At 32.6% G+C, this 57671-nt stretch carries 57 protein-coding genes and 1 pseudogene (2 of these 58 only partly in view); 44 read left to right on the top strand and 14 right to left on the bottom strand.

Annotated elements, in window-relative coordinates; all coding sequences use genetic code 11:
- The 9 genes and pseudogenes from LNP81_RS13355 to purU form a co-directional block, all read left to right on the top strand.
- A protein-coding gene (locus LNP81_RS13355; protein WP_230036556.1) for a hypothetical protein crosses the window boundary here: on the top strand, positions 1-105 show its 3' portion. It extends 54 nt beyond the left edge of the window; the window shows 105 of its 159 coding nt (coding positions 55-159); the start codon falls outside the window, past its left edge; its stop codon occupies positions 103-105.
- Between the two features lie 245 nt (positions 106-350).
- Positions 351-551, top strand: a pseudogene (locus LNP81_RS27530) (DKNYY domain-containing protein); the annotation flags it as partial.
- A gap of 126 nt (positions 552-677) precedes the next feature.
- Complete coding sequence (locus LNP81_RS13350) at positions 678-1328, top strand: hypothetical protein (RefSeq protein ID WP_230036554.1); 651 nt, start codon at positions 678-680, stop codon at positions 1326-1328.
- Positions 1329-1406: 78 nt separating this feature from the next.
- Positions 1407-1826, top strand: a complete 420-nt coding sequence (locus LNP81_RS13345; RefSeq protein WP_230036552.1) for a cytochrome c oxidase assembly factor Coa1 family protein — start codon at positions 1407-1409, stop codon at positions 1824-1826.
- Positions 1827-1938: 112 nt separating this feature from the next.
- On the top strand, positions 1939-2559 hold the full coding sequence (locus LNP81_RS13340) for a DUF674 domain-containing protein (protein ID WP_230036550.1): 621 nt from the start codon (positions 1939-1941) through the stop codon (positions 2557-2559).
- Entirely contained in the window at positions 2546-3139 is a 594-nt protein-coding gene (locus tag LNP81_RS13335; protein ID WP_230036548.1) for a hypothetical protein, read from the top strand. Before LNP81_RS13340 ends, LNP81_RS13335 begins: the two co-directional genes overlap by 14 nt.
- 218 nt (positions 3140-3357) lie before the next feature.
- A complete protein-coding gene (locus tag LNP81_RS13330; RefSeq protein WP_230036546.1) occupies positions 3358-4617 on the top strand; it encodes a hypothetical protein in 1260 nt (419 codons plus the stop codon).
- A 272-nt stretch (positions 4618-4889) separates the two neighbouring features.
- Positions 4890-5612 (top strand): DUF4197 domain-containing protein, encoded by a 723-nt coding sequence (locus LNP81_RS13325; RefSeq protein ID WP_230036544.1) that lies wholly within the window; start codon positions 4890-4892, stop codon positions 5610-5612.
- A 105-nt stretch (positions 5613-5717) separates the two neighbouring features.
- The gene (gene purU, locus LNP81_RS13320; protein WP_230036542.1) at positions 5718-6572 is read left to right on the top strand and encodes a formyltetrahydrofolate deformylase; all 855 of its coding nucleotides are present in this window, start codon (positions 5718-5720) and stop codon (positions 6570-6572) included.
- A gap of 415 nt (positions 6573-6987) precedes the next feature.
- On the opposite strand, the gene LNP81_RS13315 is transcribed toward purU, so the two are convergent.
- The 4 genes from LNP81_RS13315 to LNP81_RS13300 all read right to left on the bottom strand — a co-directional run bounded on the left by LNP81_RS13315 (position 6988) and on the right by LNP81_RS13300 (position 13117).
- Positions 6988-8481, bottom strand: a complete 1494-nt coding sequence (locus tag LNP81_RS13315) for a catalase (RefSeq protein WP_065447696.1) — start codon at positions 8479-8481, stop codon at positions 6988-6990.
- Between the two features lie 424 nt (positions 8482-8905).
- Positions 8906-9706: an ABC transporter substrate-binding protein gene (locus LNP81_RS13310; protein ID WP_230036540.1), complete on the bottom strand. Its 801-nt coding sequence runs from the start codon at positions 9704-9706 to the stop codon at positions 8906-8908.
- A gap of 284 nt (positions 9707-9990) precedes the next feature.
- A complete protein-coding gene (pyrF, locus tag LNP81_RS13305) occupies positions 9991-10818 on the bottom strand; it encodes an orotidine-5'-phosphate decarboxylase (protein ID WP_230036538.1) in 828 nt (275 codons plus the stop codon).
- A 115-nt stretch (positions 10819-10933) separates the two neighbouring features.
- Positions 10934-13117 (bottom strand): DUF5723 family protein, encoded by a 2184-nt coding sequence (locus LNP81_RS13300; RefSeq protein WP_230036536.1) that lies wholly within the window; start codon positions 13115-13117, stop codon positions 10934-10936.
- 162 nt (positions 13118-13279) lie between these two features.
- Between LNP81_RS13300 and LNP81_RS13295 the strand changes: the two genes are divergently transcribed.
- From LNP81_RS13295 to LNP81_RS13245, 11 genes are all read left to right on the top strand, one after another.
- Positions 13280-13753 (top strand): Dps family protein, encoded by a 474-nt coding sequence (locus LNP81_RS13295; protein WP_230036534.1) that lies wholly within the window; start codon positions 13280-13282, stop codon positions 13751-13753.
- Positions 13754-13861: 108 nt separating this feature from the next.
- Positions 13862-14047, top strand: coding sequence for a CsbD family protein (locus tag LNP81_RS13290; RefSeq protein WP_055098382.1), 186 nt, complete (start codon positions 13862-13864; stop codon positions 14045-14047).
- Between the two features lie 157 nt (positions 14048-14204).
- On the top strand, positions 14205-14756 hold the full coding sequence (locus LNP81_RS13285; RefSeq protein WP_230036532.1) for a helix-turn-helix domain-containing protein: 552 nt from the start codon (positions 14205-14207) through the stop codon (positions 14754-14756).
- Positions 14757-14777: 21 nt separating this feature from the next.
- Positions 14778-15227: a response regulator gene (locus LNP81_RS13280; protein WP_055098384.1), complete on the top strand. Its 450-nt coding sequence runs from the start codon at positions 14778-14780 to the stop codon at positions 15225-15227.
- A 10-nt stretch (positions 15228-15237) separates the two neighbouring features.
- On the top strand, positions 15238-17022 hold the full coding sequence (locus LNP81_RS13275; RefSeq protein ID WP_230036531.1) for a sensor histidine kinase: 1785 nt from the start codon (positions 15238-15240) through the stop codon (positions 17020-17022).
- A 617-nt stretch (positions 17023-17639) separates the two neighbouring features.
- Positions 17640-18212: a DUF4142 domain-containing protein gene (locus LNP81_RS13270; protein ID WP_230036528.1), complete on the top strand. Its 573-nt coding sequence runs from the start codon at positions 17640-17642 to the stop codon at positions 18210-18212.
- A 36-nt stretch (positions 18213-18248) separates the two neighbouring features.
- Positions 18249-18896, top strand: coding sequence for a porin family protein (locus tag LNP81_RS13265; RefSeq protein ID WP_230036526.1), 648 nt, complete (start codon positions 18249-18251; stop codon positions 18894-18896).
- Positions 18897-18933: 37 nt separating this feature from the next.
- Positions 18934-19086: a lmo0937 family membrane protein gene (locus tag LNP81_RS13260; RefSeq protein ID WP_109746162.1), complete on the top strand. Its 153-nt coding sequence runs from the start codon at positions 18934-18936 to the stop codon at positions 19084-19086.
- Positions 19087-19131: 45 nt separating this feature from the next.
- Positions 19132-19416 carry a YtxH domain-containing protein gene (locus LNP81_RS13255; protein WP_230036524.1) on the top strand — a complete coding sequence of 95 codons (285 nt, stop codon included), beginning with the start codon at positions 19132-19134 and terminating at the stop codon, positions 19414-19416.
- Positions 19417-19451: 35 nt separating this feature from the next.
- The gene (locus LNP81_RS13250) at positions 19452-19835 is read left to right on the top strand and encodes a hypothetical protein (RefSeq protein WP_230036522.1); all 384 of its coding nucleotides are present in this window, start codon (positions 19452-19454) and stop codon (positions 19833-19835) included.
- 22 nt (positions 19836-19857) lie between these two features.
- Positions 19858-20229 carry a hypothetical protein gene (locus LNP81_RS13245; RefSeq protein ID WP_230036520.1) on the top strand — a complete coding sequence of 124 codons (372 nt, stop codon included), beginning with the start codon at positions 19858-19860 and terminating at the stop codon, positions 20227-20229.
- Between the two features lie 638 nt (positions 20230-20867).
- On the opposite strand, the gene prfA is transcribed toward LNP81_RS13245, so the two are convergent.
- The 3 genes from prfA to LNP81_RS13230 form a co-directional block, all read right to left on the bottom strand.
- The gene (prfA, locus tag LNP81_RS13240) at positions 20868-21944 is read right to left on the bottom strand and encodes a peptide chain release factor 1 (protein WP_065449322.1); all 1077 of its coding nucleotides are present in this window, start codon (positions 21942-21944) and stop codon (positions 20868-20870) included.
- 335 nt (positions 21945-22279) lie between these two features.
- On the bottom strand, positions 22280-22690 hold the full coding sequence (locus LNP81_RS13235; RefSeq protein WP_230036518.1) for a type II toxin-antitoxin system HicB family antitoxin: 411 nt from the start codon (positions 22688-22690) through the stop codon (positions 22280-22282).
- A gap of 35 nt (positions 22691-22725) precedes the next feature.
- Entirely contained in the window at positions 22726-22914 is a 189-nt protein-coding gene (locus tag LNP81_RS13230) for a type II toxin-antitoxin system HicA family toxin (RefSeq protein ID WP_055098392.1), read from the bottom strand.
- A gap of 300 nt (positions 22915-23214) precedes the next feature.
- Here LNP81_RS13230 and LNP81_RS13225 point away from each other — a divergent pair, with 300 nt between their 5' ends.
- The 7 genes from LNP81_RS13225 (at position 23215) to LNP81_RS13195 (ending at position 28679) form a co-directional block, all read left to right on the top strand.
- Complete coding sequence (locus LNP81_RS13225; protein ID WP_230036516.1) at positions 23215-23793, top strand: hypothetical protein; 579 nt, start codon at positions 23215-23217, stop codon at positions 23791-23793.
- 16 nt (positions 23794-23809) lie between these two features.
- Positions 23810-24559: a hypothetical protein gene (locus LNP81_RS13220; protein ID WP_230036515.1), complete on the top strand. Its 750-nt coding sequence runs from the start codon at positions 23810-23812 to the stop codon at positions 24557-24559.
- 195 nt (positions 24560-24754) lie between these two features.
- A complete protein-coding gene (locus LNP81_RS13215) occupies positions 24755-25354 on the top strand; it encodes a hypothetical protein (protein ID WP_230036513.1) in 600 nt (199 codons plus the stop codon).
- Between the two features lie 31 nt (positions 25355-25385).
- Positions 25386-26078, top strand: a complete 693-nt coding sequence (locus LNP81_RS13210; protein WP_230036511.1) for a hypothetical protein — start codon at positions 25386-25388, stop codon at positions 26076-26078.
- Between the two features lie 128 nt (positions 26079-26206).
- Entirely contained in the window at positions 26207-27001 is a 795-nt protein-coding gene (locus LNP81_RS13205; RefSeq protein WP_230036509.1) for a hypothetical protein, read from the top strand.
- Positions 27002-27192: 191 nt separating this feature from the next.
- Positions 27193-27915 (top strand): hypothetical protein, encoded by a 723-nt coding sequence (locus LNP81_RS13200; protein ID WP_230036507.1) that lies wholly within the window; start codon positions 27193-27195, stop codon positions 27913-27915.
- 305 nt (positions 27916-28220) lie between these two features.
- A complete protein-coding gene (locus tag LNP81_RS13195) occupies positions 28221-28679 on the top strand; it encodes a hypothetical protein (RefSeq protein WP_230036505.1) in 459 nt (152 codons plus the stop codon).
- A 542-nt stretch (positions 28680-29221) separates the two neighbouring features.
- On the opposite strand, the gene LNP81_RS13190 is transcribed toward LNP81_RS13195, so the two are convergent.
- Complete coding sequence (locus LNP81_RS13190) at positions 29222-29551, bottom strand: hypothetical protein (RefSeq protein WP_230036503.1); 330 nt, start codon at positions 29549-29551, stop codon at positions 29222-29224.
- 756 nt (positions 29552-30307) lie between these two features.
- On the opposite strand from LNP81_RS13190, the gene LNP81_RS13185 reads away from it, so the two are divergent.
- From LNP81_RS13185 to LNP81_RS13135, 11 genes are all read left to right on the top strand, one after another.
- Entirely contained in the window at positions 30308-31084 is a 777-nt protein-coding gene (locus tag LNP81_RS13185) for a hypothetical protein (protein WP_230036501.1), read from the top strand.
- A gap of 210 nt (positions 31085-31294) precedes the next feature.
- Positions 31295-32017, top strand: a complete 723-nt coding sequence (locus LNP81_RS13180) for a hypothetical protein (protein WP_230036499.1) — start codon at positions 31295-31297, stop codon at positions 32015-32017.
- 19 nt (positions 32018-32036) lie between these two features.
- A complete protein-coding gene (locus LNP81_RS13175; RefSeq protein WP_230036497.1) occupies positions 32037-32477 on the top strand; it encodes a hypothetical protein in 441 nt (146 codons plus the stop codon).
- A 71-nt stretch (positions 32478-32548) separates the two neighbouring features.
- Positions 32549-33031, top strand: a complete 483-nt coding sequence (locus tag LNP81_RS13170) for a WGR domain-containing protein (RefSeq protein WP_230036495.1) — start codon at positions 32549-32551, stop codon at positions 33029-33031.
- Between the two features lie 112 nt (positions 33032-33143).
- Positions 33144-33488 (top strand): avidin-fold protein, encoded by a 345-nt coding sequence (locus tag LNP81_RS13165; protein ID WP_230036493.1) that lies wholly within the window; start codon positions 33144-33146, stop codon positions 33486-33488.
- 159 nt (positions 33489-33647) lie between these two features.
- Positions 33648-34076 carry a copper resistance protein NlpE N-terminal domain-containing protein gene (locus LNP81_RS13160; RefSeq protein ID WP_230036491.1) on the top strand — a complete coding sequence of 143 codons (429 nt, stop codon included), beginning with the start codon at positions 33648-33650 and terminating at the stop codon, positions 34074-34076.
- Positions 34077-34147: 71 nt separating this feature from the next.
- Complete coding sequence (locus LNP81_RS13155) at positions 34148-34615, top strand: DUF6934 family protein (protein ID WP_230036489.1); 468 nt, start codon at positions 34148-34150, stop codon at positions 34613-34615.
- Position 34616: 1 nt separating this feature from the next.
- Positions 34617-34775, top strand: coding sequence for a hypothetical protein (locus LNP81_RS13150; protein ID WP_230036487.1), 159 nt, complete (start codon positions 34617-34619; stop codon positions 34773-34775).
- A 116-nt stretch (positions 34776-34891) separates the two neighbouring features.
- A complete protein-coding gene (locus tag LNP81_RS13145) occupies positions 34892-35965 on the top strand; it encodes an acyltransferase family protein (RefSeq protein ID WP_230036485.1) in 1074 nt (357 codons plus the stop codon).
- 174 nt (positions 35966-36139) lie between these two features.
- Positions 36140-38449: a DNA topoisomerase 3 gene (locus LNP81_RS13140; protein ID WP_230036483.1), complete on the top strand. Its 2310-nt coding sequence runs from the start codon at positions 36140-36142 to the stop codon at positions 38447-38449.
- A gap of 312 nt (positions 38450-38761) precedes the next feature.
- Positions 38762-39238: a DUF6265 family protein gene (locus tag LNP81_RS13135; RefSeq protein ID WP_230036482.1), complete on the top strand. Its 477-nt coding sequence runs from the start codon at positions 38762-38764 to the stop codon at positions 39236-39238.
- 738 nt (positions 39239-39976) lie between these two features.
- Here the strand turns inward: LNP81_RS13135 and LNP81_RS13130 are convergent.
- Positions 39977-41137 carry an MFS transporter gene (locus tag LNP81_RS13130; protein WP_230036480.1) on the bottom strand — a complete coding sequence of 387 codons (1161 nt, stop codon included), beginning with the start codon at positions 41135-41137 and terminating at the stop codon, positions 39977-39979.
- A gap of 259 nt (positions 41138-41396) precedes the next feature.
- Here LNP81_RS13130 and LNP81_RS13125 point away from each other — a divergent pair, with 259 nt between their 5' ends.
- The 5 genes from LNP81_RS13125 to LNP81_RS13105 all read left to right on the top strand — a co-directional run bounded on the left by LNP81_RS13125 (position 41397) and on the right by LNP81_RS13105 (position 49211).
- A complete protein-coding gene (locus LNP81_RS13125) occupies positions 41397-43718 on the top strand; it encodes a TonB-dependent receptor (protein ID WP_230036478.1) in 2322 nt (773 codons plus the stop codon).
- 154 nt (positions 43719-43872) lie between these two features.
- Positions 43873-44598, top strand: coding sequence for a hypothetical protein (locus LNP81_RS13120; protein ID WP_230036476.1), 726 nt, complete (start codon positions 43873-43875; stop codon positions 44596-44598).
- A gap of 270 nt (positions 44599-44868) precedes the next feature.
- A complete protein-coding gene (locus tag LNP81_RS13115; protein ID WP_230036474.1) occupies positions 44869-47175 on the top strand; it encodes a TonB-dependent siderophore receptor in 2307 nt (768 codons plus the stop codon).
- Between the two features lie 211 nt (positions 47176-47386).
- Positions 47387-47752, top strand: coding sequence for an HIT family protein (locus LNP81_RS13110; RefSeq protein ID WP_230036472.1), 366 nt, complete (start codon positions 47387-47389; stop codon positions 47750-47752).
- Positions 47753-47894: 142 nt separating this feature from the next.
- Positions 47895-49211, top strand: a complete 1317-nt coding sequence (locus LNP81_RS13105; protein ID WP_230036470.1) for an APC family permease — start codon at positions 47895-47897, stop codon at positions 49209-49211.
- A gap of 148 nt (positions 49212-49359) precedes the next feature.
- Here LNP81_RS13105 and LNP81_RS13100 read toward each other — a convergent pair whose 3' ends face one another.
- The 3 genes from LNP81_RS13100 to LNP81_RS13090 form a co-directional block, all read right to left on the bottom strand.
- Positions 49360-51699, bottom strand: a complete 2340-nt coding sequence (locus tag LNP81_RS13100; protein ID WP_230036468.1) for a hypothetical protein — start codon at positions 51697-51699, stop codon at positions 49360-49362.
- Positions 51659-52549: a hypothetical protein gene (locus tag LNP81_RS13095; RefSeq protein WP_230036466.1), complete on the bottom strand. Its 891-nt coding sequence runs from the start codon at positions 52547-52549 to the stop codon at positions 51659-51661. Before LNP81_RS13095 ends, LNP81_RS13100 begins: the two co-directional genes overlap by 41 nt.
- Before the next feature lie 354 nt (positions 52550-52903).
- The gene (locus tag LNP81_RS13090) at positions 52904-55540 is read right to left on the bottom strand and encodes a valine--tRNA ligase (protein WP_230036464.1); all 2637 of its coding nucleotides are present in this window, start codon (positions 55538-55540) and stop codon (positions 52904-52906) included.
- Positions 55541-55806: 266 nt separating this feature from the next.
- On the opposite strand from LNP81_RS13090, the gene LNP81_RS13085 reads away from it, so the two are divergent.
- Complete coding sequence (locus tag LNP81_RS13085; protein WP_065448298.1) at positions 55807-56187, top strand: DUF1573 domain-containing protein; 381 nt, start codon at positions 55807-55809, stop codon at positions 56185-56187.
- Between the two features lie 478 nt (positions 56188-56665).
- Here the strand turns inward: LNP81_RS13085 and LNP81_RS13080 are convergent, their stop codons facing one another.
- Together LNP81_RS13080 and LNP81_RS13075 are read right to left on the bottom strand one after the other, a co-directional pair.
- Positions 56666-57148 (bottom strand): hypothetical protein, encoded by a 483-nt coding sequence (locus tag LNP81_RS13080; RefSeq protein ID WP_230036462.1) that lies wholly within the window; start codon positions 57146-57148, stop codon positions 56666-56668.
- 381 nt (positions 57149-57529) lie between these two features.
- A protein-coding gene (locus LNP81_RS13075; protein WP_230036460.1) for an OmpA family protein crosses the window boundary here: on the bottom strand, positions 57530-57671 show its 3' portion. It continues 2030 nt past the right edge of the window; the window shows 142 of its 2172 coding nt (coding positions 2031-2172); its start codon lies off the right edge, out of view; its stop codon occupies positions 57530-57532.

The raw sequence follows: 57671 nt of genomic DNA, 5'->3' as shown, positions 1-57671 counted from the left end.
TTAGTTACCGCCCTTGTAATCTACAGATCATATTCAAATGATTTCGAAACTAAAATTGAAGCTTCTCAGGAAAACCTGAGTAAGGAAGATCAAACACTTCAATAGAAAAAATTGAAATATGGTTTATAGGTAAACAAACTTGGTGATATTGGTTTTAAAGACCATAAAGTCTCTGAAAAAGATGTGAACGTTTTCTTTATTACAAAAACGCCACTTGCAGATTATATACCACTAAAAACAATTATTGACACAATAACATTTCATTTTATAGGACAATCTTTTTATAGAGACAAAAAGCATGTCTATCATCACTATGTAATGGCTTATGGAGGAAATTTTTATCCAGCCATGTAGACTATGCCAGTTTTGAAATCATCAAAAACAGCTGCTTTGCAAAAGACAGAAATCATATTTATCCAGAGCGAAACCTTAAGACTATTAAGGCCAATCTTAAAACATTTCATGTTACTAAAGATTGTTTAGCAAAAGATAAAGACGATTACTACCTATTTGATGAAAAAACAACTCAAAAAAAGCCAAAGAATATTTAGCAGATTATTGAATTGAAAAACAAAACCCTAAAGTGATAGTTTTTAAACTTTTAGAAGTAAAAAAAAGCAACTTTTATAAAGATTTTTGCAAATAATTTAAAGCAATATTCTAAAACGATCAAAGCTATGAAAACCACTACAATTAAAGTATTTTTACTATGCATCTTTTTAAGTGTTACATCATGTTCCTCTAATGATTCTAACGAAGAAGAGAATATCATCCCTGAAAAAAACTCTTACGATTACTATGTAAATACTGCCATGCAAAAAGCAATTGATGATCTTGGCATCACCATTCACAAAGGCTTGACTCCTCCTAATGTAGAAGGCGTTTATGCGATAAACCCTTTTTATTGTGCTAAATCTACTCAACCTAACGATACTTTCGAGGACTTAGAAGTCGGTTTATCAACCCTTACACTTTCGAATCAGAATACTGCAAAACTAAGTGTCGATTTCAACAATTTTCTGATCTACTCTATCATGTTTAAAAATGAAACCTGGCAGGGAAAAGGTTCTTTTATATCTGGAGAAGGCAATAAATTCTCTATTTTATTACATAGCAATGGGGAATTAGAAAGTAACAATTCAGTTTCAAAATTTCAAAACCTGATTATTTTATCCGGCGAAATAGATGTTCAGAATAATAAAATAAAAGGTATCAAAAATTTACAAATGGCATCAATCATGTCTGATGATTATGGTGATCCGCATAAAACACTAATAGAAATTGGACAAGGTCGTTTGTTTACCAATAGCTATGCACCCGCGAAATAATTAGAGTTATTCAGAATACCCTTTTTTTAATTTCAACAAAAATAATAGTATCTTTCTAACTTTAAACTGAGATCTATTATGGAAGACGATTACGTTGAAGTTCGAAAAAGCTGGTGGGAAAGAAACTGGAAATGGTTTGTACCAACAGGATGTGTGAGTATTTTGCTGATTTTTGTGGTATTTATTGCCAGTATTTTCTTTGGAGTTACCTCGATGATGACTAATTCTGATGCTTATAAAGGTGCCATGACCGAAGCACAAAAGAACAAAACGGTAATCGAAAAACTGGGAACACCAATCGAAGATGACGGAATGACTTCAGGAAACATCAGCACAACCAATGATAGTGGGAATTGTAATTTACAAATTCCGATAAAAGGCCCTAAAGGAAAAGCAACCTTATTTGTCGTTGCCGAAAAAAGAGGAATATGGAAATACAGCGAAATGACTGTTTTTGTTAAAGCGACAAAAGAAGAGATTGATTTACTGAAAAAATAATTGCATATAAATTGAGGCAGATTCTTAAAAAAGATTTCTGCCTTTTTTTATTGAAAAAACAATATTAGATACAGTATCTTTATCAAAAACAAATTTTCACATTTTTTAGATTATGAATATCCGCCTGCTTACCTTATTATTTCTTTTTAATTTTTGCACTTCAGTATTTTCTCAAAATAATGCAATATCCTCTACAACAGTAAATAAATCTGCTACAGAAAATGAAAGTCAGGATATTTATATCAAAATATTATGGCTGGACAACACCGGAACTCTTCAGCTCAATACTAATTACATTAAAACATTAACAGACCAACAGCGCGCCGCATTAGGTTATATCGCAACAGATGTTAGTAGTGAATGCAATTGGGATGGCGCAAAAAAAGCAGATGCCAGCAATTTAAAATGTAAATTTCTCTCTGCACTTAATTTAGGCTATCAATGTTCTGAAACTCATTTGTCTTTTTTGAAAAAATGGTTCAAGGAAGATACAAAAGTGCTGGACAGATTGCAATATTGTAATAAAACAGAATCTTCGGCAAAAATTCAGGATCATTTTATTGAAATTAAAATGATTACAACTAAGGAAACGATTAAGATTCTTTACAGTGCAGTGGGCGAAGATCTTGACAAACAAAAAACATGGAGCTGGCAGGAAGAATCGACTTATTCTTTTACCAAAACCGGAATCAAACAAATAAACCGCAAAAACATCAACGGTGAATACAATTAGAATGATTAGCGCAAACCGAAAACGAATACAATTATTATTGATCTGTTTTAGTTTTCTGCAATGCGTTTCTGTAGTAGCACAATCGGGTAATTACCAAGTCATTATTAATAAGGTAAATCAGTTTTCGAAACCTGCCAAAATTTTATCCAAACACGTTGATGCAACCGGAAATGGTTCAGCAGAATTTACAAATGCAAAAAAGCAAGTGTTGCGTTTTCGTTTAGACCATCACAAACTACAAGTACAGCATGGCGGAATTGGGTACCAGCTTTTCTATTACAAAAATGATTATTTAGAAAAAATTCAAACCTTTGATGTTAATGGAAAACTGGCCGGAGAAGCCGCATCTAAAAATGAATCGGGAGTAGTTTTTATTATCGAAAAACCTGATTTGTATTTGAAGAAAAAGAAACTCATTGACGACGCCGAAGGAAATATCGATTTAAAAGATGACACCAACGAGAAAATTATCAGAGTCCAACTGTTTGACGAAAATAACATGCGGATACCGGAATTTCAACCTACTTATATCTCCAGCAAAACCTATTGGAATTATAATGTTCGAATGTATTGGCCCTAGGAAAAGATGCTAAGGTTCTAAGTTGCTAAGATTCTGAGAGATTGGAATCTTAAAACCAAATTGAAGAATTAAAAGTACATCTTAATTCTTAGTAAAAGAAACCGAATTATAAGACATTTAAAAACAGTAAATTAAGCAATTGTTTTATTTCAATTAAAACATTGTCTTCATTTGTCGTTTTGATTGCTATATTCTTATATTTGGCAAAAATTTACCCCATGAAAAAAACTACACTATTCTTATTGCTAACTTTAATTGGCAGTACTTCTTATGCTCAAAAGGCAGATACTAACAAGAAAAAAGTTAAGATTACAATACCAAAATCAGAACTTTTTAAAGACATTAAAACCTACAACATTATTGTTCAGGGAGACGATACGTGGAATGCTGATTATGCAGATAAAACCACTAAAACTTACGAGCATAATGTACCTAAAAACACTATTGAAGATTACACTAAAAAAGATGTAGCAAATCCTGATGTTCGTGTTTTAATGGGATATAAGGGTGCAACTTATAAGAAAGCGGATAATGGTACTTATGTTTTGGATGGAGATTTTAAATATTTAGTTTTAGGAAAAAACAATGAAATCTTATACGAAAAAGGTTCAAATGCTAAAATGTATTCGCCAACTTATATTAATGGTAAACCAAATCAAAGCCTTGCCAGTGACCTGAACAATTTGGGTTACAAATATCTTACAGACAATAACATTCTGACCTCTGAAAAAGAATTTTCATTGAACTACGGTTTATTCGAAAAAGCAGAAGAGTTTCCGGAACTTGTTGAGTTTAATACTAAAACAGATGAATTCCTAAACAAAATTGCAGGGAATTCTTTAGATCAAGCCTACCTTACAGATCTTGAAAAATTCTATTTGGGTTATGTGGGTAAAGAATACAAAAAACTAAAGCCAAAAGATTACAACAAAGTAATTTATCTGAATTTATCTTTGACTCAAGTGTTTCTTTTAAATTTTGACAAGGCTCTTGAATATCTTGAAACTGCCAAACAAGGTGCAGGAATGATGAGCATGTGGCCAGACGAAGCTACAGCAAACATTAAAAGTTTGATGGCCGTAAACCAAAAGAATATTGGTACTAAGGTTGCAAACCCAACTTTTGACTCTGTTTATTACATTTATCTTAACGGAACTGTCTCTCAAGACGGAAAAACACTTACAGGAAAACTAAAAACTGATCGATTTGCAAATCGTACAGAAGGAAGTATTTTACAAGCAAATGATCCTACTCAGGCAAAAGTTTGGGTGTATAAAGATAATGGAGAGGTTGATTTTGTTGTTGTAAATGATAAAACTACAATTACAACTGATAAAGGACAGGAATTGAAATTTATTAAATACGATAATGGTTTTATTCTGGTTGAAAAAACAGCTGATTCATGCTATAAAAAATACGAATCTGGTTCGAATGATATTTACTGTGAGAAAGATGGTAAATTTGAATTGAAAAAATAAATTCTTATTAACAGAATTTAAAAAGAGATTTGGCTAAGGCTGAATCTCTTTTTTTTATGCGCAAAAACCGTCACGTCTTAAAAACCCAAAAACCTATAATCTAGCCCCGATAGAAGTGGAAATCCTTTTGATTTTTGCTGCCAAAAAGCAAAAGATTGCAACGAACAGCGGGACGAATGTTAATTATAAAACAAATTGTTTCTACTCCTAAAGAAAATTGTGGCTTTGTTTTTGAATAAGTAGTATTTTTGAAACTTATATAAAACTATCTAATGAAAAAGATTTTAATTCTATCTCTTCTATTATCTCTTAGCTCTCAAGCTCAGGTAAAAGAAACTTTAGCTCAAAAACTGGCAAAATTATCGACTCAGCTTTCAGGAGTTGGCGGCGTTGATATTGCTTCTGGATTAAAGGAAGCTTTAAACAAAGGAATTACTGAACAAGTGAGTAAATTGACCGCCGTGGATGGTTTTTATAAAAATGAAGCCGTAAAAATTCTAATGCCCGAAGAATTACAAAAAGTAGACGCTACGTTACGTAAAATTGGATTATCATCTCTTGCCGATGAAGGGATTAAAGTATTAAATCGTGCTGCCGAAGATGCCGTAAAAGAAGCTACCCCAATATTTGTTACGGCTGTAAAAAATATGTCGTTTACAGATGCTAAAAACATTTTATTAGGAAATGAAAGTGCTGCAACTACATATTTGCAAAAGGGTACTAATACTGCTTTGTACGCGAAATTTAATCCGGTGATTAAAACCTCCTTTGAAAAAGTGGGTGCTGATGTGGTTTGGAAAAACATCATTAATAAATACAACACAATTCCGTTAGTGAGAAAAGTAAATCCGGATTTAACCGATTATACTACGAATCAGGCTTTGGCGGGTGTTTTTAAAATGATCGCTGTCGAAGAAAAAGATATTCGTACCAATATTAATGCAAGAACAACACCTTTACTACAAAAAGTGTTTGCAATGCAGGACAAAAAATAATTTTTTTTAAGGCTCAAAGTTTCAGAGTAACAAAGGTATAAAGCAGCCTTTGTCGCTTTGAACCTTTGCACCTTTGTAACTAACCAAAATAAACCAAACCTTGAAATGCAAAAAATTACCATTCTGATTCATTGTAAAGATCAAAAAGGAATTATCGCCGCAGTGACCACTTTTATTGCTAAAGTAGAAGGAAACATTACTTACATCGATCAGCATGTTGATGTAGAACAAAATGTATTTTTTATGCGATTGGAATGTGAACTGACCAATCATAACATTACTATTGAAAGCCTGAAAGCTGACTTTGACAAAACAATCGCAACTGATTTTAATATGTCATGGGATTTGTACAATCAGGAACAGAAACCAAAAATGGCTTTGTTTGTATCGAAATACGATCATTGCCTTTTTGATATTTTAGGCCGCTACAGCGCTGGAGAACTGAATGTTGAAATTCCGGTAATTATAAGTAATCACAACGATTTAAGATCGATTGCGGAACGATTTGATATTCCGTTTCATTGTGTACCTTTTACAAAAGATAATAAGGAAGAAGGCGAAGCGAAACAAATTGAATTATTGCAGCGATACCAGATTAATTTTATTGTTTTGGCGCGTTACATGCAAATCATTACGCCAAATTTAATTGCGCTTTATGAGAATAAAATCATTAATATTCATCATTCGTTTTTACCTGCTTTTCCAGGTGCGAAACCGTATCATTCGGCTTTTAAACGTGGTGTTAAGATTATTGGGGCAACGAGTCATTATGTTACGGCTGAATTAGATGAAGGGCCAATTATCGAACAGGATATAGCGAGGGTTTCGCACATACATTCGGTTGATGATTTTATTATGAAAGGGCGTGATCTGGAGCGTATCGTTTTGGCAAGAGCCATAAAACTGCATGCGGAACGTAAGACAATGGTTTATAGCAATAAGACGGTTGTTTTCTCTTAGTGACTAAGATGCTAAGCTACTAAGGCTCTAAGTTTTTTCTTACAAAAAAGTGCGCGAAGGGTTACGCAAAGATCGCTAAGTTTTATTGTAGCAATGTAAAAGAATACGAAGATAGCAAAGCTTTGAGTATAATTATTGGCCCACGGATTGTGCGGATTGAAACGGGTTTTCACTGGTTTTTTCTTAAACCGGACTAAAGTCCGGCCCTACAATATCGATAAAGCCAAAGGCTTTTTAATAGTTCCGAAGGAACGAATTATATTGTAGAGCTGGACTTCAGTCCAGTTTACATAAAAGTTTTATTTGTATCAAATAACAAAACCCGACAAATTTTAAAAACTTGTCGGGTTTACTATTTAATATCAAAGAGAACCTTGAGCCTTTGCAACCCTGTCCCTTTGAACCTCAAAAAAACCTATCTCACTTCGATTAACAATCTTGGATCAGAAAAATTATTTACTTCATCCATTGTTAAACCTAAAGCGTTTGCTACACCTTCTCCGTATGCAGGATCGGCTTTGTAACAGTTTCTGATGTGGCGCACCTGAATAAATCTTTGTGCTCCTCCTACTTGTCCTGCAGTATTTTTGAACAATAATTGTTTTTTCTCATCGGTTAATAAACGGAATAATAAACCTGGCTGGGTAAAGTAATCATTATCATCATCCCTGAAATTATGTGCGTACGCATCACCATGAAGTTTTAATGGCGGTTCTTTGAATTCAGGTTGTTCCTGCCATTCTCCAAAGCTGTTTGGTTCGTAATGTTTGCGTCCTCCGTTATTTCCGTCTACACGCATTGCTCCGTCTCTGTGGAAAGTGTTATAAGGACATCTTGACGAGTTTACCGGAATTTGGTAATTGTTTACTCCTAAGCGGTAACGGTGTGCATCTCCGTAAGAAAATAAACGGGCTTGTAACATTTTATCTGGTGAGAAACTAATTCCGGGTGGTACGTGCGCCGGATTAAAGGCCGCTTGCTCTACCTCTGCAAAATAGTTTTCAGGATTTTTATTCAATTCGAATTCTCCAACCGGAATTAGAGGAAAATCGCCTTTTAACCAAACTTTAGTCAAATCGAAAGGATGGAAACGATAATTTGCCGCCTGATCTTCGGTCATGATCTGAACGAACATTTTCCATTTTGGGAAGTTTCCTTCTTCAATAGCATCGAATAAATCTCTTTGATGGCTTTCTCTGTCGTTACCTACTAATAGCGCTGCTTCTTCATCAGATAAATTTTCGATTCCTTGTTGAGATACAAAGTGAAATTTCACATAATGTCTTTCGTTTTGAGCGTTTAGGAAACTAAAAGTATGACTTCCAAATCCGTGCATTTGCCTGTATGATCTGGGAATTCCACGATCACTCATTACAATGGTAACCTGATGTAAAGCTTCAGGCAATAAAGTCCAAAAATCCCAATTGTTATCAGCACTTCTTAAATTGGTTTTTGGATCACGTTTTACAGCGTGATTTAAATCCGGAAATTTCATTGGATCACGAAAAAAGAAAACCGGTGTATTGTTTCCTACCAAATCCCAATTTCCTTCATTGGTATAAAATTTCATGGCAAAACCACGAATGTCTCTTTCAGCGTCAGCAGCACCTCTTTCACCTGCAACGGTTGAAAAACGCACAAACATTTCTGTTTTTTTACCAATTTCCGAAAACAAATCTGCTCTTGTGTATTTTGAAATATCGTGAGTTACAGTAAAAGTCCCATAAGCTCCAGAACCTTTGGCATGCATTCTTCTTTCCGGAATTACCTCGCGGTCAAAATGCGCCATTTTTTCTAAAAACCAAAAATCTTGCAATAAAACGGGTCCACGCGGACCTGCAGTTTGTATATTTTGATTGTCCGGAACAGGGGTTCCTGTTGCAGTTGTTAATTTTTTGTTTGAATCCATAATGCTGATATTTAATGTTTTATCAAATATACAAAGATATCTTTACGATATTCATAACCAAAATTGATTGTTATTATATTTTAATAATCAAAAGCTATTTAACGCAATAGAAAGCTCAGAAATGAATATTGAAAAATCTTAACTTATGTCCAACAAAGTAATAACAAAACCTTAACAGCAAAACATTCATATATGTTAGATCTTTGTAGTGTAATAAACTGGTTATTTATTATTTTGGTTTTGGTTAGTTAAATGATGCCGGCGTCTTCGAGATGCCGGCATTCTTTTTTGGGTTAAATTCCAAATTATGGTTGCTTTACTTTTTAGCTTAATTTTACCACAAAGATTACGCAAAGTTTCACAAAGGAAAATAATTTACTTTGTGAATCTCTGTGGTAGAAAATTAAATCCAATAAATCTGAAATTAATTCTTCAATCTTTCGTGCAGTATTTTAAAGTATGGAAAAGCCTTTAATAATCTACTTCCATGCCATGAGAACATTTCACCATCGACAAAGATTGTTTTGGCATGATGTGTAAAACGTCCAATTTCGAAAGCGTCTTCTTCTTTAAAAGGATAAGGTTCTGATGAAAGAAAGACAATATCAGGATCGCCTTCGATACGCATTTTTTTGAGTTCTATTTCAGGATAACGTCCTTTGTCTTCGTAGATATTCGAGAAATGATTTAGTTTTAATAACTCATTTATATAAGTATCTTTTCCGGCCACCATAAATGGATTTTTCCAGATAAAATAGGCTGCTTTTTGTACCGGAATATCTCCCATATATTTTTTGAAATCGCTTAAAGCGAAAGTCAGTTTGTCATTCCATTTTTGAGATTCGGTTCTGCAATTGAAGAGTTGACCAAAATCTGAAATCATTTGGAAATTATCTTCTATACTAATAATATTCGTTACCCACACCGGACAAATAGTACTTAATTGCTCTACAATTTCGGGCGTGTTTTCTTCTTTATTGCAAATGATAATATCAGGCTGCAATAATTTTATCTTTTCGAAATGAATTTTCTTGGTTCCGCCAACTATCTTCTTAGTCGATTTTAAATGATACGGATGTACACAAAACTTAGTGATCCCGATGATCTTTTCTTCTAAACCTAAATCAAACAGCAATTCGGTTTGAGATGGTACTAACGAAATGATTCTTCTTGGAGTTTTCTCAAAAGAATGTAAAGTACCGAGCTGATCGAGGAATTGTTTCATGTTTCAGGTTTATTTTGTTTAAAGTTGTTGGATTGTGTTTTTTCTACCACAGAGTTACACAAAGTTCTGCACAGAGATTCGCAAAGTTTTATACTCTTGCGGAAAATTATTTTCTATCGAAAAAAAGCTCACAAAGCTATGCGCAAAGCTTTGTGAAATTTGACTACTTATTATTAAACAGCAATTAAAAATTCTTTACGAAACTTTGCGGTAAAACTTCTTAGTGTAACTCTGTGAAAAAACTTTGTGTAACTCTGTGGTAAAAAATTATGTTCAAAGTAACTTTAAACCTGAAACTTCAAATTTAAAATCCCTTCCATTTCTTGTTGAACAGATAAAGCTTCTTCCCTCGCCTTTTCTGCAAAATCAGTTCCTTTTGAGGCATAGATAATCGCTCTGGCTGAGTTGACTAATAAGCCAACTTTATCATTCATTCCGTATTTGCATACTTCAGATAAACTTCCGCCCTGAGCGCCAATTCCGGGAACTAATAAAAAACTATCCGGAACAATTTTTCTGATATCAGCAAAATATTCTGCTTTTGTCGCGCCAACCACATACATTAAGTTATGGCTGTTTTTCCATGTTTTAGAAGTCTCTAAAACTTGTTTGTATAATTCTTTTCCGTTGGTAGTTAAAGTCTGAAAATCGAAAGCACCTTCGTTTGATGTCAATGCTAACATGATTGTATGTTTGTTTTCGAAAGCCAAAAATGGCTCCACCGAATCTTTACCCATATAAGGCGCAACAGTTACACTATCAAAATTCAAATCTTCAAAAAAAGCTTTCGCATACATGCTTGATGTATTCCCGATATCACCGCGTTTTGCATCGGCAATGGTGAAAATTTCAGGAAAATTCTCGTTGATGTAATTGATCGTTTTCTGCAATGAAAGCCAGCCTTTTATTCCGTACGCTTCAAAAAAAGCAGTATTAGGTTTATAACCTACAGCCAAATCATGCGTTGCATCGATTATAGCTTTATTGAATTCGAAAATAGGATCTTCGGTTTCTAATAAATGAGGCGGGATTTTGGTGAGATCAGGATCTAGCCCCACGCATAAAAATGATTTTTTTAAAAGAATTTGTTCGTGTAGTTGTTGTGTTGTCATTCTTGTTTTTTTAGTTCTTCTAATACATCAAAAGTGATTCTTTTTTAGAAGTACGCAAAAATAAAAAAAGCCATTCAATTACGAATGGCTTTTTGGTTTTATATTCAGCTTAGGCTTATAAATTACCTAAGTAAACAATTTCTGTTCTTCTGTTTTCTGCTCTTCCTGCAGCTGTTTTATTTGTTGCAACAGGTTTTGTAGCACCAAATCCCTGAGAACTCAAATTATCAGGATTAACTCCTTTTGCAATCAGAGCATCCATTACTACTTTTGCTCTTGCTTCAGACAATTTCTGGTTTGCCGCTGCATTTCCAACATTATCAGTATGTCCGTTAATAGCGAATTTAGCATTAGGATAATTTTTCAGGATTTCTTTGATAGCGCCTAACCTTCCTGAAGTTACGCCTTTTTTCGCATCGCTTAACGTTGCTTTTCCGGTAACGAAAAAGATCGATTTAGCTTCTACTTTTAATTTTTCTAAAGTCGCTTTAGTCACTTTAGGACAACCTTTATTTTCAGCAGGACCAGCAATTAAAGGGCAATCATCTACATTATCCGGAACACCGTCTTTGTCAGCATCCAAAACCGGACAACCTTTATTTTCTGCTAAACCGGCAACTGTTGGGCACGCATCGTCTTTGTCCAGAACGCCGTCTCCGTCAGTATCCGGCCAAGGACAACCTTTGTTTTCTACAGGACCTGCAATTGCAGGACAAGCATCTACATTATCTAAAAGTGTATCTCCGTCTGTATCTTTCCAAGGGCAGCCTTTATTTTCTGCCGGGCCTTTTACATCCGGACAAGCATCATCTTTATCAAAAACGCCATCTTTATCTGTATCCGGCCAAGGACAACCTTTATTTTCTGCCGGGCCAGCTACTTTTCTGCAGGCATCTTCTTTGTCGATTACTCCATCTTCGTCTGTGTCTTTGAATTTCTTCTCATAAACCGGAATTTTTATCCCAAGGTGAAAATCAGCTGCTTTTGATTCTTTCGAAACTAAATTGGTCAAAATAGAACCTGAACCAATAAAGAATGCTCCTACTCTTAATCCTGAACCTACCTGCATTCCGCTGTACTCCATATACGTCATTGGTACATAAAAACTGAACCATCTGCTTTCGTAACGAGGTGTAAGGGTTACACGATCAGCGATTCCGTAACCATTGATTTTATCGGCAGATACCATATTGATATCTCCGTTAAGATTCAAATAGAATTTTTGGTATATATTCCAGTCTACATCAGCATGAAGCGCTGTTGGTAAATTGGTTTTCATTCCTTTTTTAGAAGATGTTTTGGTATAATGTTCGTTAAGGAAATCGTAGAAATTATCTGCATCATCAATCATTTCCTGCGTAATGGTACCGTTTACATTATAAGTATCCTGTCTTCCATTTTTGTAATTGATTGATCCAATATCAGTAACCGATAATCCGAAACGTACTTTGTATTTATTTAAATCTCTAAAATTATTATCTGCCGGTTTTGCTCTGCTCAAATCATATTGATCATAATCTGGTCTCCATTCGTACACCAATCCAAAATCAAAGCCGAATCCGTTTGCATTCGAGTCAAATTTATAATCTTCGTTCGCTTCAAAATCCTGGCTTGTACCCACAGAAATTTGTCCGCTTGATACAAGAGTTCCCTGCTCAGGATTTACTGTATTTTCGTTATAAGCAACATTTACATTATTGCCTTTTACATATCCGTTTACACCACCTTGCAAATATTTGGCAGTTAAACCTCCTTTTAAAAAGTGTTGGTCTTTTTGGTATAAAACTGCTGCGTAAGAAAGTCCGAGTTCTGCCCAGGTATTCGAAGCGCCATTGGCGTTTCCTGCATTAAAATTAAAATCGCTTGCTTTATCCAAACCATCTTTTACCTGATCTACAAGATTTCCGTTAATGTTCCTTACGTTGCTAACTGATCTTGCTCTTGTAAATACCGCAACGGTATGTTTGGGAGCAATATTAAACATAAATGACGGCCCCATGATATCGAAATTAGCAAGACCATTGTTATTATTTTTTGGAGTCATTTTAGACTGACTATCAAAATCGTACCCTTTTTTATAGGTATCGAAAATATTTACTCCGTACAAATCATTTGCAACAGATCCGCTAACAGAAAAGATATTGATATCTGTTTTAAAACGCGAATCGGCAATAGAAGCCGGATTGAAAAGTACACTTTGAATACCTGCATAATTATCATGCGTATATCCTAAATAAGATTGGGCTTTGGCCGAAAAAGTAATGGTAATAAGTAATAAACTAAGTAAAGTTTTTTTCATTAAAATTTGGTTTTTTAGATAAATTCGGGGGCAAAACTACACTTTTAGAATTACAAACGTGTTACCGCAACATTGAATTCATGTAACATCTTCAATAAATTATGTAAGAAAACAGAAAGGCTTCTTTTCTATTTTTGATAAAGAACCTTAAATCAACCAATTATGACTCCACATATCGGAATTACGCCAAAAAACTTAAAGAAAAGTACTTCTATATTAGCCACTATTTTATCTAATGAAATGACGCTGTATGTGAAAACAAGAAAATTTCATTGGAATATTTCAGGAAATAGTTTTATGGAGCTGCATAAATTGTTTGAGGAACAATACCGAATTCTGGAAGCTAATATTGATGAAGTTGCAGAACGCATTAGTCAGTTGGGAGAAAAAACAATTGGTACAATGAAGGAGTTTATCGATAATTCGACTTTAAAAGAATCTCCTAAAGAATACGCTTCGCAAAAACATATGCTTGAGGAACTTTTAGAAAATCACGAGCAACTGGTTACGGAGTTCAGAGATTATATTCCGGCTTTTGAAGACGATAATAATGATATAGGTTCTGCAGATTTTGTAACAGGTTTATTGCAACAACACGAAAAAATGGCGTGGGTTTTACGCCGCTATCAGGTATAGAAAAGTACGAAAATGTGAATTATGAAACGGTTTGCAAAATTCATATAACGACAAAGCAAAACAGAATAAGGAAATTTACAATATTATAAATACATAAAAAAAAATATCATGAATACTACAGAGATAAAAGGAAACTGGAACGAGTTGAAAGGAAAATTGAAACAACAATATGCAGATCTTACAGATGACGATTTGTTGTATGATGAAGGTAAAGAAGACGAAATGTACGGAAAACTTCAACAAAAATTGGGAAAAACAAAAGATGAAGTCCGCAAAATTATTGCAGATTTGTAAATCGTTATAAATCAACTACAAATACCGTCTAGTACAACATATTAGGCGGTATTTTTTTGAGGATTTTATTTAAATTTTTCAATGTTCTAAACTGCTATCAAGCATTAAACTCTATAACCAAAAATAAATTAATTATCTTTAACCAAATTTCTACAAAATGAAACTATTTATAAAGTTCGACATAAACACCATTTGCTCGCTTTTTTTGAAACAAAACCTGGAACAAAATAACATAAATTTTACAACTCTGGGATTTGGCGAAATTGAAATTGCGGACAATCTTGATGCAGATGCTCTCGAATCTTTAAAAAATAATTTGTTGCCGTGTGGTTTTGAAGTGGTCGAAAATCAGAAAAGTGTTCTTGTTCAAAAAATAAAGGATGCTATAATTGAGCTTGTTTTTATGGAAGACAGCAATAATTATAAAAGTTCTGTGTTTTTAGCAGAGAAATTAAATCACAGTTACGGTTACTTGTCTAATGTTTTCTCAGAAGTGACATACTCTTCTATTGAAAACTTTATCATTTTACAAAAAATTGAAAGAGCCAAACAATTAATTATTATTAATGAAATGAGTTTGACCGAAATTGCTTTTTTACTAAACTACTCGAGTGTTGCCCATTTGAGTACACAGTTTAAAAATACGACGGGAATTACGCCATCGGCTTTTCAGAGAATCATTAAGAAACGTAGAGAAAATTTAAAATAAAACCCATAATACCATACTAAAATGCAAAAAAACGCATTATACATTTTATTGGCTGATGATGATGAAGATGATCGTCTTTTTTTTAAGGATGCTTTTGAAGAAATAAAAATTCAGACAAAAGTTGATTTTGTTCATGACGGAATGCAGTTGATGGATCATTTGATGGATCCTGAAACCAAATTACCTGATATTTTATTTCTGGATTTGAACATGCCTAAAAAAACTGGTAAAGAATGTTTGATCGAAATAAAAAAAACAGAACATCTTAAAAATATTATTATTGCCATTTATTCTACTTCGTCATCCGAAGAAGACATAGAAGACACCTTTATTCAGGGAGCGAATATTTATATCAAAAAACCAAGCGATTTTAATACGCTTAAAAAAATAATTAATGAAGTCGTGACAGTAAACTGGCATTATCATACATCAGGTTTAAACCGTGATAACTTCCTGCTTCGACTAAAATAATAGCATACCAATGAAATGGATACCAAATTTTAATTCTTCAAACTCATTGAGAGTTATTTTTGTAATCGCGGTTTTCATTCTGTTATTTCTTTCTTCTATTGCTTACAAGCACAATCGGGATTTAGATGAATCCAGCAAAGTGGTAATGCATACGTATGAAATAAACATTCAATTAGAGCGATTAATGTCGGCAATTAAGGATGCCGAAACCGGGCAGCGTGGCTATATTATAACACGAAATGCCCGATTTCTAACACCTTATATTTACTCACGCGATAAAGTAAATACGTCATTTATTACTCTAAAAAAACTTACTGCTGACAATCCGAAGCAGCAAAAAAATCTTGAAAAATTATTCAAATTAATTATTCAGCGTTTTGTTTCTTTCGAAAATTGTCTAAAATACAGCGATCCCAAAACATATGATAAGAGAAAACTCGATAATCATATGTTTGGCGGTCGAATCCTGATGGAAAACATTCGTTTTCAGGTAGACGAAATGAACGACATCGAGAAAAATTATCTGGCAAAAAGACTTAAAATTTATGCTGCCGAAATCTCATTAAGTCCTCTATTTTCTATTTCTTTATTTCTTGTAGCGCTAAGTTTTATTTTATTGGCTTACAGACAAATTAGTCGTGACTTTGAACGTTTGAAAATTTACAATAAAAAACTTTTGATCTCAAGCGGACTAATGGCCGAATCTGAAAGTATTGGTAAATTCAGTACCTGGCAATGGGATCTGGATTCTAATAAAATAGATTACTCAGACAATCAGTTTCGTTTATTGGGTTTTGAACCTAATGCCTTTGTTCCTGAAAGAGCAACTTTCCTGGAATTTGTACATCCTGATGACAAAGAAACTGTAGCAAAATCGATGGAAGGTATTGTAGAGAAAAAACAATTGCCTTTTGTATACTATAAAATTACAAGACCGGATTACGAAATAAGATATTTTAAATCTACCGGAAAATTATTGACCGATCAACAGGGAAGTAAAATTTTATTGGGAATCAATTTTGATATTACAGATGAACATCTATTAAATATCGAACTTCAGGAACGTAACAGAGAACTGGAAAAAAGCAATAAAGAACTGGCTTCTTTTAACCATGTTGCGAGTCATGATTTGCAGGAACCTTTAAGAAAAATTCAAACTTTTGTTTCGCGAATCCCAGAAGCTGATAAAGCTGTTATGTCAGAAAGTGCAAAAGGTTACATTTCTAAAATCGAAGTTTCGGCCAAAAGAATGCGAGTTTTAATAGACGATTTACTTTTATTCTCAAGAACCAATACTACCAAAAAAGAATTTATAAAATTAAGCTTAAACGAACTGCTGGAAAATGCCGAATCTGAATTGGCTGAAATCATCGAGGAAAAACATGCCGTTATTACAGTTTCGAAATTGCCTAAACTGGCTGTTATTCCATACCAAATCGAACAGCTTTTTATAAACCTTATCGGGAATTCATTAAAATACAGTCAGCCTGATATCGCGCCTGAAATCAAGATCGAAAGCGAAAAAGTAAACTCTGCCGATTATCCTGATTTATTAGAACCTAATATTAAAAAATTCCATAAAATAACTTTCACCGATAACGGAATGGGATTTGATCCTCAGTTTAAGGAAACTATTTTTGTTTTGTTCCAGCGTTTGCATTCTAAAACAGATTATCCCGGAACCGGAATTGGCCTTGCCATTTGCAAAAAAATTGTCGACAACCACAAAGGTCACATCATAGCCGACAGTACTCCTAATAAAGGATCTGTTTTTACAGTGTTTCTGCCGGAATAGTTTTCAGTCACAGTTTACAGTTCTTAAAAAAATCTGCAGTCACAGTCGCAGTTTGCAGTTCTTAAAAAGTCTGCAGTCACAGTCGCAGTTTACAGTTTTAAAAAAGTTTACAGTCACAGTCGCAGTTTACAGTGAATGCAAAACTGAAAACTAAAACTGCCAACTAAAACACTGAATACTGACTGAACACTGAGACTGCAAACTGAGACTGCAAATCGAGACCGAAGACTGAGACCGAAGACTGAGACTTAGACTGTAAACTGAGACTGTAAACTTAGACTGTAAACTTAGACTGTAAACTGAGACTGCAAAATGAGACTGCAAACTGAGACTGCAAACTGAGACTGCAAACTGAGACCGAGACTGTAAACCAGGAAAAAATCTGTAAGAAAAGAAATCACATCTAAATTAATACTAAACAGAAAAAAGAAATCACAAAAAGAACTGTGGTTTCTTTTTTTTTGCCTTAAACTTTAATTAATAAAACCTTGAAAATTAAAGGATAAAAGACCCGTATAAATCTATTATGGGAATTATATAAAGATTCTTTTTTATGCTGTAAAGTAAAATGTTTGTTTCGTTAGCATCTTTGTAATGTAATACTTTATGAAGTAATAATGATAGCAGTGCAACAACTAAAAGCGACAATTTTTAGACTAATTTTTTTATTGACAATTCTACTTTGCATCACGTCGTGCAAGAAAAATAATCCGATAGAAGCATCACTAAAAAATGAAACTTTTGCTAAAACGGAAAAGGAAGAAATAGAAGCCTTTTTTTTTATTGCAACTGCGAATGTAACGAAATCAATTATTTCAAAAAGTCAAATTGCACAACAAAAAAGTTCAGATTCTACGATACAAGAGTGGAGTAAAAAAATAGAAATCAATCAGAATCAATTGTTGCAGGATGTTTCTAAAATGGCCAATAAAAAGCTCATTATTATTACAGAAATAAATGCAACACACAATAAACTCGATTTATATGAACTGATTGATGCCAGTAGTCCTGATTTTAATAAAGCCTATCTGGATTCGATGACAGAATCCTTAAAAGAGCAAATTGGATTGTTTGAATCTATTTCAAAACAGACAAATGACAAAACAATATTAAAATTAGTGTTACAATATTTACCTGAGCAATATCAAATCCTACGCGAAATGCAACGGATCAACAATGAGATTAATTAAATGCCTATATCTATTATTAACTAAATTATTTTAACTATGAAAATGCAATCAAATTTTTTATGCGCCTTAACACTTTTTTTAACAGCTTCATTTGGAATGCTACACGCTCAGGACAATAATGTAAATACCGAGTTTGGTGTAAAGGGAGGATTCAACATGTCTAACCTATATGGTAGCGGAGATGACGTAGATGACAACAATATTTTATACGGATTTAACGCAGGGGTTTATGCAACTTTACCTATTTCAGATTTCATCGCCATTCAGCCAGAGATTTTGTTTACTACAAAAGGAGCTGAATTTGAATACAACAATGCTTTTGCATCAGGAAACACAAAATTTAAATTGAACTATATCGAAGTTCCTTTATTAGTAAGAGTAAATGTTACTAAAAACTTTAATATTCATGCCGGTGGTTATGCATCTTACTTAGTAAGTTCTAAAGTAACTGGTGAAGGAACTTTTGATTTTGACGAGCCAGTTGACAGAGACGATTTAAACAAGTTTGATGCCGGTATCGCTGCAGGTGTTGGTGTAGATTTTGACCCAATAAGCATTGGTGTACGTTATAACTATGGGTTAACTACTGTTGGAAAAGAAAGAACTGTAGGAACAACAACAATCACAGTTCCAGACGCTAAAAACAGCAACCTGACTGTATACTTATCGTATAAATTAAACTAGAAAAAAAAACATTTATTAACCCCTTAATATAAAAACCATGTCAAATTTATTATATACAATCGCAGTAATATTGGTCATTCTGTGGGCTTTAGGCTTCTTTGTCTACAGCTTAGGAAGTATCATCCACATATTATTAGTAATTGCGATCATCGCAATACTATTCAGACTTATCAAAGGTCGTGAAGTTTAAAAATCAACATTATAAAAAATTATTTTAATCACTAAATCAAATATTATGAAAACGAGTAACACAATTTTAGGAATTTTAGGAGCTGCAGCTGCAGGAGCATTCATAGGTGTATTATTTGCACCGGACAAAGGGTCAAACACAAGAAAAAAAATCAAAGATAAATCGAAAGATTACGGAGATAATTTAAAAACAAAATTTGACGGAGTTGTAAATACTATTACTGCAAACGGTAAAGATATTATCGAAGAAGGTAAAGCAAAATTCAACCAGGCAAAAGAAGACTTCAACACTATCAAAGATGAAGCAAAAAGTGTAAAAACGAACTACTAAAAAGTGAAATTTTTAAACCATAAATACCCTATATCATGGAATCAGATGCAACAACAAACGAGAACTTAAATCTTTATGAAAAAGCAGAAAACTATACCAAAACAAGTTTAGAATTACTTAAACTTAAAGCGGTATCAGCAGCAGCGGATGTTTTATCAACATTAACTTCTAAGATCGCAGTTGGAGCTGTTGTTGCATTTTTTACCTTATTCCTTAATATAGGGATTAGTTTATGGATTGGAAAAGTGCTTGGAGAGTATTATTACGGATTTTTTATCATAGCCCTCTTTTATCTTATCGTTGCGATTGTAATGCTCAAAACGCAACATAAGATTATTAAAACACCTATTGGAAACATGATTATTTCCAGTATTTTAAAAGAAACTAAAAAGGATGAAACAAAAGCTGATTTAAATTAATTAATAACTAAAAAAGACTGTTATGGAAACTATTTATACTATTGATCGATTAAATCAGACGATCCAGGAACTAGAAATTCGACAGGACGCCGAGTGGTGTGCCATTAAAGACGAAATCGATGAAATTAAGCACAATTTAAAGCCACTTAATCTAATCAGGAATACAGTAGAAGAAATCAACGAAACTGTTGGTTTCAAAAGCAATCTGGCACAATCTGCCATAAGTATCGGGATTGGTTATCTCGCAAAACGATTTGTAGTAGGTAAAAGCACTTCGATGTTCAAAGGCATCTTTGGATCATTATTGCAACTGGTCGTAACAAATTTAGTTTCAAAACCACATCATGAATCCCCAAACGAGGAATCATCACAACAAGAACAATCAAGAGAGTAATTGTCTAACTCAAATTTATGTATTATGGAAAAGTTAAGCGAAATAGTATTAAAAAATGGTGTGTACATGTACTCAAATCTATATAAATGTTTTGAATATACAAGAGTATTTCTAGGTATCTAACTTGCTTTATACGTTTTATAAACAAACGGTTAAAGAGTTAATATCCTTCACTATATATTTTATTAAGGTTCTGAGATGCTGAGTTGCTAAGGTTCTAAGATTTCTTTTGAAAGTCTAAAACCAGACTTTGTCTGAACCAAAAAAAGCCCCTGTTTCACATTAGTAAAACAGGGGCTTTTTGCATTTAAGATATTTCAATTATACCCCGAGGTTTTAATCTTGGGAAACGGAATGAAGAATATAAATTATGAGAATTTATTGCTACAGTATATTGTGATGATATGCATTTCGAGTACCTATATTACGATTATATATATTGCGTTCCAGTGGTTGAAACCACTGGCTATGTTTATATTATGGTCAAAAAAAAATCCCGTTTCACGATTAGTGAAACGGGATTTTTATATTTATATAGATTGACAAAAACCTTTGTCTCTTTGCCCCTCTGAACCTATGTTCCTAAAAACTTAGAACCTCAGCAACTCAGTCCCGAAGCCTCGGGATAGCAAATTAGATTAAAAAACTTCCGAAGCTTCTTTCAATTTCTCCATATTGTTTACCAATTGTAACTCGGCAACAATTTTCTGAATGTCACCATTCATGATATTTCCTAAATCGTAAAGTGTCAAACCAACTCTGTGATCCGTTACACGACCCTGAGCGTAGTTGTAAGTACGAATTTTAGCCGATCTGTCACCAGAACTCACCTGCGATGTACGTTTTGTAGCATCTTCAGCCTCTTTCTTCGCCAATTCCTGTTCGTATAAACGAGAACGTAAAACGTTCAACGCCTTATCTTTGTTTTTATGCTGCGATTTCTGATCCTGACATTGCGCCACCAATCCCGTAGGAATGTGCGTTAAACGTACCGCAGATTTCGTAGTATTTACAGATTGTCCTCCAGGTCCAGATGAACAGAAGAAATCCACACGAACATCGTTCATATCAATTTGTACATCAAACTCTTCCGCTTCCGGTAAAACCATAACCGTTGCTGCAGATGTATGCACACGACCCTGAGTTTCTGTCTGAGGAACACGTTGTACACGGTGCACTCCGGCTTCAAACTTCAAAGTTCCGTAAACATCCTCTCCAGATACTTCAAAAATAACCTCTTTGAAACCACCCGAAGTACCTTCGTTCATATCTACTACAGAAGTTCTCCAACCCTGGTTCTCACAATATTTAGTATACATTCTAAACAAATCTCCTGCAAAAATACTCGCTTCATCCCCACCCGTTCCGGCACGAATCTCGACCATTACGTTTTTAGCATCTTCAGGATCTTTAGGGATCAACATAAACTTGATTTCTTCCTCAAGTTCAGGCAATCTTTCTTTTGCTTCATCTAGTTGCATTTTGGCCATTTCAACCATATCTGCATCACTTCCATCAGCAATAATTTCGTTTGCCTCATCTATATTAGCCATCACAAGTACATATTCATCACGCTTTTCAGCCAATGCTTTCAGGTTTTTGTACTCCTGATTCAATTGCACATAACGTTTCTGATCAGAAATAACATCCGGCTGGATAATCAAATCCGAAATCTCGTCGAAACGTTGTTTTACTATTTGAAGTCTATCTAACATTTTCTAATTCCTTTTATTGGAGTGCAAATTTACGAAATTTTTGTTGAAAATTCTAGTATTGATTTTTTGTGTTTTTTGAAGGGGAAATTTAGTTTGATTATAGTGGTTTTTTGGATCCCGATAACTATCGGGGCTGCCTATTCTTTATATCTTTTTAGGAGCTGTTTCCTGCTATCCGTTACAATCTTTTGTGCCGAACCCCGGCACAAAAGGATTTTCACTTCTATCAGGGCTAGGGGTTTTGGTTTTAAAAGAAAGTTTGGTTCATTTTATAAAATAAAAAACCCCTCAAGTGAGGGGTTATACTTTTGTCGTAAAACAAAAGATTATTATATTCACACCAAAGTCAAATCACTTAATTCATCCGCTAATTTATGTAACCCTTTAGAAATCTGTAACATTTTATCGCTTGATAAATTTGCTAAGCCTTTAGTGTATTGTCGGAATAAACTTTGATTCATTTCTGCGTAATGCTCTGCAAAAGCTGATTTGTTGATTACACTAAAATAATCGAAAACCTGTTCTAAATCTATTTGATAACTAATTTCGAAATCAGTTATTGTAACGGTTTCTCCTTGTTCTTGCAGATATTCTACATGATATTGAAGGACTTCGTTAAAATTCTCTTTTATTTCGGTTATACTACTTCCGACTGTAGCTAACCCATCAATTTCTTTTGCATAAGCTGAAAAACCTGTAGAAGTTTTTTCAATAACAACTGAAATTACTATTTTTTTTGCATTCATATTGTCTGAATTTTACATTTAAAAAAGCGGCAGAACTATTTAAGTCCTGCTGCTTTTAAAATACTATTTAAAGTACCGTTTGCCATTTCTTTACTACCATGTCTCGGGATAGTAAGTTGATTTTGTTTTGTTGCATGTCTATACAAATCGTGGTTTGCACCATTTTTATAAAGAAACCAACCATCCTTTTTGAGAAGTTTTAACAACTCATTTACTGAAGCCATTTGCTTTTAATTTAAATTAATAAAATGCGTCTGCTATCTCTCATATATTTTTGTTTTAGGGATTTATTTGATTTTAAGTTAAGCAAATGTATAACAATTTTGTTATATAACAAAATTGTTATACGTTAAATATATTTAGCCATTTATGGTTTTCCGTAAAATCATTCACTTAAGAGAATTTACTTTTATAAAAAAAAATCAGGTGTTTTTACTTGGTGGTTAATTTAAATTAAAGACGATGTTTGTTTTTAAATTAATAAAAGTAAATAATCCAGATTCTAATACTAAAAAACATATAATATGAAATTCACTAAAAAATTATTTACGTTTTTAATGCTTTTAATAGTAACAATAAATTACGCTCAGAAACAAAAGCAGAATTCTGAAACCAGACAATTTATTGATAACGCTGAGATAACTCAAATAAACAAAGACTGGAATACAAAAGCAGAATTTAAATCCGGAATTGGTGAAATAGTTTCTTTCTTTCCCGTTGAAGCAATTGATTTAAAATCGAATAATAAAGTAAAATCACTGCAAATGGATATGACTGTTAAATATGGAAATATGTTAACAGGACAAAATAATACCTATTTCAAATCTTCATGGATTGATTTAAACGAAGTAGATGAATTCATTCTTTTTATAGAACAATATGTAATTCCAAATCTGAAAGACAAAACCGAAAGAAAACAGTCGGTAACATATATTTTTAATTCAAGAGAAATTACATTTAGTTTTTATATTGAAAAAAGTACAAGAAGAATATCTATCTATTTAAAGGATAATGGCAATACAGATAATGAACATTATTTCTGGACAGAATCGCAAGTAAGTAAGATTCCAGAATTACTTACGATGCTGAAAGAGATTAAATAATTTTAAAAAAGACATTATGAAATATCTTCTATTTATAATTTTAATTGGAGTCTATTCAAATGCACAAGATTGCCCAACAAGAATTGGTGACTTTGAAATAAATACAACAAGTATCTCTGATTTAAAATCATTACTGCCTTCATATACTTATTTGTCAACAATAGAAAATTTAGAATCATATCAAAGTCATACAGTTAATTATGAGGATCTCAATGAAGAATATACAGGAAGTTCATTTGCTTACGAGGTAAAACCAGACTATAAAAATGTAAAAAGTTGGTACAATCTCGAAGTTGCATCAGTAAATGACTCTACTGAAGTAATATTTATACCTAACTACGAAACTAATGGTATTGCTATTAAAAACGTTTTACTTAAATTTTACAATGATAAATTATATTTTATAAGGGCAAGCCTAAATAAAAGTTACACAAATATTATTCTCGAAAAGTACAAAGGAAAAGGACTTAAAACAGAAGAAAAGAAAACTGCAAATAGTTGTAAAAATTTAAAACTTAAAAAATATGTAAATACCTTTTCTCAATATTTCTTTACCTCTGAAGAAAATAAAATTCGAGCAATGTTAACTTTTGATTTTAAAATCAATAAATACTGCGAAACTGTAATTAATGATAGAATAGAAATATTTGATTTTGACATTTACATAAGAGAAAATAAAAAAATTAATTTCAATATGGAAAATATGCAAATGTTGGAAGATGATAGAAAGAAAATTGAAAAAGAAGAGAAGCTTAAAAGATTCTAAATAAACAACAATCAATAATACGGATATCTTTTCACGGTTAATAGGGAACCGTTGCTATCAGGGCTATGGGAATTGTTTTCAAAAGGAGGATAATAATTTTATGTAATATTTAAATTAAAAAGGTTTAGTTTTGAGAATCATTTCAAAATCATTTTTTAAACTAATAATATATTTAAAATAGTAAACCATTTGGATATGTCAGAAGAAATAAATTCTAAACCAACAATAGAAGAAATCAGTTTAAGAATCTACATTGAAAGAAATGTTAGCTTGTTTACTGTTTTGGGAATATTTAATGCTTTAGCAATTTATAGCATTTCAATTAAGGATACTGAAACTTCAGAGCCTTTATCATTCCTTTTTTCTTTGCTTTCTATTGTAATCCTTTGGCCTTTAATAATTGATACTGCGCATAAAAATGAAGATGAAAACCCTAATTATACGTTGATCCTCTTTAGGTTTGCTTTAGTATTAGCGCAATTTTCTTTGTCTTTATACACAATAAAAAGTTTTCCCGGCTTTTTTCAAATCTTAATTTTTATTATAGCATTAATTAAATTAGGACTACCCTTCTTTGACTTTTTATTCTATCGCTATATTAAAAAAAAATTGTCAAAATTTTCACTTACGAATATTAAAATTATAGTGGCTTTATATGGTGTAGTTACATTAATTATAAGTCTTATGCTTTCTTATTACATTAGTGTAGGTGCAAGTGAATTACTAAAAATTGTAATTTCAACCGACAAAGAAAACAGAATTCATAATTCAAAAAAACTACTGAGTAATTCTTAAAATAGTTATAAGCATTATAAAACCACAAAAAATGGAAAAAGTTGAAAAGTTAATTCCTTTATTACCAATTGGAAGCATTTTTATATTATTCTGCAGTTCAATTAAATTAATTATTTATTACAAGATTTTTAATATTTCAATTGTAGACTATATAGGAATTCAAGAATTTATTACTTCATTTATTGATGATTTATTATTTTATTTATGCATTTTTGGAATTGGAGTTTTTCTAGTTTTATTTGATACTATTCAAAGTGCAAATCAAAATTTTACTCTTAAAAGTGATACACCCGAAGAATATAAAAATGAGCGTAAAATTTCTTTAATATTAGCAATATTTATTTTACTATTAATTGTAGTCTTTTCAAATTATAGTGATTCTAAAAGTGAATCTATGGAAATAATCTGTGTTGGATTATTTGTATTTTTAGCATTATTTCGCATATTTTTATCTTCAACCAAACTAACTATTTCATATACATTATTTATTGTTACAGGAATTGTATTGTACACAATAATGTATGGATATAGTGATGCTTATAAAATTATTGAAAATAAAGACAAATTAAAATATACTATTGTCTTCAAAGAGAAAACTTATTTAACTGATAAAAATCTTAAATATGTTGGCAAAACAGAAAACTTTTTGTTTCTGTATAACTTAAAATCTAAAAGAACTACTATTTTAAAAAATGACGACTTAATAAAGCTTAGTATCCAGTAAACCATTAATCCAGATCACGCGGATGTTGCTCCCTGCTGATATGAGCATCTAACTGCTGAACTAATTATATAACTTCATTTTACTTATAACAAATTAATTGCTGAGCAAAATGTTCAATTACCAATATTATGGATGACTTTAAACAGATTTATAAAGACAGATTTGATATGTCTGATCATTTAATCCACTTTACAAGACAAAATGGAGATGCCTCAGCTTTTGAAACCTTAAAAAAAATCATAAAAACTGGACGAATAAATTGTGGATGGTCTGAAAGAAATACTAGAAGAACAATTTTCGGAAAGTATCCTGCTGTTTGCTTCACTGAAATGCCTTTAATCAGTTTAATGAATTATGTAAAAAATAGAAATGATTTTTCAAAAGTTGATTTTTATGGTATTGCTTTATCAAGAGGCAATATGTTTCATCTTGGTGCTAGAAATGTAATTTATGGCGTCTCCAATGAAAACGATGAAGTCGAAGAACTAGAAAATGGTGAAAGGTTCACTCCTTTTCTAACTGATGAGGAACAATATAGATATATGCTTACTGGAATAAAACACACTAATGATTGGACTCATGAACGTGAATGGCGGTGGCGAAATTTTCGCAATTGGTCTGAAGGAAATTATCTCCCAATATGGAAAATAGAAAAACCAATTATATCTCAAAAAGGTAAATATTATGGTGATACTATTTTTAATAATTTAGGGAATATTTATTTATTAGTAAGAACTGTAAAAGAGGCCCAACAGTTGAAATCCTTATTTTTAGAATTTAATTATCCATATTACAACATTGTAAATATCACAAAAACCTACATTTTACCTCTCGAAAACATTTCAATGGATATTGCAAGAACTGTAACAAATATCGATAGCCTGTTAGATTCTGGAATTTGCATCGAAGTTCTTAGCGAATAGATCATATAACACAACCCTTGTCCCCGATCGCGCGGATATACCTTCTAGTTCGATAGCGCGGATTTGCAATCCGTGCCTCCAACATTGAGATACAATACTTTGTATTTTTAAAAGATGATTCTCTTTACGGGCACGGATTACAAATCCGCGCTATCGGGTATAGCATCAATTTTAAAAAAATTTGATTAATTATGATCAGAAAATATATGGATTTAATAACAAATTTTGCTTACTTTTTTATTTTTTTAGGAGGATTAGCTGCAATAGTACTTTCAATAGTACAAGCAAGAGGAGCTACAGAAGATAAAAACGAAATTATAATAAAGCAAGAAGAAAAAATTAAAGACCTTGAAACTAGTCTGGAAGAAAAAATAAAATTCATTGAGAGATATATTTCAGGAGGAGATTCTTACCCCGAGTTAGAAATTCTATCGCTTCCAAATAATTCAAAACAAGTTGGAAAAATGTTTTTTCAAATGACAAATAATTTTGATTTGCCTATATATGATATTAAAGTTGAAATGTATGATTATGACTTTATAAAACTAAAAACATTTAAGGGTTTTGGCAACTTAGACTATATTAAGCCTGTAGATTTTGAAAAAGCTAGAGTATTAAACTTTCAGGAAACAACTCTTTCTCCTACAACCACAAAAGGAGGGATTTATTCGCCTGTAGCAAAGGAATGTAATTTTTATGCAAAACTATTTACACGAAATAAAGTAATTATAGAAAAAATTACGGTTATGAATGATAAAGGACATTATTATTTAGCTTATGAATTATTTGATGACACAACTAATCAAAGCTTAAAAAAATTTTATAGTCCAGGCATATCCGAAAAAACGAAAGAAATTTTAAATAAAAGGCTAATGAAAATTCCGAAGAATCTCGAGATAAAATTTTCCGAATAACAAAAAAATGCCCACTAGCAGTAGCTTCCGCTCGTGAACGCAAGCCATGCAAATAACAAAACTATAAAAACTATAAATGCACGAGCGGGACGCTCGCGCTAGCCGAAGATTTTGCCATTGGCGCAGCTGGAAAAGGAGGTTTGGATTTGCCAAAAACAACTGGTTCTTACGATGCAGTTATTGTAAATTTTAAAGGACGCAATCCTGGAGATTTGGGACAAGATATTAGAAATATGAAGACACCTGCTGGAGCAGTGAAAATTATAACCAAGGGGAATGCCCCAAAAAAGAAAGGAGGATGCTAAATGCGAAAAAATAAATACACATTCATAATATTGCTATTTCTACTTTTAAAAACAACAGTAGTATTAAGCCAGAGTAAAACGAGTGAAACACATATAAATAATTTTGTGAAATCCGTTTTTTTTGAAAAAAATAAAGTAGAATTTATTGCTGAGAATTATATCTATTTTGAACCAATTATTAATTCAAAATATACTATTAGTGATCGAATAAAGATTCTTGACAAACATTTAAAAAAAATTAAATATGAAAAAAAATCTTTAATAGATTCATCTAATTATTTTATTGTAGAATACAAAGATTATAAAGGAACTAAAATTTTGTTTGATAAATCAACAGATAATATTTACATTTTAATTAGCAAAAATAATCCCATAATGTATTTCTATTTTTTAAATGATAAAATCCTTTCATTTGATTATATCATTAAAGGAAATGAAGGACTATTTATTACATACTAATCTTAGGTTTGTAGAGGGCAAATCCTAATGGTGCTCCAAACCACTCGTAGATACTAACAATCAAAACAAAAGCTACAAAAACTATGTAGCTTTTGTTCTATATTTACAAACGAAACAAATTAATCTTTAAATATAAGGGTTACAAATCTGCCCTATCGGAATCATAACTAAACAATTTAGTAAGAATGGATTTTTTACAAATAATGGTGGGTCGAGTTTTATTAGAGCAATATTTTAGGACAAAATTAGAGCAAGAAATACCTTTAAGAATACCAGGTGGTAGAGTGCAATTTAACCCCGCTCTCCGAAGTGTTCTCATGAAAAGCTACGCAAATGTCTCTGACTTTGCGTTTTTTTTATACTTTTAAAAACCATAAATCTGATAAAAGTCTCCGACTTTCTCACGAATCACTCCAACCAATTACTTTTATAAATACAAATTAGTGCAAAAGTCAGAGACTTTGAGATGTTTCTGTTTTCAAACAAATTATATTAAATAGCGCAAAGTCAGAGACATTTGCGCAGCAGTTTTTTGAGAGAAATTATTTTGCATCAGACAAACAAATCTTATGCAAATCATCCAACAATTCCATCTCCTGATCTGGTAAAAGCTGTAATGCAATTTCAATTAAAGTCACTACATTAATATCTGTATCAGATTCAAAAACAGCCAAACTTCTAGCTTCTTTATTCATTAAAACGATACTTGATTTCAGAAGATCTGAAACCATTAGATTAAGTTCGTTATAACCGGAAATCTTTAGCGTTACACTAAACGAATTATCACTTCTATTTTCTGAATTTAGTTTGCTGAATTTATTTATTCTTTTCATTGATTCCAGAAATTCTGTGAGGTGTTTTGTATGTTGCATTTCCATGATTAATTTTTAATAGTTTTTCACCTAAACGAAATTACAAGTAATAGATTATTTTTAGGTGATTATATACAATCAGTTGTATTCAACCGATTGAATAAAAAAGAATATCAAATTAGAATTTTTAACTTTATATTCGTCATAATTAAATTATCAATCGAGTAAATGAAAAATAGAATAAGTAAACTGAATTGGAATTACGAAGACAAAAATTTAAAAAATAAATTTTTAAAGCTCTTAGTAAGTTGTACCGGTTCTGTACTCATTAGTTACTTGTTTAACACTCGCAATTTTGATAAAGCTAATTTTGTATTCTCAATAATCTTCGGAATTATAATCTGGGTTATTTTATTAATTCAAAGAAAAATTTAAAGATCCTGAAATGGCAAAACATCCTCGAAATAACAAAACACAATACTAAGCTCGAAAAAGTAAAAATTAGCAACTAATTTTATTACTACAAATATCAATAACTAATAAAAACAGATTGTTTTAAGTAATTCTAAAATAACAAAATTGGCAGAAAGAGAATTGAAATCAAAAAACAAAAAAAGATATTGGCTGCCTTATTTTTTTGGTATTTTATTATGTGTGTGCATGTCAATATACTGCTATACACAATACACGCCTAACAATCATCCTAATTACATTAGCCTCATTTTCGGTCTCATTTTTTTAATGGGCGCGATAATTTGTTTTTACAGTCTTATTACACTAAAAAACTACTCTATTGTAAAAAACACATTAATGGTAATGTCATTTGGAAAAACAAAAAGGAGTTACAATCTAAATGAAGTAGAAAATTGGACCGAAAAACAGATCAAAGAAAAATATGATAGGTGGGAAATTTTGACATTATACCTCAAAACAGGTGAAAAAGTAAAAATATCAGGTCGCAACTATGACAACTATTTTGAAATAAAAAATGAAGTAACTAAAAATAAAAAGCGAAATGTAAAACTTGAGGATTTAGCAGAACTAAAAACTGGTTTACAGGTTTGTATTATATTTGCATTAATCGGACTATTATGCTTTTTTGGTGTTTACAATGCTTTGCAGATTAAAGATGTAGATGCTAAAGATATCGTTGTTTTTGGTGCTAAAAATGCCCAAAAGATTGAACTTCGCAAGCGTAAACGTAATTCGGTTTTAATTAAGCTGGAGAACTTTCCCGATTTAAACTTTATAATTAGCGGAAAAAATTTAAAGGCCACTTTTGTAGACGATTTAGTTAATGAAGTAAAAGAAGGAGATTCTATATTTATTGGCATTGACAAAGCAGAATACAGAAAAAAAATAATAAATATAGATTCGCTATCGTTTGCTGATAAGTATTTTTTTAATAAAAATATCAGTATTGAAAGCGTAGCATCAAAAAATAATGATTATTTAAATTTATCCGGAGTTAATGCTGTTCGACTTGATGATAAATTTTGGGATGCTGCAATATTTGGCTTTTTTGGATTCATCATGATTCTTCCCGGAATATTTGCAATAAAAAAATCAATAATAAATAGAGAAAACGACTAGAAACCAATAAACTATTACTAACCAATTTACTTTTAATTTTCAACCTAAAGCTATTTGCAAAATCTAACAATTTTCCCTCTGGCACAAATCTCATGCTCATGAACACAAGGCATATCAATAACAAAATAAAATATGAAATCACGAGCGGACACTAGCGCTTCCTGAGGATAATTTTATGAACAACTGTAAAAGAATAAATATCCACCAAAAATGAAAAATATTATCTCAATACTTCTTTTATTAAGCACTATACTATTTACAAGTTGTTATGGACAGACAAAGCCAATTGGAGAAGAACCTTTAAATTTAGAAAGCTTCAATTTAGACACCAAAATACTGGACTTATATCCTGAGAAAAACAAGAGTAAACAATTTAAAAATTTTTATGAAATAAAAGGAACGGTACATTCTCAATTGGTTGCAAAAGACACCACTTATATAAATGAATATTCAGAAAATAAAAAAGCAATTGGTATAGAGTATCGTCAACAAAGTTCAACTTCTATTGATACAATGGCAGTATTTGAAAATCAGCAGTTCCAGAAAGTTAATGTAGCCACAACAATAAATGGTACAATAAAAGTAATAAATGCTGTTGCCGATGAAATTACTCAAAAACAATGTGATGCATTAATAAAGACATTAATAAAAAAGTACGGTAAGCCTAAAAAACTGAAGAATAGTTGGAATGAAACTTTTACAATATATGAGTGGACGAACAAAAACAAAATCATAAGGTTTGTGTCAGCTTTTGATGATGAAAGCACCACTATGAAAATAGTAATTCATGAAGAGAATCAAACAATTGCATCGAGAGAGAAAGAACCACACTATGTTGGTTATTTATTCATTATCAACCCTTTATTAAAAGGCGAAGTTTTTGGTAAAATGAAAACAGGAGATTTTGTTTATCTTGACGAAAAAATGGAATAAAAAACTACCTCTAAAAAAAATGAAAAAAAATATATTTAAGTTTTGGCTAATTAATTTTCTGATAAGCGTTGCATTATTTTTTATCTATAATATTGTAATTGCAGCAACAAAAACGACTGATGGAAATTTATTCGAAAAATTGATGCAGATTTTAGAACTATTATTAAACATGGGGTTTGCATTTATATATTTTATTGCAATGGTGATCTCTTCTTTTGTACTTCCTCTAAATTTGGTAGAAAAAATTAGAAATAATTTCTTTTTATCACTTTTAACATTTTTAGGAATACCATTATTTTGTTTTATTTTTATCATTACTAATGCATTGATTGATATTCGCTTGCAAAATTTTACTATTTTGACAACCCTTGCCATTTTTTCAACAATTGGTCTGCTGCTTACAACAATACAATTTTTATTATTCAGAAAAAGAATCAAGAACTATAACTTTAATAAGTAAAAACTTGTACCAATATAAGGCTTGGGAAACTCTCTTTAGCTAATAAAAACAATTTAGAAAACTAAAATACTATGCTTAAACTTTACAAACTAAAAGATAATCAGCTTTGGTACTGGGAAACCTGGGACAAAGACGAAAAAACAGCCGTTGTACATTGGGGAATAGTTGGAGAGCAAGGACAAAACAAAGAAGTTAAAGGCGGATTATTTTCGAGTTTTAGAAAGAATGTTCAAAAAGAAATTGACCAGAAACTAAAAGAAGGTTATAGAGAATTTGATCAGGATAAAGTTTCTTTTTTAGAAATTGAGTATATCATTGATGGTTTTGGAACTGAACAAGATCTTGAAAAACGACACAGACTCGAAGCAAAAATGGACGAAGTTTTAGGCTGGACAGGACTTGGCCATACTGATGGAGGAAGTATTGGCAGCGGAACTATGGAAGTGGGCTGTATGGTTGTTGACTTTGATATAGCAAAAAAAGTAATCGAAGAGAACCTTAAAGAAACTGAATTTGGGAACTATTCGAGAATTTTTAAAATAGATCAGGAATAAAATTCACAAAAGACTTTTAGATTCATTTTGCTTCCGCTGGCGTTAACGTCTTACTTATAAACATACAGATTAGGTATTACACGATACATTCAAAATTAAATCAAGATACAAAATGGATAAATTTGATTTTAATAATAAACGATTTGCACTTATTCAAAATTCTGATAATGGACAAGTAAACACCGAAACCGTTTTTAGTTATAAACAGGATGATAATCTTGTAACTGCCGACTATTTTGGCGGAACAATAAAATACGGGAAAATTATTGCCGAATTAAAAAACAACGAATTAAACATGCTTTATCAATGCTTAACAACCGATAATGAACTGAAAGCAGGAAAAGCATTAGCACAAATTACGTTGACAGAGAAGGGTAAAATCAAATTATCTCTGGATTGGGAATGGCTGACAAACGGAAACGATAAAGGCAAATCTGAATACATCGAAATTGATTAACTCAGCAAAATATTTGTTTTACAAGATCTGGAAATCTTTAGCTTAAATTCATTATATCCATAAATAAATTTACGGTTTCACGTAAGGGATTTAATTATAAACCTGTTACTTTTGATAAAGAATTTCCAATTCATTTTCAAACCAATAAAAACCACACTAATGAAACTAATCCTTACCGTTTTTCTTTTTATTTTCAACCTGACTTTATCGGCACAATCCAACCAATTCGCTGGCGATTATACACGTTCACTTAGCGCAGAAGGAAAACATATCATAGAATATAAACTGACTTTAAATCAGGACGGAACATTCGAATTTCATTACTATACTAAATTACAAGGCGGAAGTCCACCGGAAGTTAATAAATACGGAAAAGGAAAATGGAGTGTAAAAGACAATATGATTACTTTTTCTGCTAACAAAAAAGAAGATATTGACGACAAATACACTTTAGATTTTAATAAGTCAACGGCAAGATTCGTCACCAAAAATCCAAGAGATAAAAGTGACAAAGTAGTGAAGACAAAACTTCAATTTTTAGAATCTGAAATTTTTTGGATGAAAAGAATTGATATTTTTAAAGTGTAAAATCATTAAAAAATTATTGTAAGTAAATATTTATAAAAAATTACATATTTTCGCAATATTAATTTTTAAGAATGAATATTCCAAAATATGATTTGCTTACAAATACAGATTCAACCCTTTTTAGATTTGAAAGCATTGGAAGTAATGGTGAAATATCTAAAGGCATTGCTTACACAGTAACAAAAGATGAAACATTATACAATTTAGGTTTTGGAGATTTAATTATTGACCCAATCCAAAACAGATATATCATTGATGATTTAGCTGTAAGTCATAACGGGGACAGAAATACAGTTTTAGCTACAGTCGCCAAATCTGCTTATACTTTTTCAGAAATATATCCTGAGAGAAATATTTTTATTAAAGGCAGTACTAAAGCAAGAACCAGATTATACAGAAGAGCTATCTCACTTAATCTGGAAGAGTTGTCAGAAACATTTCATATCTTTGGTGCAATGGAAGATGAAAATGGAGATGTTTTTGATGTTCCATTTGATTCAAATGGTGATTTTTACGGATTTATTATTAAACGAAAATAATATGAAAACACTAACTAAAAATGTTGAGATTAGTAAACGCGCAAAAGTAAATTCTACAGTAAAAGTAGATGAAAAATTAGATAAGATAAAAAATATAAAATTTACATCTAACAAGCCTGAAGAAATAAAAAAAGTTGAATTTAAATTAAGTTTCAAATAAATTGTTCTGCTTTAAAAATTATTTATTTTAGAATTAATAAAACCGTTATAAGAACATTCTTTAACGGTTTTTTATTTATAACTTTTATTTAGATTCCTATCGAAAAGCAAAAAACAATGCCCCAAACCGAAACCTTAAAACCAAAACAACATTTTGAAATCCTCGACGGATTAAGAGGAATAGCCGCTGTGGCGATTGTCATTTTTCATTTTATGGAAATTGTTCATCCGCCAAACGAGAATTTTATTGCGCATGGTTTTCTTGCGGTCGACTTTTTCTTCTGTCTTTCCGGATTTGTTATTGCCTACGCCTATCATGACCGGATTGGTAAAATGAAACTGACTGACTTTTTTAAATTAAGATTAATCAGATTACATCCTTTGGTTGTTTTTGGTTCTGTATTGGGTTTATTGGCTTTTCTTTTTGATCCGTTTGGCGGTCATCCTGAAACCTACGAAACCGGCAAACTAATTCTGATTTTTTTTGCTTCAGTTTTCCTGATTCCTTTTCCGGTTATGGCAGATCGTTATTTCAATATATTTGGTTTAAATGCGCCAGGCTGGTCTTTGTTTTGGGAATATGTGGCTAATATTTTGTATGCACTTTTCCTTTATAAACTAAGTCGTCGTTTACTGTTTTTACTAACCATTTTAGCCGCTGCAGGAATTTGTTTCGTCAGTCAGCGTGCGGGAGGTTCGCTAATGGGCGGATGGAGCGGAGAAACTTTTTGGGATGGTTTTGGTCGTATTTCGTATTCGTTTTTAGCCGGAATGCTCATTTACCGTTCGAATTGGATTATTAAATCGAAATTAGGATTTATTGGTTTATCGGTATTATTGCTTTTAGCTTTCGTATTGCCTTTTTCAGATTTCAATTGGCTCACAGAACCTTTGGTGGTTGTATTGTATTTCCCGTTATTGATCGTATTGGGCGCCGGAGCTACTTTGGCACCAGGATTCAAAAAACTGTGCATCTTCTTCGGAAAAATATCTTATCCCCTGTACATGACGCATTACACAGCCATGTGGATATTCGCCAATTATTACACGAAATACAAACCCGAAACGCCTCAATTGACTTTTATTATTATTGCAGGAACAATTTTTCTGGTGGGTATCGCTTATTTAACAATGGTTTTTTATGATATTCCAATTCGAAAATATCTTACGGATAGAAGAAAGAAAGATTAAAAAAATGTGATGTAGAATATTATTTCACGCAAAGGCGCAAAGACGCAAAGTTCAAAAACTTAACAAACAAAAACTTGGCGACTTTGCGCGATTAAAAAAAACCTTTCTCCCTTTATAATTTCGATACCAAATTCTAAATCCCTAATTTCGCTTTTTAAACAACGAAGGAGAAAAATGAAGGTATGTATTGCTGAAAAACCAAGTGTAGCACGTGAAATCGCATCCGTTTTGGGAGCCAATACCAAGCACGATGGATATTTTGAAGGAAACGGTTATGCCGTGACTTACACTTTTGGGCATTTATGTACTTTAAAAGAACCCAACGATTATAAACCACACTGGAAAAGCTGGGATTTGAATAACTTACCCATGCTTCCGGAGAAATTCGAAACCAAAGTCGTTGAGAATTCAGGAATCCAAAAACAGTTTAAAATTGTAAAAAGCTTGTTCGACAAAGCCGAATTGGTCATCAATTGCGGGGATGCCGGGCAGGAAGGAGAACTGATTCAGCGTTGGGTTATGAACGAAGCCAATTACAAAGGCGAAGTACAACGTTTATGGATTTCGTCCTTAACAACCGAAGCGATAAAAGAAGGTTTCGAAAACTTAAAACCTTCTGAAAACTACGATAATTTATTCTACGCAGGATTCTCCAGAGCCATTGGCGACTGGTTATTGGGTATGAATGCCACACGTTTATATACCGTAAAACATGGCGGATACAAACAGGTATTGTCTATTGGCCGCGTGCAAACGCCAACATTGGCAATGGTTGTGGATCGTTGGAAAGAAATCGAAAACTTTAAACCTCAACCCTATTGGGAATTACAGACTTTATACAGAGAAACTCTTTTTAGCTATGAAGAAGGCCGTTTCCTGAAAAAGGAAGATGGAGAACTTTTGGCGAATAAAGTCAAAGAAAGTGAATTCGAAATTGTTTCGGTCGATAAAAAGAACGGAAACGAATATGCACCAAAACTATTTGACTTAACAGGTTTACAGGTGTATTGTAATACCAAATTTGGATTTTCGGCAGATGAAACGCTTAAAATTGTACAGACTTTGTACGAGCAAAAAGTAGTGACGTATCCCAGAGTTGACACCACCTTTTTACCCAATGATATATACCCAAAAGTACCGGGAATCCTGCAAAAATTATCCAAATACGCCGAATTAACGCAACCGCTTTTAGGAAAAAAAATAAAAAAATCGCCTAAGGTTTTCAACGATAAAAAAGTTACGGATCACCACGCGATTATTCCAACCGGAATAGAAAGCAATTTGCAATTCAATCAGCAGCAAGTTTACGATATTATTACAAGACGTTTTATTGCTGTTTTTTATGATGATTGTCTGGTTGCCAACACCACAGTAATTGGAAAAGCTGCCGAAGTTATGTTTAAGACCACCGGAAAAGTGATCTTAAAAAAAGGGTTTCGTGTTGTTTTTGAAGATCCAAATGCAAAAGAAAAAGAAGCTGATTTATTACCCAATTTTGTTGTCGGCGAAAAAGGTCCGCACGAACCATCGTTTTTAGAAAAAGAAACCAAACCACCCAATCAGTTTACAGAGGCAACTTTACTACGTGCGATGGAAACCGCAGGAAAACAAGTCGATGACGAAGATTTACGAGAACTGATGAAAGAAAACGGTATTGGCCGTCCGTCTACGCGTGCGAATATTATCGAAACACTCTTTAAACGTCAGTATATTGTTCGAAATAAAAAACAGGTTTTACCAACTCCTACCGGGATTCAGCTTATAGATACGATTAAGAATGAATTGATCAAATCGGCTGAACTTACAGGTTCCTGGGAGAAACAACTGAAAGATATCGAAAAAGGAACTTATACCGCCGGAGCATTCATAAAAAACATGAAGCGAATGGTCGAGGCTTTGGTTACCGAAGTTCGAAGTGAAACCCGACACGCCAATATTTCGCATGCAACTGCAACTCAAAAAGAAATCGTGAAAGTCGAGAAAAAGAAAGCCGCAGGAATTTTGGCAGAAACGTGTCCGAAATGCCAGAAAGCCACTTTAATAAAAGGAAAATCAGCTTACGGATGTGGAAATTATAAAGCTGGTTGCGATTTTCTATTGCCAAATGTTTTTGCAGAGAAAAAAATATCCGAAAATCAATATCTAAGATTGGTTCAGAAAGGATCAACTGTAAACATAAAAGGTTTTAAAACCGATGAAGGAACGGTTGAAGGTTTGATACGTTTTGAAGAAAATTACAAACTCAAATTAGAAGTCAAAAAAACAGCTCCAAAAGCAAAACCAGCAGCAACAGCTGATTCTGATGCCTTGACTTGCCCAAAATGCAAAAAAGGAACGATCATGAAAGGAAAAACCGCTTATGGTTGTGGCGATTATAAATTGGGTTGTGATTTTAAAGTGACTTTTGATGATGTCAGAGCGAAACTAAAAGATCAAAAACCGACTAAAGAACTGGTTTATGCTATTTTAGGCGAAAGTGTTTAATTTTTTTTAGCCACAGATTAAATTAAAATGATTTTTTACAAAGTTTTCTAACCACAAATTACACAAATTAGCGCGAATTTTTTGTTTCACGCAGATTTTGGCTGATTTAATTTTGATTTAGATTAAAAAATCTGTGAGAATCTGCTTAAATCTTTTTTAAATCTGCGTGAAACAAAAATCATTTTAATCCTCCAATCCAAGACAAAATTTTCCATTTAGCATTTGAATAATAATTCGTGCTAATTTGTGAAATTACTGGCAACCATTTTTTTAATATCTTAGCTTTTCAATTTAACATCAAAAACCATAAATATGTTTCAGAAAATTACTCTTTTAATGCTTTTATTAGCCGTTGTTTCTTGCCAGAAAAAAGAATCTGTAGAAAAGGATAAAATCAAAATAGCAGATTGGCTTATCGGAAACTGGGAAAATAAATCTCCTGATGGTACTTTAACCGAAAACTGGACCAAACTTAACGACAGTACTTTTAGTGGATCATCTTATTTTATTAAAGGAAAAGATACTTTACATTTCGAAAGTATTGTCTTAGCTCAAAAAGGAGAATCTTTAACTTATTTTGCAACTGTAAAAGGTCAAAATGATGATAAATCTGTTGCGTTCCCATCAACTGCGGAATCTGATAAACAATTGGTTTTCGAAAATCCAAAACACGATTATCCTCAAAAAATCACTTATACAAAAGGTGCTGATAATACTATCACTGCTGAAGCTACTGGAAAATTACAAGGAAAATTGACTACGGAGCGTTTTATTATGATGAAGAAATAACATCTCTCCTTTTTTTAGCGTTTATAATTATAATCGATTTTTTTTAGACTGGACTAAAGTCCAGCTCTACAATATTGGCCGAACCTATGGTTCTTTTTTTGGATTATCTTATAATTTCTTAGAAGGAATTATATTAAAGCTACGTCTTAATTAGACTTATAAAAAGCTTCTTATTTTAAAATTCCTTGAGAATGAATTATATAAGCTACATCTTGATTATACTATAAAAAGCTTCTTATTACTATTATTCACCTGAACGCTGGTATTTAAAGAACCTTAGGTTCGATTCATTTTGTAGAGCTGGACTTCAGTCCAGTTTAAAATAAAAAAATATTCACGTAGTCTTCGAAAATCCTAAAAATGGGCTGAAAGCCCAAAATCATAAGCGTATTGCGCAGTGCTATGAGCTAAAGCAAAGCGACTATTGCCCTGAAAGGGCAAAAGCAAACAGACCTCTAGATTCGTAGAACAGATAACATTCGTAGAAAATATTATTAGTGTTTTCTTTAGAATTAGGCTTTTGCCCTTACAGGGCAAAACGATAGTCACTTTTCATCATAGTGCTTCGCACTATGCTATTGCTAAGGCTCTTTCAGAGCAAAATTTTAGAATACTTATCGCAACTTAAGCCAGTCAAAAAAACAAACTTTAGCGCCTTAATTACAAAATCTTTCAAAAAAACCTAGTGTCTTCGAGCCTTCGTGGCAAAAAAATTAGCGCTTTCGCGGCAAATCCTCGTTACTCATTCTCTCCAATCTTATTCACCATAAAAATCATCAATATCCCCAAAAGTGCCATTACTAAAAACGCCCATTTCATACTTAAGTATTCAGAGATAAACCCCACCATTGGCGGCACCAATAAAAACCCAAGATAACCAATTGTAGATATAGAGGTTAAAGCAGAACCGCTGCTTAATTTTGATGATCTTCCTGCAATACCAAATACTAACGGAACTACGCAGGAAACCCCAACTCCTATTAATACATAACCGAAAATTGTTGGATAAACAAAAGGCAACAGAAAGCAAGTTAAAAAACCTAAAGTGATCAAAATACCGCTATAAAGCAGGATTCGTTTGGTACCAAATTTCATTACACCATAATCTCCAAACAAACGTCCTAGAGTTACCGCTGTGGCAAAAAACACAAATGCAGCACTCGTTAGGTTTGGAGAAGCATGCAGTATATTTTCAAAATAAATTCCACTCCAATCATACATTGTATTTTCGCAAGCCATAGAGACAAAGCATATTATAGCAAATTTGATCAGGTTTTTTTCCGGCATCGAAAAGAATTTCTTTTTAACCGGTACAGGCTCATTATGAATACTTAGCGGATAAAAACAAGCCGTAAGTCCCATCATCAAAATACTTACACCTAATAAGTGATGCGATGGCGCAATATGTCTGGATACCATTACATAACCCAAACCTGCTCCCGAAAAAACCGCAATACTCCAAACGGCATGAAAACGGGTTATAATCGATTGCGGATATAATTTTTGAACCTCGAGCGATTGTGCATTAATAGATAAATTAAAAATATTACGGGAAGCTCCAAAAATTAAAAGTATAATCACCAACTGCCACACAAAACCAGCCAAACCGGGTAAAGCAAGAACAATATTAAACATCACTGCTCCTAACAACATGACATAACGGCTGCTGTATTTATTTAATAATCTTCCTGTAAAAGGCATTGTTAGCATTAAACCAATTGGAAAAGCAAATAAAACAGTTCCAAATTCAGCTTCGGATAAATTTAACTGTGCTTTTATATGCGGAATTCTGGAAACCCAGGAAGAATATCCAAATCCGGAAAGGAAAAAAAATACAGTATTAGCTATTCTAAATCCTCTGGGCGTGTTTTGTATTTTTTTTAAGAAAGGTAAAATCATGAAGCATTTTTTCAGACTGCAAAATTAAGTCTTTTGAAGTGTAACTTCTATCCTTTTCAGATTTTTTAATAAAAGTGAGAAATTTAAGTCAATTGCTTCTCTTTCTTCATGTTTACTATAAAATGTTTATCTAAATATAACAAAAAGGGCATTAAATCATTCTTTATAAAATTTGTTAAAGAAATATTAATTTCTACATTTGCACTGTTTTTATTCATTCTAAATAAAAACAACAACCTTAACCAAATTTAATTTTAAAATGAAATATACTACTCTGAAAACCTATCGTTTTCTATTCACAATCAGCTTACTATTCTCGGTTTTTTGTTCATTTGCACAACAAAATTTCGGAAAAATAAAAGGTACAATAACAACTTCTGAAGGCGACGCGGCTGCCGGTGTAAATATTATTCTAAAAAGCTCCAAATACGTTACAACTACCAATGATGACGGGACTTTTGAACTAAACAGAGTAAGAGCGAATACTTATACGCTACAAATATCTCTAACGGGTTACGAAACTACTGAACAGGAAGTTATTGTAGCAGAAAGTGAAACCTCAACCATTAATCTTCAACTGAAAGTTTCTAATAAGGAATTACACGAAGTTGTGGTAAATGGAAAGAAAAGCATCTTATCTAAAAAAACAGATTACGTCGCAAGAATGCCGCTAAAAAATCTGGAAAATCCGCAGGTTTACAGCGTGATTCAGAAAGAACTTTTGCAGGAACAAATTGCTGTTGACATTAGGAGCGCAGTTGTAAATGCACCTGGTGTAACCACAAAAATTTATCCATCAGGCGGACTTGAAATTTCTTTCAGAGGATTTAGTACAGGTGTTAATGCCCGAAACGGAATGGAAAACATGACAGGCCGAAGCTCTATTTCTATTGATAATGCAGAACGTATCGAAGTGCTAAAAGGACCATCAGGAACTTTATTCGGATCTTCTGTTTCGTCTTTTGGAGGGGTTGTAAATTTAGTTACCAAAAAACCTTTTGAAGGTAAAAAAACAGAAGTATCTTATACTGGAGGAAGTTTTGGATTGAACAGACTTGCGCTTGATATTAATACTCCGTTAACACAGGATAATAAAGTATTGTTTCGATTAAACACATCAGTAAATACTGAAAAAAGTTTCTTAGACTATGGTTTTAATAAAACATTGCTGATTGCGCCAAGTATTATTTATAAAGCAACAGATAAACTAACCTTAAGTATTGATACTGAAGTCTACAATGTAAACAACACACGCCCTACTTACGGACGTTCTTATGCTCCGGGAATTACAAACCCAACAGATTTAAAGATAGACTACAGAAAAAGTTTATTTCACGATGATCTTGATGCCAAAACCTCATCGTCAAAAGTTTTTGTTCAGGCAGAATATCAATTGGCAGAAAACTGGAAATCTACCACACTTTACTCTTTTATAGACGAAAATGTAGATCGCAGTTATCAGTATTATACCTTATGGAGTTCGCCAACAGAAGTACAAAGAAGTGTATCCCGTTTTGGACCAATATCCAATCAGTTTACCAATATACAAGAAAACATTAATGGCCAGTTTTCTACCGGAAGCATCAAACATAAATTATTGTTAGGTGTAAATTACAGATTTTCAAAAGGTACTTTTAATTATGGTGCAACACCGGTTCTGGACACTATTGATGTAACAAAACCTTTTGCGCCTATTCGAAAAAAACAAGTTGACGCTGCTTTGTCTCAACTTACATGGCCAGTTCCGGACGAGCAAATATTTAGTGTTTATGCCTCAGATGTGATCAGTTTTACAGATCGTTTATCGGCCATGTTAAGTCTTCGTCTGGACAACTTCGTTCAGAAAAAACTTGTAGATGTCGAAGGATATAACCAAACTGCTTTATCGCCAAAATTAGGTTTGGTTTATGAAGTGGTTAAAGATCAGGTTTCTTTATTTGGAAATTACATGAATGGTTTTCAAAATTCAGGTCCGGTAAATCAGCCAGACGGAAGCTTGTTAATCTTAAAACCAGTTTATGCCAACCAATATGAGGGAGGTGTAAAAGTAGAAGCATTCAATAAAAAATTAAGCACTACATTAAGTTATTACAACATTACTATCGATAATGCGACAAGAACAACTCCTGACGGATTTAGTATTCAGGATGGTAAACAAGTCAGTAAAGGTCTGGATTTCGAATTTATTGCTAATCCTGTCGAAGGTTTAAACACTATGATTGGTTATGCTTATAATGATAATCGTATCATAAAATCTTCAGATGAAACTATCGAAGGAAACAAAGCCAGTAGTGCCCCGGAGAATGTGGTTAACTTTTGGCTTTCTTATAAATTTCAAAACAAACTAAAAGATTTAGGTGTTGGTTTTGGAGGTAACTATGTAGACAAACAATATAAATTTGAAGATGAAAGCTTCTACGTTCCTTCTTATTCTGTTTATAATGCAACTGTATTTTATGACAGACCAACATGGAGAATTGGTGTTAAATTTAATAACATCAGCAACAAAGAATATTGGGACTCATATGGAATGGCACAAACTCCATCAAACATATTAGTAAATTTAACCTTGAAATTTTAAAATACTTTTTATCAAAAGCATCTCTAATCCGGAGGTGCTTTTTGGTTGGTATTATTCCAAAAAAATCTTTTTTTTAAGTTTTATTTTTAATTATTCTAAATAAGACTTAAGTTTGTGAAAAATATTAATACTAATAAAATTTAAACTTCATCTTATGAAATCTAAAACTTTAAAAACAATAACATTTTTACTTTTAATGTTAGTTGCAAGTCCACAATTATTTGCTCACGCACTTTGGATCGAAACTAAAGCGACTGGTACAAAAGGAAAAGCACAGGAAATTTCAGTTTATTTTGGAGAATTTTCAGATAATGACATTACAAAAGCAGACAAATGGTTTTCGGATCTAAAAGATTTTACTTTAGTATTGGTTTCACCTTCAAAAAAAGAAACGAAACTTACTTCTAAAGCTTTAGATAATAAATACCAGGCATTTTTTACTCCGGATGAAGATGGAGTTTATACTATCGTGATGCACCACAAAGTAAAAGATGTTTACGGAACTATGGTTTTAGATTATAACTCAAGTGCAACGGTTACAGTAGGAAATGCTGCAAAAGGAAACGAAGCTATTGCAAACACAAACGTGATTAGTTTATTTTCTAAAGATGCTACAACTGCAAAACAAAAAACAAAAGTGAATGTAAATGCTTTGTACGAAGCTAAGGTTGCCAAAGAGCAAAAAATGAAAGTAATAGCTCCAAATGGCTGGGAAAAAGAATTATGGAGTAATGAAAACGGAGAAATTTCATTTACACCAATCTGGCCAGGAAATTACATGGTAGAATTTGCTTATACAGAAAAAGCTGCCGGAGAACATAACGGTAAAAAATACGACGAAATCTGGAAAATGGCTACATATTTAATTACTGTAAAATAGTTCATTTATGTCAACTTATTATACTATTACAAACCTTGTTCTTTTAAGCAAGGTTTTTTTTATGCTGATAATCATTACAACAGAAATATTCAGACTGAAATATGCACTTTATTTATATATAATTAAATTCAACAAAGCAAAATCTTAAGCGAATCTTAAGACAAAACTAATCAAGTTTTAAGTAAGAAAATCTATCAATATATTTTGTTAAAACATCTAACTGCACTTATATTTGCAAAAACTTATCTTTATTCAATCTAAATAAATACCATGAGATATAATTTATTACTCGTTTTATCTTTTATAAGCATTGCTACTTATAGTCAGGACTATGCAAAGGCAGAAAGTACCTCAACAGCAAATGATACTGTAAAAAATAAAAAAGGAGAAATTCTTAATGAAGTTTTAATTACAGCAAATAAACCTAAAAAACCAATCGAAGCTGCACGTTCAGGAATTAAAGTAATGGATTTGCCACAAAGTGTTCAAATCATTGGCAGCGAAATAATACAGGAACAACAAGCTATCAGATTAAGCGAAGTGGTAAAAAACCTTAACGGAGTTTATGTAGGATCTGCTCGTGGTGGTGCACAGGAATCATTCTTTTCGAGAGGATATGATATGTCTGCCAATAATATGTTTAAAAATGGTTTTCGTTATAATGCCGGATCAATACCGGAAGTTTCATCTTTAGAAAAAGTAGAATTCTTAAAAGGAGGTTCAGCTTTATTATACGGAAATGTGGCACCTGGCGGAATTATGAATTTGGTTACCAAAACACCAAAGTTTACACAAGGCGGTGAACTATCTATGCAAATAGGGAGTTACTCTTTCTATAAACCATCTATAGACTTTTACGGACCATTAAACAAATCTATAGCTTACAGAATTACAGCTTCATACGAAAACTCAGAAAGCTTTAGGGATTTCGTTAAAAACGAACGTATTTATATCAATCCGTCATTCTTATTTCATCTTTCTGATAAAACACAAATTACAGTACAAGGAGATTATTTAAGTGCCGACTGGACTCCGGATTTTGGTACAGGAATCTACGGAAAAACAATTCTGGACTTACCTCGTAATGACTTTTTCGGGTCACTTTGGTCAACAGCAAATACTAAATCTGCCAGTGCTTCGATGTTGTTTAATCATGATTTTAATAAAAACTGGAAATTAAATTTTAATTCTTCTTACCAATCGTACCGCAGAACCCAGACTTCTACAGCACAATTAAGTACAATTGATGCCAACGGAAACTGGAAACGTGGATTAACAAAAGCTGATGGTGCAGAACAAATATTTGGTGATCAATTAAGTTTACAAGGAACTTTTAATACCGGTAGCATCAAACACCAGTTATTTACGGGAGTTGACTACGAAAATTCTCTGGCTCCAAGTTATACTTTTGGATTCTATGATCCGGCAAAACCCGCAGACCTTTTAACAACAGAAGCTACAGCGATAAACTTATATACTTACGATTACAGTACGCAAAGTAATGTTATTCCTTACCCTACAAGAACTACTCAATTAACAAGTACAGAAACACAACGTTTTGGAGCTTATTTTCAAGATTTAGTTTCGATCAATCAATATGTAAAAGTTTTAGCAGGATTACGTTGGTCCTGGCAACAAGGCGAAGCTACAACTACAAAAGAAGTAATCGAGAAGAAGAACAATGTAAATGTTATTACAACTGCTTACGAAAATGCGCTTCCGGTTACCGGAGCCAAAACCTTAAACAGAGCTTTTTCGCCTAAAGCGGGATTAGTAATTCAGCCAACGACCGATTTATCGCTTTTTGCAAGTTATTCGAACTCTTTTACACCAAATACCGGAACAACAGTAGATTCAAAACCATTGGATCCTTCGATTATTGACCAATATGAAGTGGGTATTAAAAAAGATTTCTGGAAAGGTCTTTTAAGTACAAACGTTACTGTTTATCAAATATCAAATAACAATCTGGCACAAACTGCGCAATTTTTAGCAGATGGTGTAACACAAAATGCGAACAGCAATTTCAAAGAATTAGTAGGTGCTACAAAAGGAAAAGGTGTCGAAATAGATATAACTGCAAATCCTGTTGAAGGATTAAATATTTTGGCAGGTTACAGTTTTAATGAAACTAAAGTATCGAAATCATCTGGAACAAACGGAAGTCTTGTAGTAGGTGATGTATTAGCAAGAACTCCTAAAAACACAGCCAATTTGAGCTTTTTCTACAAACTGCCAGCTGGTTTATTAAAAGGATTAACTTTTGGAGCGATTGCAAACTATGTTGGAGATCGTACCGGAGGCTGGAATGATGATTATTTATGGACAGAGGTTAAACCAACGCCTGCTAATCCTAAGCCAGATCCTGCGTATACTATAACAATCAGAGACCGAGATATTCCATTGAAAGGTTATACTACTGTTGATGCTTCTTTAGGTTACGAATGGAGAAAATTCACGATTTTATGCCGACTATCAAACATCACAAATGAATTGAATTATACTGTTCACGAAAATTATAGTGTAAACCCAATTGCACCTCGTCAGGTGATGACAAGCTTAAGATATAAGTTCTAAAATTTTTGAATTAGATTTTAGTTTCCAAAGCTTCTTCTGTATTTCATTTTTTGAAAAACAGAAGAAGCTTTGGTTTTTAAAATAAAAAAGTATTTTTGCAAGAGAACATAAATTGTAAAAAAAGTTTTACTAATAAAATACATTAGAAAATATGCCTAGTCCGGTTTCAGAATGTTTGTATTGTCAGAACAATGACAAATTGCAGGAGTTAATGATCAAAATTGAAGATTTAAAAGTCTCTCAGCTTTTCCTTTTTAAAGAACAATCCTATACAGGACGCTGCAATGTTGTTTATAATAATCATGCTGTTGAGTTTTATGAGTTAAGTGATGAACAGCGTAATTTATTTATGGAGGATGTCGCCACTGTTGCCAAAGCAATTGCAAAGGCTTTCAATCCAACCAAAATTAATTATGGGGCTTATAGTGATACTTTATCCCATTTACACTTTCACATAGTTCCAAAATATAAAGAGGGTTACGGATTTGGAGGTATTTTTGAAATGAATCCTCAAAAAACATATTTATCCGATACAGAATACGAATCTGTTATTGAAAAAATAAAAGCAAATTTATAATAGCAGCAAAATCCAAAGCACTTCAAAGAATTATAAGCCTCATTTAGCCATAAATGAGGCTTTTTGTTTCGACCAAAAAGTCTCTAATTGTATTACTTTTGCCATACGAGTGCTTCTCGCCCATCAAAATAAAATTCTACTTATGTCAGATTCCACGAAAAACCAATTACAAAAAACACTAGGCTTAAGTTTTAATATCGCCGTACTAATTGGAGGAACCATAGGAGTTGGAATTTTAAGAACTCCAGGCACGATTGCAGCATTATTAGACAATTACTGGCTTATTATAGCGTCGTGGCTCTTTGGCGGATTGTTTGTGCTTATTGGTGCTACTTCCTACGCAGAACTTGCTACAATGCTTCCTAAAGCCGGAGGATCTTATAATTATATCAAAAGGGCTTTTGGCAATTATGCCGGATTTCTTTCGGGTTGGTTTGATTATATTACCAATGCTATTCCGCCTGCTTTTTACTGTATTGTAATCAGTGAATATATTATAATTTTATTTCCCAGCCTGCGAAATTACGCTACCGAAATGGCTATTTCATTATTGATTGCTTTTGTCTTCTTGCACTTAAGCGGAGTAAAAAATGGAAGTGTAATTCAGCAAATTACCAGTCTATTAAAGGTGATTTGTTTTTTTGCTTTGGTTGTCGCTTGTTTTATGTATTCAGGCGTTAAGCTGGCTCCTATTCCAAAAGACAATACTGTAGTCCAGATTGGTTTATTATTTGGATTTTTTAAATCACTTCAGCTTATTATCGGAACATATAACGGCTGGAATGGCGTTTGCTTTTTTGCCGAAGAGAATGACGATCCGAGCAAGAATATTCCGAAATCATTATACAGCGGTGTTTTGCTTGTAATGGTTATTTATGTTTTAATAAATGTCGCCTTTTTATATATCATGCCCGTTGAAAATGTAGCCAAATCGAATCTGGCTGCTGCCGATGTAGCAAACATTATTTTTGGAAAAAACGGCGCTATAATAGTTACCGTTATTTCTATTTTTTCGTTGATCAGTATCCTGAATGCTTTTATGATGATTCCGCCAAGAATCCTCTACGGATTAAGTCGCGACGGTTTTTTTATCGAAAAAGGAACAACAGTTAATAAAGGCGGAACTCCAATTGTGGCCCTTTTGGTTTCTTCTGTATTTAGTTTATTTTTAATATGTATTGGTTCATTCGAAGTCTTGTTTTCATTTGCGGCCTTTACCTCTATTATCGTTTGGGGATTGGCGTATTGTTCTTTGATAAAATTAAGAAAATCCGAACCAGATTTGCCAAGGCCATATCGCTCGATCTGGTATCCCTGGACAACGATTATCGCCATTGCTGCTTCGCTGGCTTTGTTAATTGGTTTTGTTTACAGCGATCCTAAAAGCTTTATCATTATTGTTGCCATTACGGCAATTTCTTATCCATTGTTTTTGGTTTTAAATCGAAAGAAAAAGTAATGATTAGAAAAAAAATACTAATTTAAAGCAGCCACTAATTCACGAATAATTCTTCAATATGTGGTATAATAATTCGTGAATTCGTGGCGTAGCATCTTTTATATAAAAAAACCTAACAGGTTTTTGAAACCTGTTAGGTTTGTCTTAATTATCTCCTCGCTTTAAAATATTCTTCAAAAGCATTACAACTGGATGTTAGCCTGTCATAATCATCAGCATATTTCGAATTTAAATCCTGATAGTATTTATTTTTTTTGAAAAGAAAATCACCATAATTCTTAATCCGGTTATTATAGTCGTTGGGATATTGATGAACTAATTTGTTTTGCTCGCACTTACCCATCATAGTCAGACATAAAGCTTTGAATTTATCTGTTTTAGCATTCTTAAAAGCTAAACTGTAATATTTCTTAGCCAGATTACATTCATAAAACTCATTATTATCTTCTACAGGGTAATCTCTTTCTTCTGTGCCTGCTCCGTATCCGTAACGCCGCATTTCCCAAATGCTTCCGTAAGATGTCATATTGTAGTAGCAATTTGCGATCAAAAAGTTATAGTAATCTTTATTTTTCTCTTCTGGATTTGATGCAATTTTTAAATAAGAAATTAACTTTTGGGTTACTGTATATTTATTAAATCTTAATATTTTTTTTTGCAACACAAATTCCGGTGTGTATTTTAAAACAAAAAATGGGTCTTTTAACCTGTAATCGCAATTTTCTCTTTCCCACATGCAATCAGAATAATTAATTTCACGATCTGATCGGTATTCATTTTTACTAAAATAAGATAAAGCCTCCTCTAATTTATTCTGACGAATGTATTTGACACCTATTAAATCTTCCAGTTCTTTTGTTTCATTTTTAACAGTGCTGTGCTTCCATACCGAGAATTTATCAATAGCGTCAGCTTTTGTTGATTCCGAGATTAATTTCTGCACTTCTTCAGGCGAATAAAAAACATTTATATAATCAAAATAATCACTGTAATAATCGGTGTAGTAACCAATTTTTCCTTTAGAACTTTTCCAATACGCGTAATTGCTAGAATCATAGCCGTTATCTGCTCTTTCGTTTAACTTAGAGTATAAAAAAGCAGCATCAATTCTGTTTCCTTTATATTCAAGCTCTCTGCCTATTGCAAATAAAAATTTCTTATGATTTGTATTATTAATCAACACCTGTTTTACATCATTCTCAATAATTGCTTTTCCTGCTTGCTGATTTGCTGTCAATGCAAGTGCTTTTATAATTTTAATCTGATTGAAATAAAGTGAATCTTTTTTAGGAATGCTTTTCTCTAATTTTGAAATCTGTTGTAAACAGTTCTGATTATCCTTTGTTATAAATGCTAAATAAGCTTTACTCATTTTCCATAAAGCGGGATCATGTGTTTTTTTTAAATTTACATTATTAACAAATTCTAATAATTGTCCTGCATACTTTCGGTCTTTTTCTACACGTTTGAAGATTTCCTTTACCGAAATTTTTTCAATTTCATCATAAGAGGTCAAAGAAGGATTAAAAAGAGAATAATAAGGCGTAAAAACCCAGTCTTCTACTTTATTAATTTCTCTTAATAATAAAAAGGACAATCCATCCATTCTTGGATTGTATTTATAAATCTGCTTTAAATAATGAAGTGATTGATCTGTTGTTTTTATCCCTGCAAGTAAATATACATTTGCTTTTTCCTGATTTGTTTTTGCATATTGCAAAACCAGGTTTATTGGTACTTTATTATTAAATGCACCTGCAACCATAAAACGCTTATCTGGCGCATTTGCAAAAACCTGCGCAGCATAAAAATTAGATAATGCATTATTTGTTTCTGCAAAAACCCTGAAATATAAACTCCAGTATTTTAAAATATCATCCTTTTTCTGAGAAGCAAAAACGTTATCATACAATGTTCTTATTTTTTCTTTATCATCATTATAATAGGATAAACGTATCGCTAAAAAAGTATATCGCTGCTTTAACTCTCTATTGGTTACTGTATTCGACAGCAAAATGGCTTCCTCTATAAGCTTTGTTCGTTTTGCTACCTTGGTTATTTTATTTCGTTCCCACGAATCATCGTAAAACCCATTAAAAACCTCACAGCTTTTAGCAAATTTTAAATAATTTATAGCTTCTACATCTTTAATTTTATAAAGATAACACAGCATTTCATTCGTACTTTTATCTGTAATATCTTCTAAATTGAATTCAAACAAAACTGTTCTAATAGCTTCTACACTCACTTTTTGTTTACAGTACTGAAGCCATAGATTTTCATTAGCGTCAATTTTAATTCCCTCGCCTGACGGATCTTGATTAATGCTAAATGAATAAGTAGAATAATTAAAATCTGAATACGAATCGTATTTAAAATTTAACGGATTAAAGAATGAAAACCGTACATCCTCTCTATAAGGATAAAATCCGCAGGCAAAAATTGCGTTACTTACTAAAAGTAGTATAAAAGCCAGAAAGTTCTTCATTGCTGTATTTGCTTAATTGTTCTTCATCTAAATGAAATAATGTTATGGTTGTTTCAGGATCAAAAACAACATTTTTTTTGATAACCTCAATGGCTTTATTGATCTTTTCTGTAGATAGATTTTCATATTTTATTTTATCTCCTATCCTTAAATAAAAATCATCTACAACCTGATCTTTTGTTACTTCATACCACATTGGTTTTATCTCTTTTAATGATTTTAAAATCTCTTTATCGTTGTTGTAAATCACTTTCGAGAATTTATTATTCTGATAAACCTGCATCCAGGAATAAGTAGGTAACGCAATATCTAAATGCACAGGATATTTTCTTTTTTTATTAAGATAGAGACCTAATTCATTTACATCTAATATTGAATTTTTTGAATGATCTCCAAGCGGATTTATTAAATTATAACACATTAATGTTGCTTTGTCTACGGGAGGAATTCCCATTTTTTCAGGGTATTTATAAGGGTATAATCGCAATGTACAACTGATCTCTTTTTTAGAAATTTGTTTTAACTTCTTTAAAAAATAAAAATAATTATCCTTTGTTGATAATGTCCAGTCGCAGTCCATCTGAAATTCGGTCACAGGATTTGCCCTGCCAAAATTATCTTTGACATATTTATTTATCAGGAAGTTGATATTGTCTGCCAGAGTATCCATTCTTTTTTTGTTGGTGTTTTTAAAAACTTCATTTTTAATATATACGGTAGGAACAATGGTTAGTGTTGCTTCACCAAAATATCTTAATGATGTTTTTGATATCGGAAAATCACCAAAATTTTCGTCATGATCGACTTCAAAAAACTTGACATACAATGTATTCACATGCAAATTTTCCATCGTAGCCCTTTCTTTTTCAGACAATTGCGAATTGTTACTTTTCCAGTAATAAAAAGACTTTTCTACCTTCTCTATTTTATTGGAACATCCCAAAAAAAGACAAAAAACAAATACGCAGAACACCAATTTTTTCATTATAATCTCAGTTTTATTTTTAACGTAAAATCGTACTAAAATTATATCATTTTAAGATATGAAAATCAAAAAATAAGACATTTTTTTATAAAAAAATCAGAGAATTTATTGTAAAACAAAACCCGACAAATTTTAAAAATTTATCGGGTTTTTATCTTAATACCTAACAGGTTTTGAAACCTGTTAGGATCATACTTATTATTTAATCTGGCTTATTTCTTATTTCAAACCAGCAATACTCTGCTCGATTGTAGCAATCTTCGCCAAAGCATCTGCTTCTTTTTGTCTTTCGTTAGCCAAAACTTTTTCCGGTGCTCCGCCAACGAATTTCTCGTTTGATAATTTCGCCTGAACCGATTTTAAGAAACCTTGTGTGTAAACCAACTCTGCAGTTAGTTTTGCAATTTCAGCTTCAACATCAATATTTCCTCCTGAAATCGGAATAAAATATTCATTTGATTTTACACGGAAAGATAACGCTCCATCCACTTTAGCAGAAACATATTCGAAAGCAGAAATGTTTCCTAATTTCGTTACGATGGTATCAAAATAAGTCGAAAGATTCTCGCTATTAATTCCTTTTAATTCGATAGTATCTTTAAACGGAATATTTTTATCTTTTCTGATTGTTCTAATTCCAGAAATTACCTCGATTGTACTTTCAAAATCAGCAATCAAACCTGCATTAAAAGGTTTTAATTCTGGCCATGTTGAAACAATTAAAGCTTCTTCCGGAGTTCTATCAGCAATTAAATGCCAAATTTCCTCTGTTAAGAACGGCATGAAAGGGTGTAACAATTTCAAGTTACTTTCTAACATTTCGATTGCTTTATCAAACGTAGCTTTATCAATTGGCTGTTGATACGCCGGTTTGATCATCTCTAAAAACCAAGAACAGAAATCATCCCAAACCAATTTATAAATGGCCATTAATGAATCTGAAATTCTGTATTTTTCGAAATTATCTTCAATATCTACTAAAGTTTGCTGCAACTTCGCTTCGTACCATTCGATCGCTACTTTTGATGATTCCGGTTGCGGGATTGTTTCAGAAACTTCCCAACCTTTAACTAATTTAAAGGCATTCCAAATCTTGTTTGTGAATGATTTTCCTTGTAGGCATAACTCTTCATCAAACATAATATCGTTTCCTGCAGAAGCGCTCAAAAGCAATCCTACACGAACACCATCGGCACCAAATTTTTCGATCAAATCTAAAGGATCAGGAGAATTCCCTAATGATTTAGACATTTTACGACGTTGTTTATCACGCACCAAACCTGTTAAATATACATTCGTAAATGGTTTTTCGCCTGCATATTCATAACCTGCAATAATCATTCTCGCAACCCAGAAAAACAAAATATCCGGACCTGTAACCAAGTCGTTTGTTGGATAATAATATTTATAATCTGCACTTTCCGGATCCATGATTCCGCCAAAAACTGACATTGGCCATAACCATGAAGAAAACCATGTGTCAAGGGCATCAACATCTTGTCTTAAGTCAGATGTTGTAAGTGAGTTGTTAGAAGTTCTTTCCTTTGCTAAAACTAAAGCATCTTCAATATTTTCTGCAACTACAAAATCTTCTTTTCCGTCTCCGTAATAATACGCCGGAATTTGTTGTCCCCACCATAACTGGCGAGAGATATTCCAATCACGAATATTGTTTAACCAATGCGCGTAAGTATTCTCGAAACGTTTTGGATGTAATTTAATATCTCCTGTTTCTAAAACTGACTTAATTGCAGGTTTTACTAAATCTTCCATTTTCAAGAACCATTGGTCTGATAATCTTGGTTCGATTACCGCTTTGGTTCTTTCAGATGTTCCTACTTTATTCAAATGGATTTCGGTTTTTGCCAAAGCGCCAATTTCTTCCAGTTCTTTTGCAATTTCAGTACGAACCACAAAACGATCTTTTCCCTGATAATGCAATCCGAAGCTGTTTAATGTTGCATCTTCATTAAAAATATCAACGATTTCAAGATTGTGTTTTTCACCTAACGTTTTATCGTTCATGTCGTGCGCCGGAGTCACTTTCAAACATCCGGTTCCAAATTCTACATCTACATATTCATCTTCGATAATTGGAATCACTCTTCCACAAATAGGAACAATCGCTTTTTTCCCTTTTAAATGTGTAAAACGTTCGTCATTTGGGTTGATACAAATAGCAGTATCGCCAAAGATAGTCTCAGGACGTGTTGTTGCAATAGTCAAGAAATCTTCAGATCCTTCTATTTTATATTTCAGGAAAAATAATTTTCCTTGTTGTTCTTCATAAATTACTTCTTCGTCAGACAAAGTAGTTTTAGCTTCAGGATCCCAGTTTACCATACGGTAACCTCTGTAGATCAATCCTTTGTTGTATAAATCTACAAACGATTTTATTACAGATGCCGACATATCAGGATCCATAGTAAATTTGGTACGTTCCCAGTCGCATGAAGCACCTAGTTTTTTAAGCTGATCAAGAATTACTCCACCATATTTATCTGTCCATTCCCAGGCATGTGCTAAAAATTCTTCGCGGGTCAAATCATTTTTATTGATTCCTTCTGCTTTTAGTTTTGCTACAACTTTTGCCTCAGTAGCAATAGATGCGTGATCCGTTCCCGGAACCCAACAAGCATTGAAACCTTTAAGACGGGCTCTACGAATTAAAACATCCTGAATTGTATTATTTAACATATGTCCCATATGCAAGACACCAGTGACGTTTGGAGGCGGAATTACAATAGTATACGGCGTTCTATGATCTGGTTCTGAATGAAAATAGTTGTTTTTCATCCAGTAATCATACCATTTGTTCTCAATCGTCTTAGCGTCAAATTGTGCTGGAATTGTCATTTAAATAGGTTTGTTTAATCGTTAATTTGTTTAATTGCTGAATCGTTTTATTGCTTAACTGTTTTTGCTTTGCGAATCCCGCTTGCAGACCATCAATTGATTAAACGAATTAACGATTAAACAATTAAACAAAAAAGTGGTTCAATTTTTGTAATTATAACTGACAGCAAAAGTAAATAATTAAGTACACTATAAAAAGAGAATTAATAATTTGTGTGTTAATTAAAAGAATGTATATTTACTTACAACTTAAAAACAATTTCAAAATGAAAAATGTAGCCTCTTTTATTGCAGTCGTATTGTTTAGCGCAATAGGTTATGCACAAAATGGCCCAAAAATTGAATTTGCAGCCCAAGACAACACGATTGATTACGGAAAAATTTCGAAAAGCGACAACGGACTCCGCTCTTTTGAATTTACAAACACCGGCGATGCACCACTATTAATTACCGGCGCAGAATCTACTGTAAGTTCTATCGTTGTGACAAAACCCGCAGCAGCAGTTATGCCTGGCAAAAAAGGTAAAATTGATGTGAAATACAACATGGTTTCAGGTCCAATTCGTAAAACAATTACCGTTGAAACTAATGCTGTAAACTACCCTGATGGTAGAGTTGCCCTTAAAATCAAGGGAGAAGTTCTATAAAAAAATAAAAATCCAAAAATAGTAAAAGCCGTTTCTTAATAAGGAACGGCTTTTTTTATGCACTTCTATAACCATACTTTGGGCGAGACACCATCACGCCAAGAGGGCAAAAATTCTTTGCGCTTATACGCCCTCTTAGCGCGATGCTGTCAGGCTATCCGCGTTACAAGGTAACGTTCTCCTATCCCTCTCGCGAGCGAACGGACGTAGTAAGTCTCAGTTTTCAGCTTTCAGTCACGATCGCAGTTTTCCTCATTTTTGTCATCCCGAGGAACGAGGGATCTCCGCAAGAAGCTCTACAAAGATTGGCGATTTTGCAGGATGAGTTACTTGCGGAGATCCCTCGTTCGGGATGACAAGATTGTGGTTATTCAGACCTGTTTATATTACTTTCAAATAATAAAAAAATCCGCCTAAATCCGTGTTTTTGCGAAGCAAATCCGTGTCATTCGCGTACCATTACAAAGATTGTATATTTTTATTTTTCAGAACACTCAACACTGTCAAATTTATATTTTACGCGATCAAAATCAATTGGTTTATCTTTTACTAAATAAGTAACTCCCATCGTGGTTTGCATTGTTCCGTTACCTAAAATAAGTTGTTTGTCTTTCTTTAAAAACGCCATCGGATTTTTGAATGTTCTATCTTTACTTGTTACCTCTTTAAAAGTATAATCTACAAATAAAGTATCACCACGAAATTCTCCCTTGATTTCTCCGCTTTTTTCTGGTGCATTTGCCACCTTCATCACCATATCACCGCCAATTTTTCCGTTTTTAAGCGTGTTCAATTTTAGATGAATTGTGTCCTTTTCATATACTGCTTTATAGCATTCTGAACTTACTGTTTTTTCGGCTTCGGCCTGAGCAGCTTCGGCTTCTTTTTGTTTTTCATCATTTTTACAGCTTTGAAATCCAATGCAAGACAAAAGCAAACAAGATATCGCTAGTTTTTTCATAAATCAAATCTTTAGGTTAATGTTATTTTATAAAGTTAAATAAAAAAGAAGCCAAAAAAAAGGCTTCCCAATTAAAATTAAAAAAACTAACAGTTTTTAATCCCGAGGCTTCTGGCGATGTATTAAGTTAAGGAGAAATCTATAAAATCATTTAACAGTTTAATCAAATAAGCAATTAGAAAAATCCGTTGTCATCAGCGTTTTCGCTTTAGCGAATCAGTAAAATCAGCGTCTAATATTGACGCGGATAAAACAGATTTACTTCGTAAAAACGCGGATAAAAACGGATTTTATTTGTAATAATTTTATTTTCTAAAAGCTTAACTTAATGACATTACACTTCGGGCATTGTTAGGTTAACTTACTCTACGTAAATAAATTCTATAAATTCTTAATCACAAATTCAGATCTTCTGTTCAATTCGTGTTCTTCTTCAGAACAAGCATCGTCTGTTTTGCATTTGATTATAGGTACCGATTCTCCGTAACCTTTTGCCTGAACTCTTTTGGCATTAATCCCTGAT

Source organism: Flavobacterium piscisymbiosum, from assembly GCF_020905295.1.
In the GTDB taxonomy this organism is placed as follows: Bacteria; Bacteroidota; Bacteroidia; order Flavobacteriales; family Flavobacteriaceae; genus Flavobacterium; species Flavobacterium piscisymbiosum.
This window is presented reverse-complemented; position numbering and strand designations above follow the sequence as displayed.

Bases quoted from the DNA above. Each gene is read 5' to 3' on its own strand.
- LNP81_RS13220 (WP_230036515.1), top strand. From the start codon at position 23,810: ATGAAATATCTTCTATTTATAATTTTAATTGGAGTCTATTCAAATGCA.
- LNP81_RS13195 (WP_230036505.1), top strand. From the start codon at position 28,221: ATGCGAAAAAATAAATACACATTCATAATATTGCTATTTCTACTTTTA.
- LNP81_RS13140 (WP_230036483.1), top strand. From the start codon at position 36,140: ATGAAGGTATGTATTGCTGAAAAACCAAGTGTAGCACGTGAAATCGCA.
- LNP81_RS13185 (WP_230036501.1), top strand. From the start codon at position 30,308: ATGTCATTTGGAAAAACAAAAAGGAGTTACAATCTAAATGAAGTAGAA.
- LNP81_RS13245 (WP_230036520.1), top strand. From the start codon at position 19,858: ATGGAAACTATTTATACTATTGATCGATTAAATCAGACGATCCAGGAA.
- LNP81_RS13080 (WP_230036462.1), bottom strand. From the start codon at position 57,148: ATGAAAAAACTAGCGATATCTTGTTTGCTTTTGTCTTGCATTGGATTT.
- LNP81_RS13270 (WP_230036528.1), top strand. From the start codon at position 17,640: ATGATAGCAGTGCAACAACTAAAAGCGACAATTTTTAGACTAATTTTT.
- LNP81_RS13190 (WP_230036503.1), bottom strand. From the start codon at position 29,551: ATGCAACATACAAAACACCTCACAGAATTTCTGGAATCAATGAAAAGA.
- LNP81_RS13290 (WP_055098382.1), top strand. From the start codon at position 13,862: ATGAATACTACAGAGATAAAAGGAAACTGGAACGAGTTGAAAGGAAAA.
- LNP81_RS13205 (WP_230036509.1), top strand. From the start codon at position 26,207: ATGGATGACTTTAAACAGATTTATAAAGACAGATTTGATATGTCTGAT.
- LNP81_RS13105 (WP_230036470.1), top strand. From the start codon at position 47,895: ATGTCAGATTCCACGAAAAACCAATTACAAAAAACACTAGGCTTAAGT.
- LNP81_RS13110 (WP_230036472.1), top strand. From the start codon at position 47,387: ATGATCAAAATTGAAGATTTAAAAGTCTCTCAGCTTTTCCTTTTTAAA.
- LNP81_RS13345 (WP_230036552.1), top strand. From the start codon at position 1,407: ATGGAAGACGATTACGTTGAAGTTCGAAAAAGCTGGTGGGAAAGAAAC.
- LNP81_RS13090 (WP_230036464.1), bottom strand. From the start codon at position 55,540: ATGACAATTCCAGCACAATTTGACGCTAAGACGATTGAGAACAAATGG.
- purU (WP_230036542.1), top strand. From the start codon at position 5,718: ATGCAAAAAATTACCATTCTGATTCATTGTAAAGATCAAAAAGGAATT.
- LNP81_RS13300 (WP_230036536.1), bottom strand. From the start codon at position 13,117: ATGAAAAAAACTTTACTTAGTTTATTACTTATTACCATTACTTTTTCG.
- LNP81_RS13225 (WP_230036516.1), top strand. From the start codon at position 23,215: ATGAAATTCACTAAAAAATTATTTACGTTTTTAATGCTTTTAATAGTA.
- LNP81_RS13280 (WP_055098384.1), top strand. From the start codon at position 14,778: ATGCAAAAAAACGCATTATACATTTTATTGGCTGATGATGATGAAGAT.
- LNP81_RS13085 (WP_065448298.1), top strand. From the start codon at position 55,807: ATGAAAAATGTAGCCTCTTTTATTGCAGTCGTATTGTTTAGCGCAATA.
- LNP81_RS13350 (WP_230036554.1), top strand. From the start codon at position 678: ATGAAAACCACTACAATTAAAGTATTTTTACTATGCATCTTTTTAAGT.
- LNP81_RS13285 (WP_230036532.1), top strand. From the start codon at position 14,205: ATGAAACTATTTATAAAGTTCGACATAAACACCATTTGCTCGCTTTTT.
- LNP81_RS13340 (WP_230036550.1), top strand. From the start codon at position 1,939: ATGAATATCCGCCTGCTTACCTTATTATTTCTTTTTAATTTTTGCACT.
- LNP81_RS13295 (WP_230036534.1), top strand. From the start codon at position 13,280: ATGACTCCACATATCGGAATTACGCCAAAAAACTTAAAGAAAAGTACT.
- LNP81_RS13150 (WP_230036487.1), top strand. From the start codon at position 34,617: ATGAAAACACTAACTAAAAATGTTGAGATTAGTAAACGCGCAAAAGTA.
- LNP81_RS13100 (WP_230036468.1), bottom strand. From the start codon at position 51,699: ATGAAGAACTTTCTGGCTTTTATACTACTTTTAGTAAGTAACGCAATT.
- LNP81_RS13265 (WP_230036526.1), top strand. From the start codon at position 18,249: ATGAAAATGCAATCAAATTTTTTATGCGCCTTAACACTTTTTTTAACA.
- LNP81_RS13315 (WP_065447696.1), bottom strand. From the start codon at position 8,481: ATGGATTCAAACAAAAAATTAACAACTGCAACAGGAACCCCTGTTCCG.
- LNP81_RS13330 (WP_230036546.1), top strand. From the start codon at position 3,358: ATGAAAAAAACTACACTATTCTTATTGCTAACTTTAATTGGCAGTACT.
- LNP81_RS13180 (WP_230036499.1), top strand. From the start codon at position 31,295: ATGAAAAATATTATCTCAATACTTCTTTTATTAAGCACTATACTATTT.
- LNP81_RS13275 (WP_230036531.1), top strand. From the start codon at position 15,238: ATGAAATGGATACCAAATTTTAATTCTTCAAACTCATTGAGAGTTATT.
- LNP81_RS13175 (WP_230036497.1), top strand. From the start codon at position 32,037: ATGAAAAAAAATATATTTAAGTTTTGGCTAATTAATTTTCTGATAAGC.
- prfA (WP_065449322.1), bottom strand. From the start codon at position 21,944: ATGTTAGATAGACTTCAAATAGTAAAACAACGTTTCGACGAGATTTCG.
- LNP81_RS13250 (WP_230036522.1), top strand. From the start codon at position 19,452: ATGGAATCAGATGCAACAACAAACGAGAACTTAAATCTTTATGAAAAA.
- LNP81_RS13130 (WP_230036480.1), bottom strand. From the start codon at position 41,137: ATGATTTTACCTTTCTTAAAAAAAATACAAAACACGCCCAGAGGATTT.
- LNP81_RS13235 (WP_230036518.1), bottom strand. From the start codon at position 22,690: ATGAATGCAAAAAAAATAGTAATTTCAGTTGTTATTGAAAAAACTTCT.
- LNP81_RS13125 (WP_230036478.1), top strand. From the start codon at position 41,397: ATGAAATATACTACTCTGAAAACCTATCGTTTTCTATTCACAATCAGC.
- LNP81_RS13255 (WP_230036524.1), top strand. From the start codon at position 19,132: ATGAAAACGAGTAACACAATTTTAGGAATTTTAGGAGCTGCAGCTGCA.
- LNP81_RS13160 (WP_230036491.1), top strand. From the start codon at position 33,648: ATGAAACTAATCCTTACCGTTTTTCTTTTTATTTTCAACCTGACTTTA.
- LNP81_RS13200 (WP_230036507.1), top strand. From the start codon at position 27,193: ATGATCAGAAAATATATGGATTTAATAACAAATTTTGCTTACTTTTTT.
- LNP81_RS13215 (WP_230036513.1), top strand. From the start codon at position 24,755: ATGTCAGAAGAAATAAATTCTAAACCAACAATAGAAGAAATCAGTTTA.
- LNP81_RS13230 (WP_055098392.1), bottom strand. From the start codon at position 22,914: ATGGCTTCAGTAAATGAGTTGTTAAAACTTCTCAAAAAGGATGGTTGG.
- LNP81_RS13325 (WP_230036544.1), top strand. From the start codon at position 4,890: ATGAAAAAGATTTTAATTCTATCTCTTCTATTATCTCTTAGCTCTCAA.
- LNP81_RS13165 (WP_230036493.1), top strand. From the start codon at position 33,144: ATGGATAAATTTGATTTTAATAATAAACGATTTGCACTTATTCAAAAT.
- LNP81_RS13210 (WP_230036511.1), top strand. From the start codon at position 25,386: ATGGAAAAAGTTGAAAAGTTAATTCCTTTATTACCAATTGGAAGCATT.
- LNP81_RS13310 (WP_230036540.1), bottom strand. From the start codon at position 9,706: ATGAAACAATTCCTCGATCAGCTCGGTACTTTACATTCTTTTGAGAAA.
- LNP81_RS13115 (WP_230036474.1), top strand. From the start codon at position 44,869: ATGAGATATAATTTATTACTCGTTTTATCTTTTATAAGCATTGCTACT.
- LNP81_RS13260 (WP_109746162.1), top strand. From the start codon at position 18,934: ATGTCAAATTTATTATATACAATCGCAGTAATATTGGTCATTCTGTGG.
- pyrF (WP_230036538.1), bottom strand. From the start codon at position 10,818: ATGACAACACAACAACTACACGAACAAATTCTTTTAAAAAAATCATTT.
- LNP81_RS13155 (WP_230036489.1), top strand. From the start codon at position 34,148: ATGAATATTCCAAAATATGATTTGCTTACAAATACAGATTCAACCCTT.
- LNP81_RS13135 (WP_230036482.1), top strand. From the start codon at position 38,762: ATGTTTCAGAAAATTACTCTTTTAATGCTTTTATTAGCCGTTGTTTCT.
- LNP81_RS13120 (WP_230036476.1), top strand. From the start codon at position 43,873: ATGAAATCTAAAACTTTAAAAACAATAACATTTTTACTTTTAATGTTA.
- LNP81_RS13170 (WP_230036495.1), top strand. From the start codon at position 32,549: ATGCTTAAACTTTACAAACTAAAAGATAATCAGCTTTGGTACTGGGAA.
- LNP81_RS13145 (WP_230036485.1), top strand. From the start codon at position 34,892: ATGCCCCAAACCGAAACCTTAAAACCAAAACAACATTTTGAAATCCTC.
- LNP81_RS13095 (WP_230036466.1), bottom strand. From the start codon at position 52,549: ATGGAAAATTTGCATGTGAATACATTGTATGTCAAGTTTTTTGAAGTC.